A 57,671-nucleotide genomic window follows, 5' to 3' on the forward strand; every position below is an offset into this window, starting at 1 on the left:
CCCCGTTGTCGCCCGTGACCGCGACCCGTTCCGGCCCCTGCACGACGGTGTCCCGCCCGCGGACGGTCACGGTGGCGATCGACCGCGACGCCGGGACGTCCGGGTCCGGGAGCACGACCGTGATCGACTCGTCCACCCGGACCCGGGCTGCGGCCTCGTGCTTCGCCGTCAGCGCCGCGGCCTCGTCCCCGGCGTACCCGGTGCGCAGTCGACCGGCGGTCTGCTCGGCGTGCTTCCGTCGTTCGTCAGACCACCCCTTCGGCATGTTCTCGGCCGACTTCCGCCCGGCGCGTGCCCGCCGGGCGATCTTCGTCTCGGCCTCGATGCGCTGCCGCTGCTCGGTCCGGTGCCGCTGCTCGGCCACCCGGACCTCACGGAGGGCCGCTGCCTGCTGCACGGCGAGGTGCTCCTCGTACGCGCTGAACGTGCCCCCGAACACCGTCAGCGCCCCGGTCCGGAGTTCGCACGTCTCGTCGACGTGCTCGAGGAGCTCCCGGTCGTGGCTGACCAGCACGAGCGTTCCCGACCAGCCGTCGACCATGTCGAGCAGCACCCAGCGCGCCCGTCGGTCGAGGTTGTTCGTCGGTTCGTCGAGGAACGCGATCGGCGCTCGGCGCATCCGGATCCCGGCGACTGCGACGAGCACGGCCTGCCCACCGGACAGCGTCGACACGGGGCGGTCCAGGTCGGCGCCGTCGAGCCCGAGACCGATGCCGGACAGCGCCGCGGCCGCCTGCTCCTCCACGTCCCAGTCGTCACCGATGGCGTCGAAGTGCGCCGGCGACGCATCGCCGCCGAGGACCGCCCGGAGTGCGGTGACCGTCGGACGGATGCCGAGCAGGTCGGTGACGGTGTCGCCGGGCCGCGCCGCGAGGCGCTGCGGCAGCAGGTCGACGGGACCCGACGTTGTGATCGTGCCCGAGGTGGGCTGGAGCTGCCCCGTGACGAGCCGGACGAGCGTGGACTTGCCCGCCCCGTTCCTCCCGACCAGGGCGGTTCGACCGCGGCCGAAGGCGGCGGTGCAGTGGTCGAGCGCGACGGTGCCGTCGGGCCACGTGAAGCCGAGGTCGTTCAGGACGACGGACGGACTGATGGGCATGCGGGTGCCTCCCCGGTTGTCGGTGCTGGGCGCACGACACCGGAGCCACCGCCGTGCCGTCGGGCACGGGCGGTGGAGCGCCCGACGGGGGCGCGCGATCACGGTGTCAGCGCGTGGGCTGAGCGGAACCGGTGATCGACAGCAACTCGTCTGCTTCCGTCGGGGGACCCCCGTGGCCGTCACCCGTGTCGGCGGCCGGTCGTCCCGCACCGCGACCCCGAGGTGACGACGGGGTGGAGCCCCACGGTACGCCCGGCCGTGCGCGGCACGCAAGGCCTGCCGATCCGGGCGTGACAGGCTTGGGGGCATGCCGGAGAACCTGCTGCCGAACCCCACCATCCCCGAGACCCTGCTGCCCGAGGAGCCGGAGGTGACCTCGGCGCTCGCCGCCGACACCCCGGTGGCGAGCGTCGTCGTGTCGCACCCGGCGTCGAGCCTGGCGTGGGCGCTGCTCGCCGACGAGGCCTGGGAGCGTGGCGCGACGCTCGAGTCGTACGCCTACGCCCGGGTCGGCTACCACCGCGGTCTCGACGCGCTGCGGAGGGCCGGCTGGCGCGGTGCCGGGCCGGTCCCGTGGTCGCACGAGCCGAACCGGGGCGTGCTCCGTGCCCTGTTCGCCCTGCGGCGCGCGGCAGCGGCGATCGGTGAGGAGGGCGAGCCCGAGCGGCTGACGGCGTTCCTCGAGCAGAGCGACCCGGAGGCGCTGCGCGCGCTCGAGGCGTAGCGCGCGGCGCGCGCCGCCGCGCGCTGCGCGCGCCGCCGCGCGCGGCCCGCGGCGCCCGCGGTGCGAGTCGCCAGCGCACAACCAAAGTCACCCCGAACCACGCTTCCGCCTGGTTCGGGGTGACTTTGGTAGTGCGAGCGCGCCGGCGCGCGCGGACGCGACGCCCGCGGACGCGCCCTACGCCAGCACCACGCTCCACGAGAACGCCTGCGGCCACAGCTGGTGCTCCGGTAGCACGTCGAGCCCGCACGCCCGCGACCCCAGCCCGTGCTGCGCCGCGTCGAGGTACAGGTACGTGTGGTCCGGCGTCGGCAGCTCGTACGGGTGCCCGGCCCGCCCGACCTGCTGCGCCGTCCACGGGGTGAGCGTGAACCCTGCCCGGTGCGCCCCGACCGTCGACACGGTGAGGTCGCCCACCGAGAGCGACCGCAGCCCCGGCCGGTGCCCGGACTCCTGCGGCATCGAGTAGTCCACCGTCAGCGACCTCGCCGGCGCCGTGAAGCGGCCGACCCGAGCCGCGTGCGACGAGTCCGCGTACGACTCCGCCGGCCCCGTCCCGAACCACGTGACGTCCTCCTCGAGGAGCGACACCGGCAGGTCGAACCGCACGCCGATCCGCGGCCAGGTGACGTCCCACGCACCGAACGGCACGGCGTCGGTCTGCAGCTGCAACCCGGCGTCCGTCAGCGTCCAGCGGTGCGTGACGTCGACGCCCCACCCGCTGTTCGCCGCCGCGACCCGGACCCGCTGCTCCAGGCCCGACGGCGTGCGCGACACCGACACGAGCCGGTGCGTCAGTCGGTCGAGCCCGCGTTCCCGCCACCGGACCGCAGACGCGGGGGCGTCCGGGTCCCCGACCCCGTGCGTGAGCACCGGGTCCGCCGTCTCGTACCCGCCCTGTGACGCCAGGCTGTCGTTGTCCGTCGGCGCGCGCCAGAGCTCGAGCCGCGGCCCGGCCACCTCGTGGCCCTTGAAGGACGACAGGTCGCCGCGCGCCGTGAACGTCGCGTCCCCGAGGCGGTCGCCGTCCCAGGTCTGCCGGGAGGCCCGCGGTGCGTCCGCCGGTCGGCTCGCCACGAGCCGCTGGGTGCGTGCGACGACGTGGCCGGTGTCCGCCCACGCCGTCGGTCCGGCGAGCTCCGCGGTCACGTCGAACCACAGCTCCTCGCCCGCTGCGAGGGTGTCCCGCTCCGCCCCGGCCCGGAGCACCTCGTCCGGCACCGGCACCGTGGCCGAGGCCCGCGCGGCGATGATCCCGGGGGCGAACCGTCCCGACGCCTCGACCACGCCGTCGCGGGACAGCGTCCAGCAGAAGCGCAGTCCCGCGGTCGAGGCGGAGTGGTACCGGTTCTCGATGAGCAGGGTCGTGTCGGACGACGACATCCGGATCGGTGCCACGACGGCCGCGAACTCCGCGAGCCCCGGGGTCGGGGTGTCGTCCGGCAGCACGAGGCCGTCCATCACGAAGTTGCCGTCGTGGACCACCTCGCCGAAGTCGCCGCCGTAGCCGTGGTAGGGGGTGCCGTCGGCCGTGTGGGTGAGCAGTCCGTGGTCGCGCCACTCCCACACGAACCCGCCGTGCAGCCGCGGGTACGTGTCCACGAGGGCCTCGTACTCGGCGATCTGCCCCGGCCCGTTGCCCATCGCGTGCACGTACTCGCAGTGGATGAACGGCTTCGACCGCTGCCGAGCGGCCTCGGCCGGACCGCACTCGAGCAGGGGCGTGGGCGTCCCGCCGCCGATCGACTCGGTCTCCTGCAACGTCGGGTACATCCGTGAGTACACGTCGGTGTACTCGCCGGTGTAGTCGCCCTCGTAGTGCACGGGACGCTCGTCGTCGCGGTCGTGCACCCACTGCGACATCGCGGCGAGGTTCCGCCCGGTGCCGGACTCGTTGCCGAGCGACCACATGACGATCGAGGGGTGGTTCTTGTCCCGTTCGACGGTCCGCGCGATCCGGTCCAGGTAGGCGTCGCGCCATGCCGGGTCGTCGGACGGGTTGCCGACCCAGTTCGTGAACAGGAAGCCGTGGGTCTCGAGGTCGCACTCCAGGATCACCCAGAAGCCGAGCTCGTCCGCGAGGTCGAGCACGCGCGGGTGCGGCGGGTAGTGCGAGGTCCGGATCGCGTTCACGTTGTTGCGCTTCATGAGCGCCATGTCCGCGCGGGCGTGCTCCTCGTCGAAGACCCGACCCCGCACGGGGTGGGTCTCGTGGCGGTTGACGCCGTGGAACACCACGCGCTCGCCGTTCACGAGGAACCGGTCGCCGTCGATCCGCACGGAGCGGAAGCCCAGCCGCAGCGAGACCGTCTCGCCGCCGGCTCGGCCGCCCGCAGCGGTGCCGGTCGACAGGGTCGCGTCGTACAGCCGCGGCAGCTCGGCGCTCCACGGCTCGACGCCCTCGACGGTGATCGGCGCGACGTCGGACGCGGACGCCCACGTGACGTCGATGCCGAGCGACGGGACGGAGAACCGCACCGGGAACGTCGCGTCGATCGTCGGCACGGAGATCGTCCCCGTGCCGGTCGACGGCCGGCCCGATGCAGCGGTCCCCGCGGTCGCGGCCGACCCGAGCACGGGCTCCCAACCAGCGCGCACGAACACGTCGTCGATCGGTGCCGACGGACGCGCGAGCAGGGTGACGTCGCGGAAGATGCCCGGCAGCCACCACTGGTCCTGGTCCTCCAGGTAGGACGCGCCCGACCACTGGTGCACGCGCACGAGCAGCTCGTTCGACCCGGGCCGCAGCAGGGCGGTGACGTCGAACTCGGTCACGAGCCGCGAACCGGTGCTCCAGCCGACGAGCGTGCCGTTCAGCCACACCCGGAAGTGCGACTCGACCCCGTCGAACCGGAGCACCACGCGTGCTGCGGCATCGAAGGACCCCGGGAGCGAGAACGTGCGCCGGTGGTCGCCGGTGGGGTTCTCCTCCGGCGGGTTCGGCGGGTCGATGGGGAACGGGTACTGGAGGTTCGTGTAGCTCGGTGCCCCGTGCCCGTGGAGCACCCAGTGCGACGGCACGGGGAGTGACCCCCACTCGTCGTCGGCGCCGGGGAGCGGGACGTCCGCGACCGGTGCCCAGCGGAAGTCCCACTCGCCGTCCAGCGACAGCGAGGGGGCGTCCGTGTGCAACCACGCGCGGGGCGCGAGCCGCGAGTCGGAACCGGGGGTGGTGGACGCCAGGTCGGCGAGTGCCGAGTCGGCGGATGGTCGTGCAGTGACGGTCAACCCTTGACCGATCCTTCCGTGAGGCCCCCGCGCCAGAAGCGCTGCAGGACGATGATCGCGATCACGAGCGGGATGACCGAGACGAGCACTCCGCCGGTGGTGAGCTGGTAGAACTCTGGCAGACGATCGACCTGTGCCCGCCAGTTGTTGAGTCCCAGTGTGATCGGGTACAGCTTCTGGTCTGCCAGCATGATCAGCGGCAGGAAGAAGTTGTTCCAGATCCCGACCACCTGGAACAGGAAGACCGTCACCAGCGCCGGGGTCATCTGGCGCAGCACGATCGTGTGGAAGATCCGGAGTTCCCCGGCCCCGTCGATGCGCGCCTGCTCGAGCAACGCCGTGTCGACCGACGCCGCCGCGTACACCCGGCAGAGGAACAGTCCGAACGGGGAGACGAGGCTCGGGATGAGCACGCTCCAGTAGGTGTCGGTCAGGCCGAGCGTCGAGAACAGCAGGAACAGCGGCAGTGCCGTGGCGGTCCCCGGGACGAGCACGCCGCCGAGGATCGTGCCGAACACGAGCTGCCGGCCGCGGAACTCGTACTTCGCGAGCGCGTACCCGCCGGCGGCGGCGAAGTAGGTCGCGAGCACGGCCCCGACGCCGGAGTACAGGATGCTGTTCGCGATCCAGCGGACGAAGATGCCGCCGTCGTACGAGAACACCTGCTGGATGTTGCTGAACAGCGCGAACTCCCCGCCGAACCAGAACCCGTTCGTCGAGAACAGCGCGCCGGTGGTCTTCGTCGCCGCGATGACCACCCAGTACAGCGGCACCAGGAAGTAGATCGCGACGAGGACGAGGATGCCCGTCACCACGATCTGCGACTTCCCGGAGCGGTCGAGCTTGCGCCGCTCGTGCGCGGTGATGGCTGTGGTGTCGACGGGCTCCGCCGCCTGCCGGGTGACCGGCGCCTGGATCGTCTCGCCGCTCATGCTTCCGCACCCTTCTGGTCGGTCTGGGCCCCCGTCGCCCGGTTCCGGGGCACCGCGGAGCTTGCGGAGCGGTGTTCCGGCCGTGGCGATGGAGAGAGGCGCGGCGCGGCTCCGGTGGTCGTGCTGCGGTTCGCGACGCCGGTGGCGGGTCGCGACCCGGTGGCGGACGTGTCACGCGTCTGGAGCGCACGCCGCGCCTCCAGGCCGTCGCGCTTCGCACGCTTCTTCTGGTCCCGCTCGCTCTTCGGCGGGCGGTTCGTCAACGCGAGGAACGCGAACGACAGGACGAACGCGGCCAGCGCGATGATCACGGCCTGGGCCGACGCGACGCCGTACTCGTTGAAGGCGAACGCGTTGGTGTACGCGGCGTAGTTCGGCGTGTACTCGGTGTCGATCGCGGGCGCCACCGTGGACAGGATCTGCGGCTCCGCGAAGAGCTGCAGCGTGCCGATGATCGAGAACACCGTCGTGAGCACGAGGGCCGGCGCGATGAGCGGGATCTGGATGCGCCACGCGACCTGGAACGCGTTCGCGCCGTCCATCTTCGCGGCCTCGTAGACCTCGCCGGGGATCGACTTCAGCTGCGCCACGATGATGAGCATGTTGTAGCCCGTGTACGTCCACGTGACGATGTTCGCGATCGACCACAGGACGCTGTTCGCACCGAGGAAGTCCGGCTGCAGCCCGATCGACTGCAGCAGCGCCACGATCGGGGAGAGCCCCGGCACGTAGAGGAACGACCACAGGATCGTCGCGATGACTCCGGGCACCCCGTACGGCATGAAGTACACGGCGCGGAAGAACGCGGGCCAGCGGGCGCTCGCCGACTCGAGGAGGAGCGCGAGGATCGTGCAGAGGACGATCATCACGGGGACCTGCACGATGCCGAACAGGAGCATGCGGCCGATCGAGGCGACGAACCCGGAGTCCTGCAGCGCGATCGCGTAGTTGTCGAACCCGGCGAACCGGCCGACGACGCCGTCCTCGCCGAAGAGGCCCTTGCGGTCGACGGTGGTGAAGCTCTGGAACAGCGCACTGATGATCGGGATGATGAACGTCAGGACGAACAGAGCGAGGAAGGGTCCGAGCAGGATCCACGGCGCCCGCTTCTGGGCAGCCGTGGCCTTCGTGCTCGTGCGGAAGCCGGTGCGCGGCTGCGAGGCGGCCGTCGCGCGGTCCTGGGTGGCGGTCATCGTGCGGTCCTCACGCTCAGGCCCTTGTCCTTGAAGGACTGGACGATCTCCCGTTGGGCGAGCTCGACCGCGTCGGTGAGCTTCAGGCCGCCGGTCAGCTTGCGGCGGAACTGGTTCTGCAGGCTCGTGAACGCGGACTGGGTGACCGGGGACCACGACCAGTCGACGTTCTGCTCCTTCGAGGCCGGCACGAAGACCTCCTCGTTGTAGTTCTGGCCGGAGAACCACTTCGACGGTTGCTCGCGCTGCTCGCCGATGTAGTCGACCGCGGGCGACCACCCGATGCCGCAGTACTTGATCATCGCGTCGATGCCCTCCTTCGACGTGGTCATCCAGGTGATGAACTCGAGCGCCTCCGCCGGGTGCTTCGCGTTCGCCAGGACCGCCGCGGTGGAGCCGCCGATCGCGCTCGAACCGAAGCCCGTGTCGCCCCAGGTCTGCATGGGCGCGACCTTCCACTTGCCCTCGCCGCCCTGGACGGACTCGATGAGCGCATCGCCCCAGCTGGCGCTCGTGACGGCTGCGATCCGTCCGCTCGCGCACGCGGCGTACCAGCCGGGGGTGTAGGCACCGGCGGACGTGTCCACGAGCCCCTCGTCGATGCAGCCGTCGAAGAACTCGGCGACCATCATCGTCTTGTCGTCGGTCATGTCGACGACCCACTCGTCGCCGTCGATCCGGAACCACCGCGCCCCGGCCTGCTGGGCGTACGCGGCGAACGGCGAGGCATCGGCGACGGGGAACACCTCGAGGTAGTTCTGCTTGCCGGTCTTCCGGACCTTCTCGGCGAGGACCTTCCACTCGTCCCAGGTCGTCGGTGGCTCGCTGCCGGCTTGCTCGAGGATCGCCGTCTGGTAGTAGAAGCCCATCGGCCCGGTGTCCTGCGGGATGCCGTAGATGCCGTCCACGAACGACACCTGCGCCCAAGCAGCTTCGTCGTACTTCGACTCGAAGTCCTTCGCGCCGTACCGGGCGAGGTCCGTCAGGCCGTTCGCGAGCATGAACTCGGGGATCTGGCGGAGCTCGACCTGCCCGATGTCCGGGCCGCCGCCGGCCGCGAGCGCGGAGTACATCTTCTGGTACCCGCCGCTGTTGCCACCGGGGATCCAGTTCGCGGTGACCTGGATGCGGGGGTGCTCCGCGTTCCACACGTCGCAGACCTTCTGCAGGTCCTTGAGCCACGCCCAGTACGTGAGCTGGACGGTCTCCCCGCCGGACGCGGCGGGGATGAGCGCCGCCTTGTTGACGTTCGTGGAGCCCGGCACCGCGCAGCCGGCGAGGAGTCCCGCCGCCGCCGTCCCCAGGCCGAAGCCCAGGAGTTGTCGTCTGGTGATCGGGCTCCGCCTGGTTGATGGCGTCATTGCACGGCTCCGGTTCGTCGTCGATCGGCGTCCCGCCCAGCAAAGCACAAAACCGAGCGTTGCTGTACTTTCACGCATGTCGCTGGACGTTCCCTGGCGGATGTGGACGCGCCCCGCCCGAGGGGTGGATGGTGGGCGCACGCGGACGCCGGGGACCGTGAGAGGGTCCGATGAACCGGTCCGCCGTCGGGGCTGTCCTGCTCCGGCACGCTGAGCGGAAGGAGTTGCCATGACGTCGACCAACGCGACGAGCGAACTGCACGAGATCCTGGGACAGCGGCTGGAGGGCGGGGGCACCTGGGCGTGGGCCTACGCCGACGTCTCGGGCAACGTCGAGGACCCGCGGCGGCAGGCGGCACTCCGGCTCCGGGCAGTCGAGGAGTCCCTGCGCGCGCAGGGGGCGTCCGACGCCGTCGTCGACGCGATCGCGGCCGAGTTCGAGCAGGAGGCCGGTGTCCCGTCGCCGGTCACCCGGTACGTGCTCGTCCACGACGGCGCCGTCGTGCTGAGCGAGGTCCTCCCCGGGCACGTCCACGGAGCCGAGTCGGTCGGTGTCGGGGCCGTGCCGGACCTCGTGCCGCTCGTCGCCCACCGGCCGGTCGACCTGCCGTTCCTCGTCGTGCACGCCGGCAAGGAGGGCGGTGCGTTCCGCACCTACCGTCTCGGCCACGCACCGGTCGCGTCGGCCGAACGCCAGGTGGAGGGCCGCAACGACACGCTGCACTACGCCAAGGCCGGCACCGGGTGGAAGCAGCCGCACTGGCAGGCCCACACCGCCGAGATCTGGAAGCAGAACCAGTCCGAACTCGCGGGCGCCCTCGACGCCACGGTGCGCGAGCTCCGACCGGGCCTCGTCGTGGTGGCCGGCGACGTCACGGCCAGGGAACTCCTCGTGAAGTCGCTGTCGAACGAGACGAAGGCGCTCGTGTCCGTGTTCCCCGGTGACCCGCGGGCGGACACCGCATCGAAGCAGGCGTTCGTCGAGCACGTCGAGGTGGCGCTCGCCCGCGTCGTCGCGACCCGCCGGCACGACCTCGAGGACCTCCTGCGCACCCACGTCGGCCGCGGCGACAACCAGGCGGTGGCCGGCCTCGGGCCCGTCGTGGAGGCGCTGCAGCAGGCGCAGGGGTCCGTGGTGGCGCTCGACGCCGTGGCGATCGGTGACCGGACGCTCCTCGCGCTCGGGGCGGCGCCCTGGGTCGCGACGGCTCCGGAGCAGGCCGCGGGCGTCCCGGTGATCGGCCCGGTGCCCGCGGTCTGCGCCCTCGTGCGGGCTGCCGTGCTGACGGACGCGGAGCTCGTGCTGGTCAACGCCGCGTCGCTGCCAGGCGGTGCCGCGGCTGCGGCGCTCCTGCGCTGGCCGGTCGGGCCGGCCGTCCCCGCCTGAGGCGCGACCCACCGACGGACGGGAGGCCCGTGGCGGCCCCGCCACGGGCCTCCCGTCCGTCGCCCGGTCCCGCGCGTCCCGCGCTTCCATGGCTGCCCGGTCGGTCCGGGCACCCCTGGTGGGTCCGGGCGTCCCTGGTCGTTCCGGACGGCCCTCAGTCGTGCGAGCGGTCGCTCCGCGGCACCAGCGGCAGCGCGAGCAGCGGCAGCACCGCCACGATCGAGAACGACGCGGCGAAGCCGAGTCCCGCGACGAGTGCTCCGACCCCGGGGCCCACGGCGCTCGCCGCGATGAACTGCCCCGTGTTCTGCGCCCCCAGCGCCCGGCCCGACCAGAACGGTCCAGCGGCCTCCGCCACCGACGTGTAGGCGAGCCCGTTGTCCGCGACCGTCACGCTCGTCGCGACCACGAGGAACACCGCACCGGCCGCGAGGTGTGTGGCGTCCACGAGCGCCAGCACGCCCATCACCACGGCGGCGCTCAGGGCGACGATCCGCAGGGGGCCGACGCGGGATGCGACCCGGTCGCTCCACGCCCCGACGAGGATGCGGCCGATCGCCCCGACGAACTGCGCCCCGCCGACGAGGAGACCCGCCGCACCGGTGGGCCAGCCGAGCCCGACGAGCCACACCAGGCCGTAGGTCGACAGCGTGAACTGGGGCACCACGAGCAGCACCGACACCGCGTGGATCCGCCAGAGGAACCCGCCCGAGCGGTACGGGTTGGCCACCTGCTCCGCCGCCGCGGTCTCCCGGGAGGGACGCGGCGGGTTCGCGATGCCGACCGCGCACAGCAGGGCCAGCACGGCGCAGAGCGCGACCGGCAGCACGAGCGAGGCCCGGACGCCGGCCGTCTCCGCGAGCTGCGGGACCGTGACCGCGGCCAGCGTGACCCCGAGCGGTTGGGACATCTGCCGGATGCCCATCGCGAGGCCTCGGCGCTCCTTCGGGAACCAGCCGACGACGACCCGGCCGCTCGCCGCGTTCGTCGAGGCGCTCGTCATCCCGGCCGCGAGGAACGCCAGCCCGAGCAGCACGGTGTCACCGGCGGCGGCCCACGCGGCGGCGACCGCGAGGGTGGTGAGCACGAGTCCGCCTGCGATCACGGCTCGTTCGCCGAACCGGTCCGTGATCGCTCCCCAGGCGATGAGCGTGAGCACCATGCCGAACGTCGGCGCCGCCGCGAGCAGGCCGGCGGCCGGCAGCGGCATGCCGTGCGCGTGCAGGGACGGGATGAGGAGCGCCGGCGCGGAGACCACGAGCGTGCCGGCCGCCTGCGCGGCGACCCCGAGCGCGAGCATCGTCCACGCGCGGCGGTTCGCTGTCGGGCGTGGAGCGGTGGTCGTCGTCACGGGGTTCCCATCGGAGCAGCGATTGGTATACCAAAACGGTATACCATGCCTGCTAGGCTCTCCGACCGTGGCTGGAACGACGCAGGCGATGACGACGGACGACGCGCCGGTCTCGCAGACCGCGCAGCTCTACGACAACCTCCGGGCGGCGATCCTGACCCTCGACATCGCTCCGGGGGAGCGCATCTCGGAGCGCGGGCTCGAGGCGCGGTTCCACGCCTCGCGGACCCCGGTGCGCGCGGCGCTGTCGCGGCTCGAACGCGAAGGGCTCATCCTGCACGAGGGCCGCTCGTGGACGGTCACGCCCATCGACCTCGACGAGATCGCGTCGCTCGCCGAGCTCCGGGGCGTGCTCGAGCCCGCGGCCGCGAGGCTCGCCGTCGCCCGAGCCTCAGCCGAGCAGCTCGACGAGGTCCGGTCGCACCTCGACGACCTCCGCGCCGCACCGGACCAGCGGTCGGGCATCCGGATGGGCTCGACGTTCCACCTCGACCTCGCGGCGCTCGGCGGCAACCGGTTCATCACCGACGCCGTCGCCGACGCGCTCACCCGCCTCGAACGCACCCGGTGGATCGAGGTCCGGACGCCCGAGGCCCGCGACGCCGCGTGGGAGGAGCACAGCGCGATCCTCGACGCGGTCCGCGCGGGCGAGGCCGACCGTGCTGCCGACCTGCTCGCAGCGCACGTCGCGGGGACCAACGACCGGCTGCTGGCGTTCATCGCGCAGGAGCGTCGTCGGCTGCGTGGTGCGGGCATGGCGATCGTCGGGCCGACCGCGCGCTGAGGCGTCGGGCCGACCGCGCGCTGCGGCGTCGGGCCGGCCGTGCGCTGCGGCGCCGCGCCGGTGGTGGCGCCGTCAGACGGTCGGCTCCTCCGACCCGTCGGGTTCGCCGAAGATCCAGGCGTTCTGGTTGCCCTGACTGTGGTCGAGCAGTCCGCTCTTGACCTCGTCGATCGCGATCGACTCCGTGATCAGGTCGCGGCTCTGACCGCGCGTGTTCTTCGACATCGTTGGCTCCTGTGTGCGTGGGCATCGGTGGTGGAGCAGGCCCCTGCCTGCTGATGCGCTTCCTCACGGGACGTACTGAGGTCGCCCAATTGTCGCGCCGATCATCCGCAGAGCGCAAGAGTCCGAGACGCCCTGTGGACAGGGCGGTCGCGGCGGCGTGCCTAGGATGGTCCGGCCGCGCCGGCCGCGCCGGGCGCGGCGGCACCAGCGCGACGGCGGACGGGAGGCACGGCTTGGCTGGACAGCGCACCGCGCCTCCGACGGTCTACGACGTCGCCTCCGCGGCCGGCGTCTCGATCGCCACCGTCTCGCGGGTGCTCCGGACGCCGGACGCCGTCCGCGAGGGCACCCGTGACCGCGTGCAGGCGGCGATCCGGACGCTCGGCTACGTGCCGTCCGGGAACGCCCGCGCCCTCGCCGGCAAGCGCACCGGCGTCGTCGGACTCCTCCTGCCCGGGTTCGACGTCGTCCCGGACGAGCGCCCCGACCTCGTCACGGACGGCGGGGTCCGGGTGGTCGACGACCGACGGCACGTCACCCAGCCGTTCTCCTCGAACCTCTACTTCGACGAGGTCCTGCGCGGCGCCGAGCTCGAGGCCTGGCAGCGCGGACTTGCCCTCATGGTCGCGGCCGGGCGCGGGCCGTCGCGGGACGTCATCGTGAACGACGTCGCCGGACGCGTGGACGGTCTCGCCGTGCTCGCGCAGACGGTGCCGGACGAGTTGCTCGAGCACGTCGCCCGACGCATCCCCGTGGTGGTGCTCGCCGACGACCGACGCTCGCACGGCTTCGACTCCGTGAGTGTCGACAACGCCGCGGGCATGCGGACGGTCGTCTCCCACGTGGTGGGGCGGCTCGGCATCCGTTCGATCGCGTACGTCGCAGGGCCGATCGACTCCCCGGACGACATGGAGCGTGCCGCGGGCTTCCGGGATGCCCTCGTGGAACACGGGGTGGACCCGGCCGACGTGCCGGTCGTGCACGGCGACTTCGGTCGAGCCCGAGCGCGGGAACTCGCGACGGCACTGTTCGCGGGCGAGGTGCCACGCGCCGTCGTCTGCTCGAACGACCAGTCCGCGCTCGGCGTGCTCGACGCCGCGGCCGCGACGGGGGTCCGGGTGCCCGAGGACGTCGTGGTCACCGGGTTCGACGGCATCGACGCGGCCCGGTTCTCGTCGCCGAGGCTGACGACCGTCCACCAGCCGATGGGGGAGCTCGGGCGGGCGGCGGTCCGGGCGATCGTCGAGCGGTTGGCGCACCCGGACGGTCCGCCGCGTGCGGTGCGGCTCCCTGTCGAGGTGCTGCTCCGCGAGAGCTGCCCGCCCACCCTCGACGCCTGACCGCGCTCGGGCCCCTGGGCCCCCGCGGCGGCACCGTGCGAGCCCCGCGCCAGGCGCCCCGCGCGCTCCAGCGTGCGAGGTTCCACACACGGTGCGGGGCTCGGGGTCTCGCACGCTGCGCGAATCCTCGCACCGTGCGCCCGGCGCGGCGACGACCTCGCACGGTGCGAGCTCCGCCCCCCGCGTGCCCGAGCGTGCGAGGTTCCACGCACGGTGCGGGGCTCGAGTCCTCGCACGCTGCGCGAATCCTCGCACCGTACGAATCGCGTGGCGACGCCCTCGCACCGTGCGAGCCCCGCACCGACGCACCGACGCCCCTGCACCGTGTCGCGCCCCGCCAAACAACCCGATCGCTTGCGCCCCGCGATGTAAGCGCATACATTGGCCTGGTACCCATCGACACGGAGGTCGACCGAGCAATGACGCTTCCCCCACAGCGCATGCGCGAACCAGCGGGCACCCCCACGCCCGCCGCGCGTACAGCCCGCCGCACCCGCGCCGCCGGCACCGCCCGTCCCCGCCGACGCGGCCGCCTCCTCGCCGCCTTGGCCGGGGTCGCCGTCGTGGCCCTCGCCGCGAGCGGGTGCAGCATCCAGGTCCGCTCCCAGCCGGACCCGAGCATCGGTAAGGACACGATGCTCATCAACGCCGACCACGGCAACCCGCTGTTCGACCGCAACTTCAACCCGTACATCTCGAACTCGCGCACCGCGAGCAAGTGGATGTACGAGCCGCTCATCGAGGTCAACCCGCTCGACGGCAAGGGCACCCCGTGGCTCGCGAGCAGCTGGACCCAGCCGGACGCCCGCACGATCGACATGACGATCCGGCAGGGCGTCGAGTGGTCGAACGGCGACCCGTTCAGTGCGAAGGACGTCGTCTTCACGTTCGACCTGCTCAAGAAGTTCCCCGCGATGGACATCAAGGGCGCCTGGCAGCACATCGACCGCATCGAGCAGGACGGTGACCACGTCGTCTTCCACCTCAAGAGCGACGACGTGCCGAGCCTCAACATCATCGGCGCGACCTACATCCTCGGCGAGCAGCACTGGGGGAAGGTGGAGGACCCGACCACGTGGCGTGACCCGAACCCCGTCGGCACCGGCCCGTTCGTGCTCGGGAACTACACCGACCAGCAGTACTCGATGGACAAGAACCCGCGGTACTGGCAGGCCGACAAGATCGCGATCAAGCACCTCATCCTCCCGGCCACGAACACGCAGCTCGACACCGTCACCCGCGGCTACGACTGGGCGTACTCGTTCATCTCGGACGTCGAGGGCACCTGGGGTGCGGCCTCGAAGACCAACACGTGGTGGTTCCCGGCCGGCGGGGTGATCGGACTCGTCCCGAACCTCACGAAGGCGCCGTACAACGACGTCAACGTCCGCAAGGGCATCTCGTACGCGCTCGACCGGAAGGAGATCGCCGAGACCGCGACCGAGGGCAACCTGACGGCCGCGGGCCAGACGGGCCTCATCCTGCCCAACCAGGAGCAGTACCTCGACCCGTCGATCCCGGACGAGGGCATGATCACGCAGGACACGAAGCGGTCCCTGCAGGAGTTCGCGAAGTCCGGGTACACCCAGCAGGGCGGCAAGCTCGTCAAGGACGGCAAGCAGCTGACCATCACGATCATGACCGCGAACGGCTACTCCGACTGGCTCCGTGCGGCACAGCAGGTCCAGCGGAACCTGACCGCGATCGGCATCAAGGTCTCCCTCCAGGCACCGCAGCCAGCCGGCTACCAGGCCAACCTCAACAACGGCAAGTTCGACATGGCCATGGGCGGCATGGGCAACGGCGACGTCTACCAGGCCTTCAACTCGCTGCTCTCGAGCGACTTCTACCAGCCCGTCGGCAAGTCGACGGTGAACAACTACGAGCGCTACAAGAACGCCGACACCCAGGCGCTGCTCGACGAGTACAAGGCGACGACCGACGAGGCGAAGCAGCGGGAGATCCTGCACCAGCTGCAGAACATCGTGTACGACGACGTCCCCGTGATCGGCATGTACTACGGCGGCCTCTGGGGCCTGTTCAACACGAACAAGTTCGTCGGCTGGCCGAGCGCGGAGGATCCCTACATGGCACCGCAGAACTACGACTCGGCACCGCTGCTGATCTTCTCGAAGCTGCGGCTCCGCGACAGCGCGGCCGGCAAGGAGATCCTGGAAGCGCAGAAGCAGCAGGAGGCAGACAAGTGAAGTACCTCCTCCAGAAACTCGTCCTGTTCGTCCTGACCCTCTGGGCCGCGGTCACGCTGAACTTCGTGCTCCCGCGCCTCATGCCGGGCAGCCCGACCGACGCCGCGCTCGCCAAGCTCAGCCAGAACGGGCCCGTCACCGACGCCACCAAGAAGGCGATCGAGGCCCAGCTCGGTGTCCCGAGCGGCAACCTCTGGGACCAGTACGTCAGCTACCTGCACCAGGTCGTCACGCTCGACTTCGGCACGAGCTACACGTTCTACCCGCAGCCCGTCGGCGACCTCGTGGCCCAGGCCCTGCCGTACACGCTCGTGCTCGTCGGCCTCGTCACGATCATCGCGTTCGTGCTCGGCACCCTCATCGGCGTCGGCGCAGCGTGGAAGCGCGGCACGTGGCTCGACTCCCTCCCGACCCTGTCCGGCAGCTTCATGTCGACGTTCCCGTACTTCTGGACGGCGCTGCTGCTGCTGTTCTTCCTCGGCTACGTCCTGCACTGGTTCCCGACCACCGGCGCCTACTCGGCCACGACGACGCCCGGGTTCAGCGGAGCGTTCATCGGCGACGCGCTGCAGCACGCGATGCTGCCGGCGATCACGATCCTCGTGACGAGCCTCGGCGGCTGGATCATCGGCATGCGCAACGCGATGATCAACACCCTCGGCGACGACTACGTCACGTTCGCCGAGGCCAACGGGCTCCGCGGCCGCACGGTCGCCGTCCGGTACGCCGCGCGGAACGCGATCCTGCCGAACCTCACCGGCTTCGGCCTCGCGCTCGGCGGAGTCGTCGGCGGGTCCGTGCTCGTCGAGCAGGTGTTCGGCTACCCGGGCATCGGCTACCTGCTGTTCAACGCCGTGATCGGGCAGGACTACCCGCTGATGCAGGCCCTCTTCCTGATGATCACCGTGTCGGTGCTCATCGCCAACTTCATCGTGGACGTCCTGTACGGCGTCCTGGACCCGAGGACGCGCCGATGACCACAACGTCGCGATGGGCGGCGTGCTCCGCCCACAACCACCACCCGAGGACGCGCCGATGACCACGATCGCAGTTCGCACGCAAGAAGAAGAACCCACCGCCCCGAGCAGACTCCGAGCCGCCGCCCGCCAGTTCGGCGTCGTGTGGAGCAACACCAAGGCCCGCGTCGGCATCGTCATCCTCGGCGTCTTCGTCGTCGTGGCGATCGCCGCCCCGCTCCTCGCCCCCTACGGCGCCAGCCAGAACGGCTTCGCCCGCAGCGCCGACGCCACCTGGGCGCACTGGATGGGCACCACCGCCGCCGGCGAGGACGTCCTCTCCCAGCTCATCTACGGCGCCCGCGTCTCCGTGCTCGTCGGAGCGGTCGCGGGCTTCCTGTCCACGCTCGTCGCCGTCGCGATCGGTCTGAGCTGGGGCTACATCCGTGGCTGGGTCGCCGAGGTCATCGGGTTCATCGTGAACCTGTTCCTCGTCATCCCCGGCCTGCCGCTCATGATCGTCATCGCCGCGTACCTGCAGAACGGCGGCATCGCGGTGATCATCGCCGTGATCGTCGTGACGGGCTGGGCCTGGGGCGCACGCGTCCTCCGGAGCCAGACGCAGTCGCTCCGCAGCCGTGACTTCGTGACGGCCGCGCAGTTCTCCGGCGACGGCGCCACCCGGATCGTCTTCCGCGAGATCCTGCCGAACATGACGAGCCTCATCGTCGGCTCGTTCTTCGGCGCGGCGACGAGTGCGATCCTCGCCGAGGCCGGCCTCGAGTTCCTCGGACTCGGGGACTCGTCGATCGTCAGCTGGGGCACGATCCTCTACTGGGCGCAGAACTCGAACGCGCTCCTCACGGGCCAGTGGATCCTGCTCTTCGCCCCCGGTCTCTGCATCGCCCTCCTGGCGATGAGCCTGACCCTGATCAACTTCGGCGTCGACGCCGTGTCCAACCCGCGACTGCGCGAGGGCGCGCGTCGCAAGCGCAAGGAGGCCACCGCATGAGCGGCGCACCCACGCACGCATCGGACGGACGGGAGGCGCGGGACGGCGCCGCCACGCGCCTCCCGTCCGGCCCGCACCGCGCCACGAGCGTGACGCAGGACGTCCTGCTGGACGTCCGCGACCTGTCGGTCGTGTACGAATCGGCCGGCCAGGAGGCCGTCCAGGCCGTCGACCACGTGTCCTTCCAACTCCGGAAGGGCGAGTTCGTCGGCCTCGTGGGGGAGTCCGGCTCCGGCAAGTCGACCCTCGGCTACGCGCTCACCCGGCTGCAGAAGCCGCCGGCGCGGACGAACGGCGGCAGCATCGTCTTCGCGGGCGAGGACATCCGTGACCTCGACGACGAAGCGCTCCGCCAGCAGCGCCAGGGCGGGTTCGCGATGGTGCTGCAGTCGGGCATGAACGCACTCAACCCGGTGCGGACGATCCGCAACCACTTCATCGACGTCTTCAAGGCCCACGGCCACGTGCCGCGCGAGCGCTGGGACGCCCGGATGCGGGAGCTCATCGAGAAGGTGAAGCTCCCCGACACGATGCTCGCCCGCTACCCCGGCGAGCTCTCCGGCGGCATGCGGCAGCGCGTGTCGATCGCCCTCGCCCTGTCGCTCGAACCGCGGCTCATGGTGTTCGACGAGCCGACCACGGCGCTCGACGTCCTCGTGCAGCACGCGGTGATGGACACGATCATCGAGCTCCAGCAGTCCGAGGGCTTCACGGCGATCCTCATCAGCCACGACCTCGGCATCGTCCTCGAGGCCACCGAGCGCGTGCTCGTGATGCACGAAGGGCGCATCGTCGAGGACGGCGGCTCGATGGAGACCCTGCGCGACCCGCAGGACGACTACACGAAGATGCTGCTGTCGCACTACGCCGACCCGCGTGCAGAGGTCGTGTCGCTGCCCGGGTTCCCGGATCGGTCGCAGCGCACCGCGACCCGGCAGGAGACCACGTCGTCGTTCAGCACGGTGGGGTCGCGGGAGCGGTCCGCTGCCCGGAACCCGATCGTCGTCGACCACCTCGTGAAGACCTACCCGGCGCCGCGTCGCGGCGAGCAGCCCGTCCAGGCGGTCCGCGACGTCTCGTTCACGCTCGAGCCCGGGCAGTCGCTCGCCCTCGTCGGGCAGTCCGGCTCCGGCAAGTCCACGATCGCGAAGATGCTCACCGGCGTCGAGAAGCCGACCACCGGCACGGTCCGGTTCGGCGACGTCGACGTGGCGGAGCTCGGCAGGCGTGGCCTGAAGGACCTCCGCTCCGAGGTGCAGATGGTGTTCCAGGACCCGTACGCGGCGCTCAACCCGCTGCACACCGTCGAGTACATCCTGTCCCGTCCGATCGCGAACTACACGGGTCTCCGCGGCCGGGACGCCCGGCGCCGGATGCTCGAACTCCTCGAGACGGTCGGGCTGACCCCCGTGGAGCAGTTCGCGCAGAAGCTCCCGCACCAGCTCTCCGGTGGGCAGCGGCAGCGCGTGGTCATCGCCCGGGCACTCGCGAGCGACCCGCAGGTGATCATCGCCGACGAGCCGGTCTCGATGCTCGACGTCACGCTCCGCGCCGGGGTGCTCGCCCTGCTCGAAGACCTCCGGGAGCAGTGGGGCGTCTCGCTCCTCTACATCACGCACGACCTGCTGAGTGCCCGGCTCATCACGGACGACATCATGGTGCTGCACGACGGCGCCGTGGTGGAACGGGGCCGCACGGCCGAGGTGCTGCAGGACCCGCAGGACCCGTACACGGTGGCGCTGCTCGACGCGGTGCCCAACCCCCGAAGGGCACTGCTGGCATGACCACGCTCCACGACTTCCCGACCGTCCCCGCCTTCGGCCACCTGCCCACCCCCGAGGGCGTCGACGTCGTCGGCATCGACCTGCCCGTCGGGCGTCTCACCGCGTACCGCGTCGTCCCTGCGGGCGAGTCGAAGGGCACCGTCCTGATCGTCCCCGGGTACACCGGGTCGAAGGAGGACTGGCGGACCTTCATGCCGCTCCTGGGCCGGGCCGGCTGGACCGCAGTGGCGATCACCCGCCGCGGCCAGGCCGACTCGGCGCGGGCGTCCGGGCCGCAGGGCTACACGCTGGACGAGGAAGCGGCCGACGTCGTCCGGGTCGCAGCACTGCTCGACGACGGTGCGCCCGTGCACCTCATCGGCCACTCGCTCGGCGGCGTGATCGTCCGCGAGGCCGCCATCGCGTCCCCGGAGTCCTTCCGCGACGTCGTGCAGTTCTGCTCCGGACCGTACGGCTGGCCCTACCGCAAGGTCGCCGAGCTGACGATCCTGCACGACACCGGCGGGAACCTCCGCCAGCTCTTCGACTCGACGAACCCGCTCTGGGCCTACCGCCCCGACGAGGAGCTCCCCGACGACCCGCGCTTCGTCCGCGACCGCTTCGACGCGCACGACCCCGCGAGTGTCATCGCCGGCGGGCACATCCTCGAGGACCACACCGACTCGTCCGCCGAACTCCGCGCGACCGGCCTCCCGGTGCTCGTGACGCACGGCGAGTGGGACGGCGCCTGGCCGATCCCGTGGCAGCGGCAGATGGCGGAGGACACCGGGGCCGCGTACGAGGTCATCCCGACGAGCTACCACGGTCCGCAGGTCGAGAACCCGGCGGCGACGCTCGACACCTTCGACCGCTTCCTGTCCGCCCACTGAAAGGCCCCATCATCACCACGCTGCAGTTCCCCGACGGCTTCCTCTGGGGCGCCGCCACCGCCGCCCACCAGATCGAGGGCAACAACGTCAACAGCAACTGGTGGGTGCACGAGCACGAGCCCGACACCACCATCGTCGAACCCTCCGGCGACGCCGCGGACAGCTACCACCGCTACCGCGAGGACATCCGCATCGCCGCCGACCTCGGCCTGAACTCCTACCGGTTCAGCATCGAGTGGGCGCGCATCGAGCCCGAGCGCGGCTGGGTGTCCGGCGCCGAGATCGACCACTACCGCCGCATGGTCGACGCCTGCCACGAGGCCGGCATCGAGCCGATCGTCACGCTCATGCACTTCACCGTGCCGCGGTGGTTCGAGCGCGACGGCTTCTGGCGAGCACCCGACGCGGCCGACCTGTTCGCCCGCTACACGGAGGCCGCGCTCCCCGTGGTGCAGGACGGCGTCCGCTACGTCTGCACGATCAACGAGCCGAACATCGCCGCGATGCTCGCCGGGGGTGAGGACGCATCGAACCTCGTGGCGTACGGCCTGCCGAACCCCGACCTGCACGTGGCCGACCAGCTGCTCGCCTCGCACAAGCGGTCCCGCGAGGTGCTCGCACAGGTCGACGGACTGCAGTCCGGCTGGACGATCGCGACGCAGGCCTTCCGGTCGAACGGCGAGCCCGGTGCCGACGCGAAGCTCCGCGAGTACGGGTACCCGCGCGACGACTGGTACCTCGAACAGGCCGCGGGGGACGACTTCCTCGGCGTGCAGGCCTACACCCGCACGTTCATCGGGCCGAACGGTCCGCTGCCGGTCGCGGACGACGTCGAGACGACCCTCACCGGCTGGGAGTTCTACCCCGAGGCGGCCGCGGACGGACTCCGTTCGGCATGGGAGCTCTCCGGCCACGTGCCGCTGATGATCACCGAGAACGGCATCGCCACCGCCGACGACACCCGCCGGGTGGCCTACACGCAGGGCGCCCTCGAGGGCATCCACCGCTGCATCGCGGACGGCATCGAGGTCCTCGGCTACCAGCACTGGTCCCTCCTCGACAACTACGAGTGGGCGTCGGGCTTCCGCCCGACCTTCGGGCTCGTCGCGTGGGACCCGGAGACGTTCGAGCGGACGCCGAAGGACTCGGCGCGCTGGTACGGGCGGGTCGCGCAGGCGAACACGCTCACCGTCTGAGACGCGACCAGCCTGGAGGCGCGACCTGCGTCCCGACGCGGGTCGCGCCTCCAGGGTGGTTCAGTCGGCCGACTCGTCGGAGGTGGGGTCGTCCGCGGTGAAGCGGAGCCCCGCGGTCTGGTCGTCGAACCAGGCGAGGAGGACCTCCTCCGCCTTCCGCGAGCCGCGCTCGCGAGCCAGGTCCAGGGCACTGCGCCCCTCGGCGTCGAGCACCGTCACGTCCGCGCCCCGTTCGAGCAGGGCCTCCGTGGTGCCGCGCCGGTCGAACCACGCCGACGCGTGCAGCGGCGCGAAGCCCCAGCGCGGGTCGACGTCGTCGATGCCCACGGGGTCGCTCCCGATGCCGTCGAGCGCGAGCGACAGCCCGCCGACGTCGCCGTGTCCGGCAGCCCGCACCGCGGGGGTCGCCCACTCCAACCAGCCGTCCGGCACCGGGCCGCGCCAACCGTGCTGCGGGCGCTGTCCGAGCTGCGCCCACTCGTCCTCGTGCACCGACCGGACGGCGACCTGGACGTCGCGGAAGTGCACCGCCAGCTCACCCGTGGGCGAGAGCAGGAGCCGGAGCTCCCAGACGTCGGCGTCGACGTGCGCGAGCTCCCCGCGCGAGACGTGGACGTCTCCGGCGAGGAGGTCGAGGACCTGCGTGTCGAGCGGTTCGAGCACGGCTCGCTCGAACCGGAGCGTCACGCGGGCGTGGTTCCACCGCTTCCAGAGGCCGTCCGGGGTGTCGAGCACTTCATCGTTCCGCACGACCACCGTCGCGCGCACGGTACTGCTGCCGTCGTCCGTCGGGGGAGCGGCGTCCCACTGCTCGACGCGGGCCTCGTTCCACGTGACCGACGCGAGGGCGGCCACGGTCGGCGGCGCGTCGGTCAGCAGCCGGGCGAGGTGCTCGGCGTAGCCCTCGACGTCCTCGAAGGAGACGTACCCGACCGCGGGCCAGCCCACTCGACTCCATCGCACGATCAGACACTACCGAACCGATCGGTGGCGCCGGTCCGGTCTCCCCGTCCCGCTAGTCGTTGATCCGGTGGGCGGTCGAGCGGCCGCGCCGAGGACCGGGCGGCTCCGCAGCGCGTGACGCCCTCCTGGAGCGACCCGTGCCCTGGTGCGAGGCCGGGCGCCGACCGTCCGAGCCCGTCCGTGTGCGCTGGACGACGACGTCGGACGGAGCACTCGCCGAGTCCCGCGCGCTGCCGGCGTCACCGCGCGCTCGCGACACCCGCCGGGGGCTCTCACTGGCCGGGGTGGTCGGCTCGTAGTTGTAGTAGTACTTCCCGCCCTTGGCCGCGCTCGTCCGGTTGACCGTGATGCCCAGGACACGGGCTCCGACCTGCTCGAGCCGGGTCAGTGCTGCGGTGACGTCGGCGCGGCGGACACGCCCGTCGAGGCTCGCGACCATCAGCACGCCGGAACAGATCGTGCCGAGGACCGCGGGATCGGTGACCGGGAGGAGCGGCGGGGCGTCGACGATGACGTGGTCGTACGAGCGCTCGAGGTCGCGGATGAGCTCGGTCATCTGCGGGGAGCTGAGCAGTTCGCTCGGGTTCGGCGGGACGCGGCCGGAGGTCAGGACGTGGAGCGGCAGCGTCCCCAGCTCCTGCATCGCGTCCTCGAGTTCGATCTGGTGCGTCAACACGGTCGAGAGGCCGACGCGGCTCTCGAGTCCGAGGTAGGTGCCGATGGACGGGCGGCGGAGATCTGCGTCGACGAGCGCCACGCGCGCGCCGTTGCGTGCCAGCACGAGGGCCAGGTTCAGGGCGGTGGACGACTTCCCCTCGCCCGGAGTCGTGCTCGTCACGACGACGCTCTGCGACAGGCCGTCGATGTTCGTGTACATGAGGTGGGTCCGCAGCTGGCGGAAGCTCTCCGCGCGGACGCTGTAGCCGTCGTCGTCGGTCATGATCGCCGGGGTCGTGCCGACCGTCTCGTCGAGCGGGATCTCGGCGAGCACCGACGCATCGGTCATCGCGGCGAGCTCCTCGACGGACCGGAGACGGGTGTCGAGCGCCGCCCGGACGAAGGCCTGACCGATGCCGATGGCCAGCCCCGCGATGATGCCGAGCGCTGCGGCGACGGTCACACGCGGCTCGTACGGCGCTCCGGGAGGCGATGCCGGCTGGAAGACGGAGAGGCGCACGAGCTCGCTGGCGCCCTCGCCGACGCGCTCGACGTGGTCCACCTGCTCGATCAGTACCTCGGTGACGGCGTTCGCCACGGTCGCGGCCACCGCCGGGTCGGGGTCGGTCGCACTGATCGAGATGAGCACGGTGTCGTTCTGCGCGGTCGCGACGACGGTGCCGCTCAGGTCCGCCGCTTCGCCGTGCAACCCGGCCTTCTTCGCCGCGAGCGCCAGGACGCGGGGCGTCTGCGCGAGTGCCGTGTACGACTTCACGCGGGCGGCGGAGAAGTTGTTGCCCTGACTGAGGTCGCTGACGTTCCCGCTGCCGTTCACCGCCACGAAGACGCCTGCGGTCGCGCGGTACTGCGGCGTCTGGATCGCGGCGGAGGCCACTCCCGCCGTCGCGCCGAGGACGAGGAACAGCGCGACGGAGAACCACCGTCTGCGCAGTGTCTGCAGGAATTGTGCGACGTTCATGTGGTCTTCCGATCCGGGTCGATGCGTGTAATACTCATACTACATGCTTTGATATTTCACGACAAGGGAGGTCGCATGACGATCCTCGGAGCAGTGCTCGCGCTGGTGCTGGCCGGACTCGTCGTCACGCGCAGGACGGCATGGCTGCCGATCGTGCTCGGCGTCACGGCGGGGCTGCCGTACTCCGCGGCCGTCTCGGTCGGCGGGAACTCCGTGCCGCTCTTCTTCGTCGCCGGGTTGCTCGCGGTCGTGCTGCTCCTCGCACCGGCCCCGGGTGCCCTCGCCCCGCACTGGACCCGTGTCGTGCTCGTGTGCTTCGTCGCCTGGTCCCTGCTCATCACCGTCGCCGCTCCGTGGTTCTTCCGGGGCATCCGCGTCCTGTCCTCGCGGGGCGGGGTCGACCTGCAGGTGCTCGACCCCGACACCCTCGCGTTCACGGCCAGCACGGCGGGTCAGGTCGCCTACGTGCTGATCGCCGTCGCTGTCCTGCTGTACCTCGTGCGCGCGGGAGCCGCCCTCACCACCGTCACCGTCGCGTTCGCGGTCGGCACCGTCGGCACGACTCTGCGCGGGATCATGGTCGTCAGCTCCGGTGACCTCCTCGGGCCGCTCATGGACACCACCAACGCGATCTACGCCGATCCCGGCACCCGACTCCGTGGGGTGTTCAACGAACCGAGCGAGCTCGCGGCGTTCTCGCTCCCGGCCGCCGTCTTCTTCGCGATGATGGCCTCCACCGGGGTCCGACGTCGTCGCTGGCCGTGGTGGCTCCTCGCCCTGACCGCGTGTGCGAACCTGCTGCAGGCTGCCTCCGGTGTGGCGGTCGTGGCGTCGGGCGTCGTCGTGTCCGCCGGCATCGTCGTGCTGCTCGTCCGCTCGCTCGTCCTCGGCGGGGTCGGCGTGCAGTGGTTCGTCCTCGGAGGACTGGCCGCGGCCTTCGTGCTCATCGGCTGGTGGTCCGAGCTCACCGCGCCGATCGTCGAGCTCGTCGACGACAAGATCGGGAGCCAGTCGTGGAACGCCCGCACCGGAGCGGACGTGTTCAGTCTGCAGCTCATCGGCCAGACGGGCGGACTGGGTGTCGGCCTCGGTGGCAACCGCCCCTCGTCGTTCGCCGTCGCGCTGCCGAGCACCATCGGTGTCCCCGGCACGGTCCTGTTCCTGCTCCTCGTGGTCGGCGCGGTCCTCGCCACCCGGACGGACCGCGGCCTGCTCCCCGCCTCCGTGTCCCTCGTCGCACTGCTCATCGCGAAGTCCGTGGGCAACCCCGACCTCTCCACGCCCGTGCTCTGGCTGCTGATCGGGGTCTGTTTCGTCCCGCTCTGGCGACGCGCCCTGATCCACGACGCAGGTCCCGCAGCCGCAGCGTCCACCGCCGTGTCGCCGGCCACCGCCGCGCGTCTCCTCACCAGAACGGAGTCCTGATGTCCGTCATCGTCATCGCCTGCGAGGGGAACATCTGCCGCTCGCCCTACGTGCAGTTCGCGCTCGCCGACGCGCTGGACCGGTCGGGTGTCCACGATCATTCCGTCCGCAGCGTGGGAGTCCGTACCGTCGCCGGTCGGCCGATGTTCCACCGTTCGTCCGCAGCGCTCGCCGCGGCAGGGATCACCGGCCACGAGTCGTTCCGGTCAAGCCCCGCGACGCCCGCGCTCCTCGCCGACGCGGACCTCGTCCTCACCATGGAGCGGTGGCACCGCTCGAGCATCGTGGAGCGCGTCCCGCGGACCTTGCGGCGCGTCTTCACCCTCCGCGAGGCTGCTCGGATCGCGTCGCGCGCTGATCTGGTCGCCGACGTCGCGGTGACGGGCGGTGACGTCGCCGCTGTCCTCCGCCGGCGCCGACTCGACGCGATCACGCCCGATCCTGTGGCCGACGACATCCCGGACCCCGTCGCCGGAGACGCGGAAGCGCACGCGGCGTTCCGTCGGACCGCGGACGACGCCGTCTCGGCCCTCGTGCCGCTCATCGTCGCGTGTGCGAGCGGAGCGGCCGCATGACCGGCCGGGGTGTCATCCTGCACGAGTGGATCGAGCGCCGGGGCGGGGCCGAGCGGGTCGTCGACGCCATGGCGTCCGCGTTCCCGGCAGCAGACCTCGGCTGCACGTGGGACGACGATCCGGGGCGCTACCCGGGGCGTGTCGTCCGCGAGAGCTTCATCGCGCGGACACCGCTCCGCGGTCGCAAGGCGCTCGCGCTCCCGGCCCTGTCCGCGATGTGGCGAGCTGCGCCGCCCGTCCGCGGGGAGTACGACTGGGCGCTCGTGTCCTCCCACCTCTTCGCGCACCATGCCCGCGTCCTCGGGGTCGCTCCCGAGCGCCAGTTCACCTACGTGCACACCCCCGCGCGGTACCTCTGGAACCCGGAGCTCGACGCACGCGGGGACCGTCTCGCGGTCCGCGCCGTCGCACCCTTCTTCCGGGCCGTCGACCGGCGCCGTGGTCGCGAACTCCGACGCGTCGCCGCGAACAGCGGCTTCGTCCGCGATCGCATCCGCGACGCGTGGGGCATCGAGGCACGGGTGATCCATCCTCCCGTGCAGGTGGATCGACTGACCAGCGTTCCGGATTGGAGTGCTGAACTCGATGAGCACGAGCTGGCCGTGCTGGAGGACCTCCCACGGGGGTACCTCCTCGGAGCGTCGCGCTTCGTGCCGTACAAGCGTCTCGACGTCGCGATCGACGCGGGTCGGGCCTCGGACCGACCGGTGGTGATCGCTGGCAGCGGCCCAGGCGAGACCGAGCTGCGGGCGCTGTCGTCCCGGAGCGGCGTGGACGTCCGGTTCGTGATCGATCCGTCGGACGCCCTGATGGCGGCACTCATGCAGCGCGCGACGGCGTTCGTGTTCCCGCCTGTCGAGGACTTCGGCATCATGCCGGTCGAGGCGATGGCGCTCGGCACCCCGGTCGTCGCGAACCGCCTCGGCGGTGCTGGTGAGACGGTGCAGGACGGTGTGACCGGCGCGCTCGTCGACGACTTCTCGGACGCGGCACTCGCCCGGGCCGTCGACCGGGTCTCGGGACTCGACGGCGCAGCCTGCCGAGAACGTGCGGCGCAGTTCCGCACCGAGCGGTTCCAGCAGGAGCTGCGGGAGTGGATGGGCGTGTCCTGATCTGCGTCCACGGACAGACGGCGGCACGGTGACGGTCGAGAGCGACCGGCACCGTGCCTCCTGGATGTTCGGCGGCCGTCAGCGCGCCACGGCGCGGAGGAGGACGTCTTCGATCTGTGTCGCGATCCGTTCGGGCGTGTGTGCGAGGGCGGTCGAGCGCCCTTCCGTCACCAGGGACGCTCGCAGCGCGGCGTCGTCGGCGATCCGGAGCATCGCCGCGGCCAGTGCCGCGGGGTCGTCGCTGGGGACGAGGAGGCCGTCGTGCTCGTGCGTGAGGATCTCGGCTGGACCACCGGTGTCGGCGGCGATCACGGGCCGGCCGGCGGCGAGTGCCTCGACGACCACCTGGCCGAAGGGCTCCGGACGGCGGCTGGTGTGCAGGACGGCGTCCGCCCGCGCGTACTCTGCTGCGACGTCGTCGACGTGCCCACGGAACTCGATCGCGTCCGTCAGACCCAGACGGTCGACCAGCGTGCGGAGCGCGTGCTCGTGCACCAGGTCGCCATCGAAGAGCGGGGCGCCGACGAGGGTGAGCCGGACCCGCCGGTCGAGGCCGCAGGCGCGCGCGGCGGCGAGGGCACGGACCGCGATGTCCTGACCTTTCCAGGCGGTGATCCGGCCGACCAGCACGAAGCGTCGAACCTCGTCGCGCTGCGGTGTCGCGGTGCCGACATCGGCGGGGCAGCCGATGACCGTCGCGCGACGCCGGGCGGCAGCGGGGAGTGAGCCGAGGGTGGTCCGGGAGTTCGCGATCACCTCGCGCGGGACCGTCCGGAACACCGCACGGAGGAGTCGCGCGCCCAGCGGAGCCGCGCCCTCCACTCCCATGATGTCGTGCGCGTGGGCCACGACGGGGACACCGGCAGCGCGAGCCGCCGCCCCGGCGTACACGTGCGCCTTCGCCGAGTGTGTCGCGACGACGTCGACGCCGCGGGAACGCAGCCAGTTCCGGAGCCGCACGGTCGCGGCGATCGTCCCCACGGCTGCGGTGGCGGCGTTCGCGACGCCGGCGCCTCGGGCGCTGACCCGCGCGACGCTGGCTCCGAGCGGGATCACGACGTACTCGATGCCCCGAGCGCGCAGGACGCTCTCCACGGGGCCGTGTTCTCCGAGGACCACGACGGGGTGGACACGGTCCAGTGCTGCACAGGTGCGGGCCACGAAGAGTTCGGCTCCGGAGCACTGAGCGCTGTGGGTGACGAACGCGACGGTGATTGCCATGTTCCGATTGTACATGTAATATATAGAACACGACAGGGAAACAAGTCCACGAAAGGCTTCGACATGAACCGCACCGCGCTCCGATCCGTCCTCGCGACCTCCGCCGTCGCCGTCTCGCTGCTCGGCCTGACGGCGTGCTCGTCCGCCGACGCGCAGGACAAGGCGTCCGCGACGCCGAAGCCCACCGCGTCCGCGACAGCACCGGCAGTCACCGACGAGGCGCTCTTCGGCAACCTGCCCGAGGGTGTCGAGACCCATGAGGCCTCCTGCGTCGACGGGAAGGCGACGATCGACCAGCCGAACGCCAAGGTCGTCCTCGCGGGCGACTGCGACCTCGTCACCATCACTACGGGCAACTCGGTGGTGCAGCTGGGCAAGGTCGGCACCCTCGTCATCGACGGCGACATCAACGGCGTTGCCGCGAAGACCATCGGCTCGCTCGAGCTCAAGGGGGGCGGCAACTCGGTGCTCGCCGACAATGCGCCGAAGACCACGGGCGACACGAAGGACAACCGCGTCGAGCAGCGCTGACACCACTGCGACACGCCCCCGACTCCGTGACGGAGTCGGGGGCATCGTGCTTGCAACGGATCAGCGCGGGGGCCGCCACAGGACGATCTGCGTGTTCCGCTGCGGCCGCACCCCGGCGCGCAGCGGGACGGCCGCACCGGTGGCCGAGGCGGCGAACACGCGTGCGCCCGGACGGCTGATGAGCTGGTCGGCCAGGGCCGTCTCGAGCTCGGACACCCGCGAGCGCAGCGCCCGGTTCTCGTTCTCGAGTTCGAGCACCCGCCGGATGCCCTCGAGCGAGACGCCCTCGGACCCGAGGCGCGCGATCTCCCGCAGCTGTGCGATGTCGCGCATCGAGTAGCGCCGCGAGCCGCCGCGGGTCCGGCCGGGCACGACGAGGCCGAGCCGGTCGTACTGCCGCAGCGTCTGCGGGTGCATCTCGGCCAGCTCCGCTGCCATGGCGATGGCGAAGACGGGCGAGTTCTCGTCCATGTCGGTCATCGACCGCCCCTTCCGTTCAGCGCGTGGTGCACAACAGCCTGGGCCCACGCCGCCGGTCCCCACGCGACGCGCCAGCGGCGTGTCGGCCGTGCCGGTGGGGAGAGGCTCGGTGCGGCTCCGTGTCGGAGCCGCACCGAGCCTCCAGACCGGTCGCTCATGACGCTAGCCGCGCGCCTTGGCGAGGAGGTCCTCGCGGGGGTCCTCGTCGGGCAGGGCGGCCGCGAGGGCCTCGACGGCCTCGCGCTGCTTGTCCGTGAGGTGCGATGGCACCGCGACCTGCACGGTGGCGAGCAGATCGCCGGTGCCCTTCTTCGTCGTGACCCCGCGGCCCTTGACGCGGAGGACACGACCCGACGGGGTGCCGGGGGCGACCCGCAGCTTGACGGGCTCGCCGCCGAGCGTCGGCACCTGGATCGTCGCACCGAGCGCCGCCTCGGCGAACGTCACGGGGACGTCGACGCGGAGGTTGAGCCCGTCACGCTCGAACACCGGGTGCTTGCGGACCGAGACCGTGACCACGAGGTCGCCGGCCTCGCCGCCGTCGGGGGAGGGCTGCCCGCGTCCGCGGAGGCGGATCTTCTGCCCGTCCGCGACCCCGGCCGGGATGCGCACGTTGACCGTGCGACCGTTGCCCTGTGCGAGCTTGACGGTGTCGCCGGCGATCGCGGTCGCGAAGTCGAGCGTCGTGGAGGCGGTGACGTCAGCACCCTTCGTGGGGCCGCCGAACCCGCGGTAGCCGCCGTTGGACTGGCCGAAGCCGCCGCCACCGCCGAACATGCCGCCGAGGATGTCCTCGAAGCCGCTCGCGCCGCCGCGCCCGTTGCCGGGCTGCCCGAAGCGGACGCGCTGACCGCCCCCGCCGCCGAACATGCCGCCGAAGACGTCCTCGAAGCCGCCCTGGGCGCCCGGGCCGCCCGCGGTGAAGCGGGCGCCCGAGCCCATGGCACGGACCTGGTCGTACTCCTGGCGCTGCTCCTTGTCGGACAGCACCGAGTACGCCTCGCTGATCTCCTTGAAGCGGGCCTCGGCGGCGGCGTCACCCGGGTTGGAGTCCGGGTGGTACTGCCGCGCGAGCTTCCGGTAGGTCTTCTTCAGCTCAGCGTCGCTCGCCGTCTTGTCGACACCGAGGACCTTGTAGAAGTCCTTGTCGAACCAGTCCTGACTGGCCATGAATCCCTACCTCCTTCCCGCGGTCAGGCCGGGACCGCGACCGCGACCTTGGCCGCACGGAGGACGCGCTCGCCGAGCTTGTAGCCCGGCTCGACGACGTCCGCCACGGTCTGCGCGGTCGCCCCCGGCGTGGGGAGCTGCACGATCGCCTCGTGGATGTTCGGGTCGAAGGCCTCACCCTTCTCGCCGATCTGCACGAGCTTGAACTTCTCGAAGCCGCCGCGGATCTTCTGACCGATGACCTGCATCGGCCCCTCGGCGAGGTCACCGTGGGCCTCGGCGCGGGTGAGGTCGTCGAGCGCGGGCAGGAGTGCCCGCACGACCTCGGCGATGGCGACCTCACGGTTGGCCTCGCGGTCGCGTTCGACGCGCTTCCGGAAGTTCACCAGCTCGGCCTGCGCACGGAGCATGTCGGCACGCATCTCGGCCACCAGGTCGCGGTCCTCGCTGCTGAGCTTGTCCTCGGCGATGCCCCTGGCAGCGTCAGCCAGCAGCGCTTCGTCCTCGGGGCTCAGATCGCTCTGGGGGCCGCCGGCGGCGGGGCCGTCCGTGGGGAGTTCCACGTCCGGTCCCTCCGCCTCGATGAGGTCCTCGGGCTCCTGCGCGTTGGTGGCGTCGCCCTCGACCTGGGGTTCGTCCTCGTTCGGCACGTTGTCCTTGGGGTCCGTCATCTACTTCTTGTCCTTGTCGTCCTCGTCGTCCACGACCTCGGCGTCGACGATGTCCTCGTCGTCAGCGGTGGCGCCTTCGGCGCCGGCCCCTGCACCGCCTGCGGCGGAGGCGTCCTGCTGCGAGGCTGCGCTCTCCGAGTAGATCGCCTGGCCGAGCTTGCCCTGCGACTCGTTGAGCTTGTCGAAGGCGGTCTTGACGGCGTCGTCGTCCTCGCCCGCGAGTGCCGACTTCAGGGCGTCGACGTCGGCCTGCACCTCGGACTTGACGTCCGCGGGGAGCTTGTCGTCGTTCTCCTTGATGAGCTTCTCGATCGAGTAGACCAGCTGCTCGGCCTGGTTGCGACGCTCGTTGGCCTCACGGCGGGCCTTGTCCTCGGCCGCGTGCTCCTCGGCTTCGCGGACCATGCGCTCGATGTCCTCCTTCGGCAGCGACGAGCCGCCGGAGATGACCATCGACTGCTCCTTGCCGGTGCCCTTGTCCTTCGCGGACACGTGCACGATGCCGTTGGCGTCGATGTCGAAGGTGACCTCGACCTGCGGGACGCCACGGGGGGCCGGGGCGATGCCGGTCAGCTCGAAGGTGCCGAGCGGCTTGTTGTCGCGGGTGAACTCGCGCTCGCCCTGGAAGACCTGGATCGCCACCGACGGCTGGTTGTCGTCGGCCGTCGTGAAGGTCTCGCTGCGCTTGGTCGGGATCGCGGTGTTGCGGTCGATGAGCTTCGTCATCAGGCCGCCCTTGGTCTCGATGCCGAGCGACAGCGGCGTGACGTCGATGAGGAGGACGTCCTTGCGCTCGCCCTTCAAGACGCCGGCCTGCAGCGCGGCACCGACGGCCACGACCTCGTCGGGGTTGACGCCCTGGTTCGGCTGCTTGCCACCCGTGAGGCTCTTGACGACCTCGGCCACGGCGGGCATGCGGGTCGAGCCGCCGACGAGCACCACGTGCGCGATGTCGCCCACCGAGACACCGGCTTCCTTGATGACGTCGTTGAACGGCTTCTTCGTGCGGTCGAGCAGGTCGGAGGTCATCTGCTCGAACTGGGCGCGCGAGATGGTCTCGTCGAGGTTGAGCGGGCCGTCGGCCGTGAGCGTCAGGTAGGGGAGCTGGATGCTCGCCGACATCTGCGACGAGAGCTCCTTCTTCGCCTGCTCGGCTGCTTCCTTGAGGCGCTGCTTGGCGATCTTGTCGGTCGACAGGTCGACGCCGTGCTCGTCCTTGAACTTCTTGACGAGGTAGTCGACGATGCGCTGGTCCCAGTCGTCGCCACCGAGGCGGTTGTCACCGGCCGTCGCGCGGACCTGGATCGTGGAGAAGTCGTCGTCCTTGCCCACCTCGAGCAGCGAGACGTCGAAGGTGCCACCACCGAGGTCGAAGACCAGGATGAGCTCGTCTTCCTTGCCCTTGTCGAGGCCGTACGCCAGCGCGGCGGCGGTCGGCTCGTTGATGATGCGGAGGACGTTGAGGCCGGCGATCTCACCGGCGTCCTTCGTGGCCTGGCGCTCGGCGTCGTTGAAGTACGCCGGGACGGTGATGACCGCGTCGGTGACGTCTTCACCGAGGTACTGCTCAGCGTCGCGCTTGAGCTTGCCGAGGGTACGGGCCGAGATCTCCTGCGGCGTGTACTGCTTGCCGTCGATGTCGACCTTCCAGTCGGTGCCGATGTGGCGCTTGACGGAGGCGATCGTGCGGTCGACGTTCGTGACGGCCTGGCGCTTGGCGGTCTCGCCGACCAGCACCTCGCCGTCCTTCGTGAAGGCGACGATCGACGGCGTGGTGCGCATGCCCTCGGCGTTCGCGATGACCGTGGGCTCACCGCCCTCGAGCACGCTGACGACCGAGTTGGTGGTTCCGAGGTCGATGCCTACTGCACGTCCCATGTGTTGGTGCTCCTTCTGTTCGTACTCGTGGTGCTGAAGTCGTTGGACTTGCGTCCGATGGACTCAACCCTACTCACCTGCACCTGGACGTCAAGGTGAGCGCCTCGGAACTTGCCATGAGTCGGCTCAAGTGGTCCGAGATCGCGGATGTTGTATTTCAGTGTTCGGTTTGATATTCTGGTACGGCAGCGGGGTCTCCCGCGAACATCCCACCGCGAGCCGCCGACGGCCCGATCGTCCGAGCGAGAGCACGCGGCCCGACCCCCTCGAAAGGGATCACCAACCATGTCATCCAAGAAGAAGCGTCTCGCGAAGGGCCTGGGCGCCGGTGCGCTCGCCGTCGCGACGATCGCGTCCGGCCTGTCCTTCGGTGCGGCTTCGGCTTCCGCCGCGACCGGTTCCGATGAAGTGCTCGGCACCATGAAGTTCCTCACGGGGACTTCCGGCATCGTCTCGACGACATCGTCCCACGGCGAGCCCTTCGCCAAATGGCAGCAGTACTCCACGGCGACCCAGGCAGCGCAACGCGCCACCACCTTCGACATCCTGCCGAGCCAGCGACCCGGCGCGTACGAGTACCGCTCCCAAGACAGCGGACTCTGCATCTACTTCAGCACTCCGGTCGATTATGAGGGCATCCCTGTCGTCGCTGAGAGCGGTTGTGGGAACAGCATCCAGGGCATCTTCTTCAAGAACGGGTCCTTCTACGGAGAGGACTGGGGTTGGTTGGGGAACTGGGCCGCTCTGGCTACGTACAACCGAACATGGCCAGGGGCAGGTGGCTCCTCGGCAACGGCCGCAGTCGGCAATCGCGGACAAGTCGGGAACACCTCCTGGAACGATCTACCCCCGCTCCTCGGCGGAGTCGCGAAACTGACCGCACAGGGGTCGTTCGACACGGACATCGCGAAGAAGGCGACCGTGTCGGGCACCGCCGAGCCGGACGCCACGATCACGCTGAAGAACGGCACGACGACGCTCGGCACCACGACCGCGGCAGCCGACGGCACGTACTCGTTCGACGTCACCGCCCCGAACAAGGGCGGCGCCCTCGCCCTCACCGTCACGCAGACGGTCGACGGCAAGGACGGCGGCTCGAAGGACGTCAGCCTCGACTACGGCAAGGCGGTGGCGATCACCGGCCCCGAGGATCAGGATGAGGTGCCCGCCGGGTCCACCGCGATCACCGGTTCCGGTGAGGCCGGCTCCGACGTGCAGGTCTTCGACAACTCCGGCCGCACCCCGGTCATCTCGACCAAGGTCCGCAGCAACGGCACGTGGTCGGGTACCGCGACGCTGACCGCCGGTGAGCACACGCTCGAGGCGAAGCAGATGTCGAAGGGTGCGAACACCACCACCTCCACGGTGACGGTGAACCCCGGTGACGGTGCGTCGGACGCGCAGCCGGTGGCGCTGGACGCGAAGTTCGACGCCGATGACGCCTACGGTCTCGCGGTGCTCTCGGGCACCGGTGAACCGAACGCGACGGTGTCGTTCCGCAACACGACCACGGGTGCGACGATCTCGTCGGCGACCGTGGACGCGGACGGCGCGTACTCGGTCAAGATCCCGGCCTCGGCGATCCGCTACGGGGTGAACTCGTTCACCGCGACCCAGACCGTCGACGGCTCGACCACGACCGCGACCGACACGCTCGACTTCGGTGCCGAGCCGGCCGCCCCGGTCATCCAGACGCCGTCGGCCGGTTCGACGATCAACCCGGGCTCGATCTCCTTCGCGGGCACCGGTCAGGCCGACACCAAGCTCACCGTCCGCGGGACGAACACCACGGTCGCACCGCTGGTGAGCACCATGGTGAACGCGCAGGGCCGTTGGTCCGGCGACTCGATCCGCGAGCTGCGCGGCATGTCCTACCGCATCTTCGCGATCCAGACCGTCAAGGGCGGCCTGCAGAAGCAGACCGACGTCACCTTCACGGTCCGCGCCTCCGCCGGTCAGTCGGTGACCCTCGCCGCAGCGTTCGACCAGGCCGACCAGTTCGCTCCGGCGATCCTGTCGGGCCGCGGTGAGCCGGGTGCGACGGTCCGTGTGGTGAACACCTCGAAGAACAACGCCACCGTCGGCACCGCGGTCGTCGGTGACAACGGCCAGTACCGACTGACGGTCCCGGTGTCGGCTGCCCAGTACGGCGTCAACGCGTTCCGGGCGACCCAGGACGTGAACGGCACGAGCACCACGGCGACGGCGAACCTCGACTACGGCACCGCCCCGGCCCCGGTCGAGATCACCTCGCCGGCGCAGAACGCGGTCGTGTCGCCGAACGGCCTCCGGTTCTCCGGCACGGGTCAGGCGAACGCGCAGATCACCGTCCGCGGTACCAACACCACCAACCCGGCGCTGGCCTCGACCATCGTCCGCGCGAACGGCACGTGGGACGCGGACGCGGTCCGGACCCTCAGCTCGATGCAGTACCGCCTCTGGGCGACCCAGACCACCAAGGGCGGCCTGAACATGCGCGACGAGGTCCTGTTCAACGTCCAGGCGACCCCTGTGTCCATCGACGCCGCGTTCAACACCGAGGACCGCACGAAGCCGGCGACCGTGTCGGGTCGTGGCGAGAACGGCGCGACCGTCGTCGTGACCAACACCACCACCAACAAGGAGATCGGCCGGGCCACGATCGTCGACAACCGCTGGTCGCTGACCGTCGACCCGAAGAACGCGACCTACGGCTCGAACTCGTTCACCGTCAAGCAGACCCTGAACGGTGCCGAGACCTCGGCGACCGACACGCTCAACTACGGCACGGAGCCGATGGCGCCGACCGTGACCAGCCCGGTCCCCAACTCGAACGCCGAGGGTGACCGCGTCCCGCAGGGCACGATCTCCTTCGCGGGCACCGGGACCCCGGGTACCCAGGTCACCGTCCAGGGTACGAACACCACGGTTCCGCCGCTGGTGACGACCACGGTGCAGCCGAACGGACAGTGGGCGGCAGACTCGATCCGAGCGCTGAACAAGCACCAGCAGTGGGCGCTCACCGCGACGGTCACCACGAACGGTGGGCTGACGAAGTCCACCCCGTTCACCTTCTGGACCCAGCCCTGAGCTGGATGAACTGAACACCGACAGCCCCCGGGAGCCGACACGGCTCCCGGGGGCTGTCCCCGTGTGACGCCGATCGACTCTCGGTATTTTGTATATTGACCGCAAATGCGGTATTTTTCCAGTGCGGTACCACCGCGCAGTTCGCTCACCCGCCGTGGCAGCCTCGCGCGCGCGGCACGACCCTGTGAAAGGGAACCCCTCATGCCCCACAAGCCCAAGCGCGTCATGACCAGGCTCGGCGCCTCGGCGCTCGCTGCCGTCACGATCGCTTCCGGTCTCTCCTTCGGGACCGCTGCGACTGCCGCGCCCGCGGAGAACACGGCCGACTCCCCGGCTGCGTCCAGCACGGCGCAGCCGCGAGCCGGTGAGCAGACGCTCGACGCGACGCAGCGGTCGAAGGGCGGCAACAGCACGTCCACGTCGGTGACCGTCACCCCCGGCGACGGCGAGTCCGTCCAGCCGGTGTCCGTGAACGCCGCCTTCGACGCGTCCGACGGTTTCGCGCCTGCGGTCGTGTCGGGTCGAGGCGAGCCGGGCGCGACCGTCCGCGTGGTCAACACGTCGAAGAACTCCGTGTCCGTCGGCACCGCGTCCGTCGGCCCCGACGGCCAGTACCGGATGAGCGTCGCCGCGTCGGCAGCGCAGTACGGCGTGAACAGGTTCACGGCGACGCAGTCGGTCGACGGCTCGAGCACGACGGCGACGGCCACGCTCGACTACGGTGCGGAGCCGACCGCCCCGCGGTTCCAGACCCCGACCGCCGGCGGGACGATCGATCCCGGGACGATCGCGTTCGCCGGCAGCGGTCAGGCGGACGCGAAGCTGATCGTCCGTGGCACGAACACGACGGTCGCGCCGCTCGTGACGACCACGGTGGACGCCCAGGGCCGGTGGTCGGGCGACTCCATCCGCGAGCTGCGCGGCCTCGAGTACCGCATCTTCGCGATCCAGACCGTCAAGGGCGGCTTGCAGAAGCAGTCCGACGTCACCTTCACCGTCCGTGCCACCGCGAGCCAGGGCCTCACCCTCGGGGCTGCGTTCGACGAGGTCGACGAGTTCGCTCCGGCGGTGCTGACGGGTCGTGGCGTGCCGCGCGCAACGGTCCGCGTGGTGAACAGCTCGAAGGGCGATGCCGCGGTGGGCACCGCAACGGTGGGGGCTGACGGTCAGTACCGACTCACCGTCGCTCCCTCTGCTGCGAAGTACGGCGTGAACACCTTCACCGCGACGCAGGACGCTGCCGGGAAGACCACGACCGCGACCACGAGCCTGGACTACGGCACTGCTCCCACCGCCGTCCGCATCACCACGCCGACGCAGGGTTCGGTCCTCCCGCCGTCGACGCCCACGTTCAGCGGTACGGGTGCGCCGCAGGCGAAGATCACCGTCCGTGGCACGAACACGACCGTGGCGCCGCTCGTCACGGCCACCGTCGGAGCGAACGGCCGGTGGTCGGGCACCGCCGTCCGCGCGCTGGACAAAGCCCAGGCCTACAAGCTCTGGGGGTTCCAGACCACGAAGGGCGGCCTCGTGACCGAGACGGACGTCACCTTCACGATCCGGACGGGTGCGACGCGCTGACCGTCCGACAGCCCCCGGGAGCCACCGCGGCTCCGGGGGCTGTTCGTCCTGCGTCGGTCGGTAGCCTGGGCGGATGAGCGCGTTCGACTTCGCCGACCAGTTCCGGCGTGACCCCGACAGTTCGGAGCCGGACCTCATCACGATCGACGGCACGGACCGCTTCATCCTCGACGAAGCGCCGCACGTCCACGGAGATGCCCTCCGGCAGCCCGGTCACGTGGCCGTCGTCGATGACCGGAACGGTGTGCTCACGCTCGGCGTGATCACGGTGCACGGAGCGAGCGACGTCCGGGTGGTGCAGGACTCGCTCGTGGGGGTGCGCGCCCTCGAGGCGAACGCGGGGACCTTCGGCCGGCGTGGCTTCCACCACCCGGAGACCCTCGGGCAGGCGTTCCGTGACGTCCGGCTCGTCCCGCTGCGGCTGTCGAAGTCGAACGACCGGCTCGACGAGATCGCGCGGGCGGTGGCCCGGTACGCGGCGCCGGACGTCGTGCTGCTGTGCGGCGGCGTCTCCAAGCACATGAACCTCGGACAGAACGACGTGCTGCGTCGGTACTTCGGCGAGGTCACCGCGTCACGCGGGCGGGGGAAGTCCCGCCTCCTCATCGCGCAGGACCCGCTGCAGGCCGCTGCCTCGCGGGCCGATGCGACGAACCCGTGGCCGCGTTCCGTCCACAACGACGAGCTCGGGCTGACGATCGTCGCGCACGGTGGGGTGTTCGCCGGTTCGTCCCTCGACCTCGGCACGCGGGTGCTGCTCGGGGTCGTGGACGACGCCGTGCCGACCGCCCGGACCGCGGTCGACCTCGGGTGCGGCAACGGCGTGATCGCGGCGGCCCTGGCGCGACGGCGCCCCCGGATCAGGGTGATCGCCACCGACGTGTCGCAGATCGCCGTCGAGTCCACGCGGGCGACCGCCGCTGCGAACGGCGTCGGGGACCGGGTGGAGGTCGTCCGGACGGACGCGGGTGACGAGCTCGCCGACGGGTCGGCCCAGCTGGTCCTCTGCAACCCGCCGTTCCACGCGGACACCACGGTGACCACCGACGCGGCCGAAGCGATGTTCCGGAACGCGGCCACGATCCTCCAGTCCGGCGGCGAACTGTGGTGCGTCTGGAACTCGCACCTGCGCTACCGACCCGTCCTGGAACGGACCGTCGGCCCGACGCGCCAGGTGGTCCGCACCGACCGCTTCACCGTGACCGCCTCCCGGGTGCCCTGACCGGGCGACGGACATGACGAAGGGGCGGTCGCACGGCGACCGCCCCTTCGTCATCGCCGGGATCAGGCGGGGACGTAGTCGAACGTGTCCGGGTCCGGACCGGTGCGGTGGCCCTTGTCGAGCGACGTGATCGCGGTCATGTCCTCGTCGGAGAGCTCGAAGTCGAAGATCGCGAAGTTCTCCTCGACGCGCGAACGGGTGACCGACTTCGGGAAGACGATGTCGCCGCGCTGGATGTGCCAGCGGAGCACGACCTGCGCGGGCGTCTTGCCGGTGTTGCCGGCGATGCGCGTGATGGTCTCGTCGTCGAGCACGAGGCCCTGCGCGATGGGGGACCAGGCCTCGGTGGCGATGCCGTGCTCGCGGTCGTACGTGCGGAGCTCCTCCTGCGTCAGGTACGGGTGCACCTCGATCTGGTTCACGGCCGGGGTGATGGTCGTCTCGGCGGCGAGACGGTTGAGGTGGTGGGCCTGGAAGTTGCTCACACCGATCGAGCGGGCGGTGCCGGCGCGGTACAGCTCCTCCATCGCCTTCCACGTCGGGACGAAGTCCGAGACGGTCGGGAGCGGCCAGTGGATGAGGAAGAGGTCCGTGTAGCCGCCGAGCAGGTCGGCCGACTTCTTGCCGTTCTCGAGCGCTGCCTCGGGGTCGTGGAAGCCGTTGTTGAGCTTGGACGTGACGAAGATCTCCGAGCGGTCGATGCCGGACTCCGCGATCGCCTCGCCCACCTCCTTCTCGTTGCCGTACATCTCAGCGGTGTCGATGTGGCGGTAGCCGACCTCGAGCGCCGCGAGCGTGGCGTCCTTCGTGTCGGCGGGGTCGATCTGGAAGACGCCGAAGCCGAGCTGCGGGATGGTCTTGCCGTCGTTCAGGGTGATGTTCGGAACGGTCATGTCGCCATGCAACCAAAGGCTGCCCAGCGTGCATTCCGACAACTCCCAGCCGGGCGCGTCACCCGGTTCGAGGGCGTTCAGTCCAGCGCAGAACGGATGTACGCGAGCAACGCGGCTCCGTACGCGTCCGCTGCGTCCGGGGCGTCGAACGTCTGCCTGACGCCGTCGATCGTCGCGGACACGGTGAGGTCGTCGCCGGACCGCACGAGCGACTCGAACGCGTTCCCGAGCAGTGCGCGGAGCTGGTCCTCGCGGGGCAGCCAGAGCGACTCACGTGCTTCGACCGAGTCGAGCGCCCACTCGGTCGTGCCGTTGAAGCCCAGGACGGTGCCGCTCGGGTAGTCGTGCCGTTCGACGGTCATCTCGGACACCGTGTAGACGTCGTCGTCGACCCCCGGCTTGTCGATGACGAAGCGGTCCCCGGTCTCGGGGTGCCAGCGCAGGCCGGCGTCGCGCAGGGCCGCGGCGAGAGCAACTGTGATCACGGTGCACAGCCTGCCACGGGGCGCCGTGCAAGCTCCGCGTACTAGCATCGCCGGACACCCCCTCGCGCGATCGCCCAGGCGCTCGCGCGCGCGACGTGACGACGCCCGGCCAACTGGTGTCGCGCCTCCAGGCCGTCACCGGCCGACCGGCGGACCGACGGCCGGCGTCCCGACCGGGCGACCACCATCCCCGTCCGCCCAGAGAAGGACCCGCATGACCCTCGACCGCGAGGAACTCCGCGACGGCTGGACCGTGGCACTGGCCGGCGGCACCGGAGCCCCCGACGGGGTGGCCGGACGCACGATCCCGGCGACGGTGCCGGGCCAGGTGCACACCGACCTCGAGCGCGAGGGGCTGCTGGCCGACCCGACGTTCGACCGCAACGAGGCGGACGGCAAGTGGGTCGGACGCTCCGACTGGGCGTACCGCCGAACGCTCGACGTCGACCCGCGCGGGCACGAGCGGATCGACCTCGTGTGCGACGGCCTCGACACGGTCAGCACGCTGACGCTCGACGGCGTCACGATCGGCACGACCCGGAACATGCACCGGCGCTACCGGTTCGACCTGCGGGACGCGACGGGCGGGTCGAACGCGCGCACCGAGCGGGACCTCGAGATCCTCTTCGAGTCGCCCTACCGCGAGGCGGGTCGGGTCGCAGCGCGCGCGGGCAGCATGCCCGGACCGTACGACGAGCCGTTCCCGTACATCCGGAAGACGGCCTCGAACTTCGGGTGGGACTGGGGGCTCACGGCGGTCACGAGCGGCCCCTGGCGACCGGTCGCCGTCGAGCGCTGGTCCACCGCGCGACTGCGCGAGGTGCGCCCGCTGGTGGACGTCGAGGCGGGCGAGGGCGTGCTCGACACGCACGTCACCGTCGAGCGGTCAGGACCCTCGACGAGCGGGGTGAGCACCGCCGACCTCGACCACGACGGGGAGGACGACGACCTCGTGCTCGTCGTGACGGTGAGCGGTCCCGGACCGGACGGGACCACCACCCGGCAGCGGTCGCGGGCGCAGCTCACGCCCCGCGACGAGGACACGGTCGTCACCGTCCGGGTGCCGGACGCGCAGCGCTGGTGGCCGCGCGGCTACGGCGAGCAGCCCCTCTACGACGTCGCCGTGGAACTGCAGACCGTCGACGGCGAGGTCCTCGACCGCGACACCTTCCGGACGGGGTTCCGGTCGACGCGGATCGACACCGCCCAGGACACGATCGGGAAGCCGTTCGGGGTCCACGTCAACGGCACGCTCATCGACGTCCGCGGCGTGAACTGGATCCCCGACGACGTCATCGTCTCTCGCGTGACGCGCGAGCGGTACGAGGACCGTCTGCGGACGACGGCCGCGCTGCGTGTGAACCTCGTGCGCGTCTGGGGCGGTGGCGTGTACGAATCGCGCGACTTCTACGAACTGTGCGACGAGCTCGGGCTGCTCGTGTGGCAGGACTTCGCGTTCGCGTGCTCGGCCTACCCCGAGACCGAGCCGATCCGGAGCGAGGTCGTCGCCGAGGCGCGGGACAACGTCGCCCGGCTCTCGCGGCACCCGTCGCTCGTGGTGTGGAACGGCAACAACGAGAACATCTGGCTGCACGACGCCGACGGCTGGGCCGAGGCGCTCGGCGACCGTGGCTGGGGCCTCGACTACTACCTCGACCTCCTGCCGACGATCGTCGACGCGGTCGACCCGTCGCGCTTCTACACGGTGGCGTCGCCGTGGTCGGGCGACGAGGCGCTGCCCGCGAACGACGTCGACCACGAGACGCACCACTCGTGGGACGCCTGGAACCGTCTCCCCGACACCGCCTACCGGGCCTCCGTGCCCCGGTTCGTCTCCGAGTTCGGGTGGCAGGCGCCGCCCGCGTGGCGGACGCTGCGGGACGCCGTGTCGGACTCCCCGATGCAGGTGGACTCACCGGGCGTGGTCCACCACCAGAAGGCGGACGACGGGATGGCGAAGCTGGCGCGCGGGATCGCGCCGCGCTTCGGCGCCGTCGCGCCGTCGTCGTTCGACCAGTGGCACTACCTGACGCAGCTGCAGCAGACGCGCGCGATCGCGACCGGCGTCGAGCACTGGCGGACGCACTGGCCGCGCAACACCGGCGTCGTGCTGTGGCAGTTGAACGACCTGTGGGCGGTGTCGTCGTGGTCCGCGGTGGACTCGGCGGGCCGGTTGAAGCCGCTCGCGCACGAACTGCGGCGACTCTACGACGACGTGCTGCTGACGATCCGCCCCGTCTCGTCGGTCACTGCGCCCGCGGCGCGCGCCGCCACGGCTGCGCCCGACGCAGCGGCCGCGCCCGTCGCAGCGGCTGCGCCCGTCGCAGCGGACCGGCCTGGAGGCGCGGATCACCCGGCGTCGTCGGCTCCCGTCGGCGAGGCGGCCGAGCTGGGCGAACTCGCGGACACGCTGTCGCTCGGGTCCGGGGGTGTCTCGCTCGGGGTGTCGCCCGGTGCGTTCGGTTCGTCGCCCGTCGAGGTCGCGGTCCGGTCGACCCGGTCCGGGAACGACGGCGTGGTGCGCGTCCGACGTGTGACGCTCGCGGGCGCCGTGCTGGCCGAGGTGACGCTCCCCGTGCACCTGTCGGCCGGGGTCGCCGTGGTCGCCCTGCCCGAGTCCGTCGGCGTGGTGGACGACCCGCGGAACGAACTCATCGTGGCCGACATGGACGACCGCCGTGCGGTCTGGACGCCCGCTCCGGACCGGGACATGCGGTGGGAGCCGGCCCGGTTCACCGCCACGACCGAGGTGGACGGCGCGACCGTCCGCGTGGTGGTCGAGGCCGCGACCGTGGTGCGCGACCTGCTCCTCCAGCCCGACCGGGTGTCGCCCGACGGTGTCGTGGACCGGGGCTTCGTGACGCTGCTCCCCGGGGAACGCGCGGTGTTCCGGGTCCGCGGGGTCGACGCGTCCGCGGCCGGTGCGCTGCTCGAGGCGCCGGTGTTGTGGTCGCTGGCGGACGTCCTGAGTACTTGATATACCGAACACGAAAGTGATATTTTGGTAGGGCACTGCTCCGTCGCGCGTTGACGGTGGCGGAGCCCGGTCGATGCCCAGTCGTGCCGGCACCCGACCGGAGGTCCCGCGATGTCACTCGTCGTCCGTCCCGCACGTGCCTCGACCACGGTCGTCGCCGCGGTGTCCCGTCCTGTCTCCGTCGTCGCGCCAGCCGGTGCCCGGCCCGGGTTCGCCCTGGTCGTGGCCGCGCTCGACCTCGCCGTGCTGCTCGTCGCCTTCGTGACGGCGCACCTCGTCCGCTTCCCGGTGGAGGTGCCGGACGGTTCCGTCACTGCCGGCTGGGTCGAGTTCGTCGTCGCGCCCGCGATCGTCGTCGTCTGGATGACCCTGCTGTCGTCGTTCGGGACGCGCAACGCCCGGATCGCCGGGGTCGGGAACGAGGAGTACCGCCGGCTCGTGACCGCGAGTCTCGTTGCCGGCGCGATCGTCGCCATCGTCGCCTACGCGGTGCAGCTCGACATCGCACGCGGGTACGTCGCGATCGCCTTCCCACTCGGGATGGCGCTGCTCGCTCTCGAACGGAAAGCGGTGCGGACCGTGCTCGCACGTCGTCGTGGCCGTGGCGAACGACTGCAGGACGTCCTGCTCGTCGGTGACGCCGAGGACGTGCGCTACGTCGGGCGCCGCATCGCGACCACACCCGTCGCCGGGTACCGGGTCACCGGGGTCGTGACCGACTGTCTCAGCGTCGGGGAGACCGTCGAACTGGGAAGCGCACGGGTCGCGGTCCTCGGCGGGATCGACGACGTGCTCGACCGAGCGTCGGCCACGGGCGTCTCGGCGGTGGTCGTCGCCGGCGCCGTCCGGGGCGGGCACGAGCGGCTGCGACGCCTCGGCTGGCAGCTCGAGGAGCGCGGGGTCGAGCTCGTGGTGTCCTCGCCCCTCGCCGACATCGCCACGGGTCGAGTGCACGAGCGCCCCGTGGACGGCCTCCCGCTCATGCACGTCGAGATCCCGGACTACCGGCGCCGGACCGGCAAGCGACTGCTCGACGTCGTGGGGGCCGGGCTCGGGCTCCTCCTGCTCGCGCCGCTCTTCGCGGTGATCGCGCTCGTGATCCGGCTCGATGACGGCGGACCGGTGTTCTTCCGTCAGACGCGGGTCGGCCGCGGCGGACGCGACTTCTCGATCCTCAAGTTCCGGACCATGTGCGTCGACGCCGAAGCCCGCGTGGCAGCACTCGAAGCCGCGAACGAGGGCGCCGGGCCGCTCTTCAAGATGCAGCACGATCCGCGGGTCACCCGCGTCGGTGCCTTCCTGCGGCGGAGTTCGCTCGACGAGCTCCCCCAGCTCTGGAACGTGCTCGTCGGCTCGATGAGCCTGGTGGGTCCGCGTCCGGCGCTCCCGAAGGAGGTTGCCGTGTACGAGGACTTCGCGGACCGACGCCTCCTCGTGACGCCGGGCATCACCGGACTCTGGCAGGTCAGCGGTCGGTCGGACCTCGACTGGGCCGAGGGGGTGCGGCTCGACCTCCACTACGTCGAGAACTGGTCGTTCCTGCACGATCTCGTCATCCTCGCGCGGACGATCCCGTCGGTGCTGCGGTCCCGCGGGGCCTACTGACACCGGCCGGCGATCCTGGGCGAACGGTGTCCGTTGGGCTCCTCGCCTGGGATTACCCGACCGACCGAGTTACGATGTCTGCACCACGAGCTTCCGCCGCGTGTGTCGAAGAAGACCCGAGCACGGCGACCAGTTCACCATCGAAGGAGTCATGATGTTCGCAGGCCTCACCGGCATCCATCTGCTGATCATCCTCGGGATCGTCATCCTGCTGTTCGGGGCGACCAAGCTCCCGGCGCTGGCGAAGGGCCTCGGGCAGTCGATCAACATCTTCAAGAAGGAGATGGGCGAAGGCGACAAGAAGTCCGGCGACCAGGGCGTGCAGAACACGGCCGCGACCGACGCCACCGTGCCGAACACCACTGCGCAGAACACCGCCGCGCAGTCCGCCGGTCCGGTCCTGAACCCGGGTCCGTCGGTCCAGCCGAACACCGACTCCAACCGCTAGGACACCCAGCCCCGTCCTGTCGGCAGCCCCCGCGACCACATCGGTCGCGGGGGCTTCGTCGTGCGCGCACCGAGCGTGGAACGGGGAGGATGAACGCATGCCGACGCCCGAGGCCCCGCTCCGCGACGATCGCCGACTCGTCCTCGTCGTGGCGATCCTGGCCTCGTTCGTCGTCGGGCTGGACGCCAGCGTCGTGAACGTGGCGCTCCCGGCGATCCGGCACGAACTCGGTGGCGGGCTCGTCGTGCAGCAGTGGGTCGTCGACGCGTACTTGGTGACGCTCGGCTCGCTCATCCTCGTCGCCGGTTCGCTGTCCGACCTGTTCGGCCGGGTGCGGATCATCACGCTCGGGCTGATCGTGTTCGGTGCCGCCTCGATCGTCTGCGCGGCGGCACCCACGGGCGAGGTCCTCATCGTGTCCCGCGCGCTCCAGGGCGTCGGCGGTGCGCTGGTCACGCCGAGTTCCCTCGCACTCATCATCGCCGCGTTCCGCGGTGCCGCGCAGGGCAGGGCGATCGGTTCGTGGACGGCGTGGTCGAGCGCGGCCGTGATCGTCGGGCCGGTGATCGGTGGGCTGATCGTCGACGGGATCGGCTGGCGGTGGATCTTCGTCCTCACCGCGGTGCCGATCGCCGTCACGATCCCGCTCGTCGCGCGGATCTCCGGGGACGTCCGGCCTCTCGGGAGGCCGCGGGTCGACGTCGTCGGAGCCGTGCTCGCGGTCGTCGGCATCGGTGGGGTCGTCCTCGGGCTGATCGAGCAGGAGCGGCTCGGCTGGTCGTCACCGGTCGTGGTCGCAGCGCTCGTGGTGGGAGGGCTGGCGCTCGCGGCGTTCCTGCCGTGGGAGCGCCGGGTCGAACAGCCGCTCGTGGACCTGCGGCTGTTCCGTGCGCGGAACTTCGCCGTGGGGAACCTCGCCACGCTCTCGATCTACGGGGCGATCGGGATGGTCGGCTTCGTCGTCACGCTGTTCCTGCAGGAGGTCTGGGCCTTCCCGGCATGGGTCGCCGGGGTCGCGACCCTCCCGCCGACGGTCCTGCTCCTCCTGCTCTCCACGACGGTCGGTTCCTTCGCCGGGCGGTACGGGCCGCGGTGGTTCATGGCTGCGGGGCCCGCGGTCGCGGCCGGCGGGTCGTTCCTCATGCTGTTCGTCGGGGACGATCCGGCGGCGTACTGGTGGACCGTGCTGCCCGGCCTGGTGCTCATCGGCCTGGGGATCTCGCTCATGGTGACGCCGCTGACGAGCGCGGTACTGGGATCGGTGCCGGAGCGCGAGGCGGGCATCGGTTCCGCCGTCAACAACGCGGTCGCGAGGATCGCGAGCCTCGTGGTGGTGGCGCTTGCTGGTGTCGTGCTCGGGGGCGCGATGAGTACGGTCGGGTTCCACCGCGCGGTCGTGGTCATGGGGCTCCTGCTGCTCGCCGGGTCCGTGGTGAGCGCGGTCGGCATCAGGAACCCGGACCGGGAAGAATCCCGACCGGACAGAAGTTGAGTGCAGTAGACTCAAGTACACGACCACCGCAACGAAAGGACGGAACGCATGGCGAACCTCCAGGGCGCTCCTGACTCGCAAGAGCGACAGAAGACCGCCCTCGAGCAGTACGGCGTCGACCTCACTGCGATCGCCCGGAGCGGCAAGCTCGACCCGGTGATCGGGCGGGACGCCGAGATCCGGCGCGTGTCCCAGGTGCTGACGCGCCGGACCAAGAACAACCCCGTGCTCATCGGCGAGCCCGGCGTCGGCAAGACCGCCGTGGTCGAGGGGCTCGCACAGCGCATCGTCGCCGGTGACGTCGCCGACTCGCTCAAGGACAAGCGACTCGTGTCGCTCGACATCTCCGCGCTCATCGCCGGCGCGAAGTACCGCGGCGAGTTCGAGGAGCGGCTCAAGGCCGTGCTCAAGGAGATCAACGACTCCGACGGGCAGGTCATCACCTTCATCGACGAGCTGCACACGCTCATGGGCGCCGGCGGCGGCGAGGGGTCGGTCGCGGCGTCGAACATGCTCAAGCCGATGCTGGCCCGCGGCGAGCTCCGGCTGATCGGGGCGACCACGCTCGACGAGTACCGCGAGTACATCGAGAAGGATGCGGCTCTCGAACGGCGCTTCCAGCAGGTCTACGTGGGGGAGCCGAGCGTCGAGGACGCGGTGGCGATCCTCCGCGGCCTCAAGGAGCGGTACGAGGCGCACCACAAGGTGACCATCAACGACTCCGCGCTCGTCGCCGCGGCGAGCCTGTCGAACCGGTACATCTCCGGGCGCCAGCTGCCCGACAAGGCGATCGACCTCATCGACGAAGCGGCGTCGCGACTCCGCATGGAGATCGACTCCTCCCCGGTCGAGATCGACGAGCTGAAGCGCACCGTCGACCGGCTGCGCGTCGAGGAGTTCGCGCTCAAGCAGGAGAAGGACGACGCCTCGAAGGCGCGGCTCGAGACCCTGCGCGCAGAGCTCGCGAGCCGGGAGACCCTGCTCGCCGAACTCGAGCAGCGGTGGCAGGCCGAGCGCGCTTCGCTCAACCGGATCGGCGAGCTCAAGCAGCAGCTCGACGACCTCAACATGCGGTCCCAGCGTGCGCAGCGGGAGGCCGACTACGAGACCGTGAGCCGCCTCGAGTACGGCGAGAAGCCCCGCATCGAGGCCGAGCTGGCCGCAGCCGAGCAGGCCGAGAGCGCCGAGCGGATGGTGAACGACAGCGTCACCGACGAGGACATCGCCGCCGTGATCGCGCAGTGGACGGGCATCCCGGTGGGACGGCTGCTGCAGGGCGAGACCGAGAAGCTCCTGCACCTCGAGAGCGAACTCGGCCGTCGGATCATCGGGCAGCGTTCCGCCGTGAACACCGTGTCCGAAGCCGTCCGTCGCACCCGCGCGGGCATCTCCGACCCGGACCGCCCGACGGGGTCGTTCCTGTTCCTCGGCCCCACCGGCGTCGGCAAGACCGAGCTCGCCAAGGCGCTCGCGGAGTTCCTGTTCGACGACGAGAAGGCCCTCGTCCGCATCGACATGAGCGAGTACGGCGAGAAGCACACGGTCGCGCGCCTGATCGGTGCCCCGCCCGGGTACGTCGGGTACGAGGCCGGTGGGCAGCTCACCGAGGCGGTGCGACGGCGGCCCTACTCGGTCGTGCTGCTCGACGAGGTCGAGAAGGCGCACCCGGAGGTGTTCGACGTGCTGCTCCAGGTGCTCGACGACGGGCGACTGACGGACGGCCAGGGTCGGACCGTGGACTTCCGGAACACGATCCTGATCCTCACCTCGAACCTCGGGTCGCAGTTCCTCACCGACACCTCCCTCACCGCCGAACAGCGCGAGGAGGGCGTCCGCGAGATGGTGACGCAAGCGTTCCGGCCCGAGTTCGTGAACCGACTCGACGACATCGTGGTGTTCCAGGCGCTGACCTCGGAGGACCTCGGCCAGATCGTGTCGCTGTACGTCGACCGGCTGGCCCGGCGACTGTCGGACCGCCGACTCGAGCTGGCCGTGACGCCCTCCGCGCGGACCTGGCTCGCCGAGCGTGGGTACGACCCGGTGTACGGTGCGCGACCGCTGCGGCGGCTCATGCAGCGGCAGATCGACGACCGGCTGGCGCGCGCGATCCTCGCGGGCGACGTTCGTGACGGCGACACCGTCCGCGTGGACGTCGCGGAGTCGGGTGACGAGCTGACAGTCGAGCCGTTCGAGCTCGCGGAGATCATCGACGACGCCGAGATCGTCGAGGAGTAGCTCGACGCGCGAGGAGGCGTCCGGGTGCAGGTGCGCGCGGTGACCGCCTGGAGGCGCGGTGCCGGTCCCTGGGGCCGGCACCGCGCCTCCAGGCCCGCTCGGCGAGACCGGGACAGCGCTGGCGCGCTGTGAACGTCCCGGTCTCGCCAGGCCTAGATTCCGGGGCATGCCTGAGATCCGCGCCATCCGTCGCCTCACCGACGCCGTCGAGCACGCCGACGTGCTCGACAAGGCCGTCGACATCGACCGTTCCGTCGTCCGCGCGCTCGCGCGGCCGAAGGCGGTCCGCCAGCTCCTGCACGGCGTGCCGTTCGGACACCCGCTGCACCCCCTGATGGTGCAGGTGCCGCTCGGCGTGTGGATCTCCGCGGCCGTCCTCGACCTGATCGGTGGGAGGGGGAACGCGAAGGCCGCGAAGACCCTCGTGGGTGTCGGCCTGGTGTCCGCGGGCGGGGCGACGACGGCCGGGTACGTCGACTGGGCCGAGCTCGACCGCGAGCAGCTCCGGACGGGGTGGGTCCACCAGGCGGTGAACTGGGTCGGGATCACGCTGTACGGGCTGTCGTGGGTGCAGCGGAAGCACGGGAACCACGGCGCGGGCAAGCTGCTCGGGTTCGCCGGGCTGACGGTCGTCGGGGTCGGCGGCTACCTCGGTGGGCACCTGGCGTACCGGCAGCGGGCCGGCGTGGGCACGAGCGAGCACGTCCCCTTCGACGACTGAGCCTGGTCGACGGGCGTGCTCGTCCGGTGACGAAGCCGTCGACCCGCGTCGTCCGAGACGGACGGGAGGCCCGTGGCGACTCCGCCACGGGCCTCCCGTCCGTCTCGTCCTGCGGATGCGGATGATGCCTGGTCATGACCAGTTCGTCAAGGACGCGGCCGCATCTGTTCGACATCCGTGATCCCCCGGAAACATGCGGATCGCGGCTGTCCACAGGGTCGCGATTCGTGGTTGACATCCCCGCGTGATGGGTCTTCACTAGCCATTACGCAACGTCCTTTCATAAAGGTCGGACCAAGGGAGTCAACGTGACACGCACGCGTTTCGCCGCACTCGGTGCGCTCGCCCTCGCAGGCGCGCTCGCCCTCACCGGGTGCTCCGCCGGGAGCAACGCCGCTTCCGACGGAGGCACGAAGTCCATCGGCACACCCGACGGCAAGGGCAAGACCATCACCGTCTGGATCATGAACGGCGACCTCAGCCCGAAGATCCTCGACGTCGCTGCGCAGCAGTTCACGAAGGCCACCGGGGCCAAGGTGAAGCTCCAGCTGCAGCAGTGGGACGGCATCACGACGAAGCTCACGACCGCGCTCGCGCAGCAGGACGCGCCGGACGTCGTCGACCTCGGCAACACGCAGGTCCCCGTGTACGCGGCGACCGGCGGCCTCATGGACCTGTCGCCGTACAAGAAGGAGCTGCAGGGCGGGCAGACCTGGCTGTCCGGGCTCGAGGGCCCGGCGACGGTCGACGGCAAGCTCTACGGCGCTCCGCTCTTCGCCGGCAACCGCGCGGTCATCTACAACAAGAAGACCTGGGCGGATGCCGGCGTCACCGACGTGCCGACGTCGTACGACCAGCTCACCGCCGACCTGGACAAGGTGAAGGCGAAGAACCCGCAGGCCGACTTCTCGGCCTTCTACATGCCCGGGCAGTACTGGTACGGCGGCCTGCAGTGGGTGTGGGACGCCGGTGGGCAGATCGCCACCGAGAAGGGCGGCAAGTGGACCGGAGCGATCGACTCCGCCGACGCCGTGAAGGGCCTCACCGCGTGGAAGGACTTCCAGAACTCGTACTCGGCGAAGTCGACGCAGGACATCAACACCGACAAGCCCGCCGAGTCCGACGTCTTCGCGCAGGGCAACGCCTCGGCGATCCTCGGGTCGGCGTGGGAGATCGGGTCGATCACCACGGCCAAGCCCGAGCTGAAGGACCAGATCGGCACGTTCCCCATGCCGTCGGCGACGGAGGGGAAGACCCAACCGGTGTTCCTCGGCGGCTCGGACCTCGGCATCCCGTCGAAGTCGCAGAACCAGGAACTCGCGCTGTACTACACGAAGATCCTCACCTCGAAGGAGTTCCAGCAGGACCAGGTGTTCGGCGTCGACGGGTGGGAGCCCAACTCGACGCAGCTGCTCGACGTGGTGGCCGGCGACGTGGACGAGCTCCACAAGCCGTACTTCGAGGCGGCCTCGACGAGCCGCCCGACCCCGGCGACCCCGGGATGGGCGACGATCGAGGGCGACTCGAGCTTCCAGACGATGTTCGCGGACGTCGCGACCGGCCGGAAGTCCCCACAGGACGCCGCCGAGGGCTTCTCTGAGCACCTCACGTCGGCGCTGAACGCGCAGCAGTAGTCGATGACGTCCACTGCAGAGCGGGTGTCCGGTCCGGCTCCGGCCGGGCCGGACACCCGGCGTGACGGTCCGGGTCGGGGTCGGGGTCGGGGTCGGGGACGGGACCGGGATCGTGGCCGTCCGGTCGGGGCCGGCCCGTCGGGCGCCGGTTCGACGGGCGGTCCCGGCGGCGGTCGGCGATCGCTGACGGCGTCGCGAGCGCCACTCTTCCTGCTGGCGCCGGCGGCGATCCTGCTGCTCGCCCTGGTCGTGTACCCGCTCGTGCGGCTGCTCGTGATCTCCTTCCAGGACTACGGGCTCCGCGCGATCTTCACGGGACAGGCGGGCTTCGCAGGGCTCACGAACTACACGAACGTCCTCACCGACGCGAGCTTCTGGCCGGTCATCCTCCGGACCGTGCTCGTCACCGGGGCGATGGTCGTCGGCACCATCGGCATCGGCATGGCGGTGTCGCAGCTGCTCACGCGGCTCGGTGTCGTCATGCGGACCGTCGTCAGCGTCGTGCTCGTGCTGGCCTGGGCGATGCCGAACGTGGCGTCGAGCCTGGTGTGGCAGTGGCTCTTCCAGCCGTTCTACGGCGTGCTCAACTGGATGATCACGCAGTTGGGGGTGTTCGGGGACCACACGCAGGACAACTGGGCCTCGACACCAGGGCAGTCGCTCGCCATCGTGCTCTCGCTCGTGATCTGGCAGGCGGTGCCGTTCGTCGCCCTGACGCTCTACGCCGCGCAGTCGCAGATCGCGCCGGAGTACTACGAGGCCGGCGCGCTCGACGGGGCATCGGCGTGGGCGATGTACCGGGCGATCACGCTGCCGGCCCTCGTGCCGACGCTGCTGCTCGTGACCATCCTCTCGGTGATCTGGGACTTCAACGTCTTCAACCAGATCTGGCTCCTCACGAAGGGTGGACCGGAGGACACGACCCTCACGCTCGGCATCTGGACCTTCGTGAAGTCCTTCGTGTCGAACGCGTACGGGCAGGGCGCCGCGATCGCCGTCATCTCGACGCTGATCCTCGGTGCGCTCACGAGCTACTACATCCGGCGGCTCGTCCGCAGTGGGGAGGACGACCTGTGACGACGACATCGACCCCCGGGACGGGCGCGTCGACCGCGGCGACCAGCCCCGCCGCACGGCCCGACGTGGCAGGGCGATCCGGTGCGCCTCGGTCCTCCGGTCCGATCACGGCCGGCCGCCCGCGTCGCCGCAAGCCGCGCGTGGTGGCGAACACCATCGCCGTGGTGTTCTGCCTGGTGTGGGTGTTCCCGATCTACTGGATGGTGAACACCGCGTTCAAGCCCGCGGACGAGGTGACCACGCTGACGCCGATCTGGCTGCCGCTGCGCCCGACGCTCGAGAACTTCACGCGGGCGCTGACGCAGGACGGGTTCCTGGTGTACCTGCGGAACTCGGCGATCGTCGTCGTGGCCGCGGTGCTGCTGTCGATCGTCGTCGGGTTCCTCGCGTCGGCTGCCCTGTCGCGGTTCCGGTTCCGCGGGCGTCGGGCGGTCCTCGTCGCGATCCTGTTCGTGCAGATGATCCCCTCGGGTGCGCTGCTGATCCCGCTCTTCCTGTCGTTCCAGTCGCTCGGGCTGCTCAACAGCTACCTCGGGCTGATCCTCGCGTACGTGGCGAGCGTCCTGCCCTTCTCGATCTGGGTCATGCGCGGGTTCTTCGTCGCGGTGCCGGTCGAGATCGAGGAGGCGGCGAAGGTCGACGGAGCGGGGACGTTCCGGATCCTGTGGAGCGTGCTGTTCCCGCTCGTGATGCCGGGGGTCATCGCGACGAGTGTGTTCGCCTTCATCGCGGCGTGGAACGACTACCTGACCGCGTACGTGATGCTCAAGGACCAGGGGATGTACACGCTGCCGGTGTGGCTCGCCGGGTTCTCGACGAACAAGGGGACGGACTTCGGCGGGCTCATGGCTGCGTCGGTGCTGTTCTCGATCCCGGTGGTCGTGTTCTTCCTCATCGTGCAGCGGCGGCTCGTCAGCGGGATGACCGCGGGGGCCGTGAAGGGGTAGCGGCTGCGCGGTCGAACGCCCCGTCCTGCTGGTCGCAGGGCGGGGCGTTCGCGTGTGCGGAGCTCGGCGAGGCGTTCGCACGTGCGGAGCTCGGCGGAGACCGGCCTCGGGCGACGTGCGCGGCCACCGGCGACGACCCTGGTCGGTCGCAGGACGTGTCGGCCTGCGCCACGCGGGACGGCATGTCGTGCGACCAGCGCGACCGTCGGGCGGCATGTCGTGCGACCAGCGCGATGGCGGGACGGCATGTCGTGCGACCAGCGCGATCGTCGGACGGCACGTCGTGCGACCGGCGCGGCCGCGGGGACGGCACCGCCGCGCCGGCTGCTGCCGGTGGTCGCGACTCCCCGCACCCGCCGTCCGGCCGGTCACGAATCGTCGCTCTGCGTCCGCGAGAGCGACACCTCGTGACCGCTCGACGCCCTCGAGCGGGGCGTCGTGACCCGAAGCGGCGAGTCCGGCTCCTGCTTCCGTGTTGGTTTCGGCACGAAACGGTTGCGAACGTGTGGCTTTGCGGCGTACAGTGCTCGAAACCCACGGGAACGAAGGAGTTCGGGCATGTACGCAACCGAGCGGCACGACGCCATCGCCGCCTCGCTGCAGTCGGCAGGCCGGGTGTCCGTCGCCGAGCTCGCCGAGCACTTCGACGTCACCACCGAGACCGTGCGACGTGACCTGGACGCCCTCGAGTCCGCCGGCGTCCTGCGCCGCGTGCACGGGGGAGCGGTCCCCGTCGGTCGGTCGAGCGTCGTCGAGCTGAGCGTCGCCGAGCGGGAGGGCCAGCACGGGACCGCCAAGAGCGCGATCGCCCGGGCGGCCATGCGCCTCGTCCCGCCGACCTTCACCGGCTCGATCGCCCTCGACGCCGGCACCACCTGCGCAGCCGTCGCCGCCGAGCTCGCCCGCTGGGAGCCCGCGACCGCCGGCGCAACGTTGACGGTCATCACGAACTCCGTGCCCATCGCATCCGCGCTGCAGCACAGCGAGCACGTGGAGCTCCATCTGCTCGGTGGACGCGTCCGCGGTGTGACGAGTGCCGCGGTCGGAACGGCCACGGTCGAGCAGATCGGTGCCCTCCGCCCCGACATCGCCTTCGTGGGGACCAACGGACTGTCCGCCGGCTTCGGCCTGAGCACGCCGGACGAGTACGAGGCCGCGGTGAAGGCGGCGTACGTCCTCGCAGCGCGGCGGAGCGTCGTGCTGGCGGACGCCGCGAAGCACGGGGTCGAGGCGCTCATGCGCTTCGCCCGACTCGACGAGGTGGACACCGTCGTCACCGACGAGGAGCCTCCGGCGGACCTCGCCGGAGCGCTCGCCGAAGCCGACGTCGAGGTGGTCGTCGCATGAGCACCGACCGGAACACCAGCACCAGCGGGCGCCCGAGCACGCGCATCGTCACGGTCACGCCGAACCCGAGCCTGGACCGCACCATCGAGCTCGCGGGCGAGCTGCAGCGCGGCGCCGTCCAGCGAGCGACCCGGAGCACCGCCGAGCCGGGCGGCAAGGGCGTCAACGTCTCCCGCGTCGTCGTCGCGAGCGGTGGTGACACGATCGCCGTGCTGCCCGGGGACGAGCTCGACCCCGTCCTGCTCGGCCTCGCCACGCGTGGCATCCCGACCGCCGCCATGGCCATCGGTGCGCCGCTGCGCTCCAACGTCACGGTCACCGAACCGACCGGCACCACGACGAAGCTCAACGAGCCCGGCCCCTCGCTCGCCGGCAGGCTCGACGAGTTCGCCGCCCTCGTGGCCGACTCGGCCGGACCGACCCCGACCGGACCCGGTGCCCGCTGGGTCGTCCTCGCCGGCTCGTTGCCGCCCGGCCTGCCCGACGACGCCCTCGCCGTTCTCGTCCGGGCCGTCCGCGCACGACACGGCGACGACGTCCGGATCGCGGTCGACTCGTCGGGCGTCCCGTTCACCGCGCTCCTGCAGTCCGGCGAGCGGATCGACCTCGTGAAGCCGAACGCCGAGGAACTCGCCGAGGTCGTCGGCGGCGATCCCGACGAGTACGAGCGCGACCTCGATGCAGCCGCCGCGGCCGCCGATCGACTCCGGTCGCGGGGAGTGGACTCGGTCCTGCTCACCCTCGGCAGCGCCGGCGCCGTCCTCGTCGGCCCGGAGGGGTCCTTCGCGGCCGCAGCCCCGCGCATCGTCGCCCGCTCGACCGTCGGCGCGGGAGACTCCTCCCTCGCCGGTTACCTGCTCGCCGAGGTCGCCGGAGCTCGCCCGGAGGAGCGTCTCGCCCAGGCCGTCGCGACCGGAGCGGCTGCCGCAGCCCTCCCGGGCAGCGACGTCCCCGCCCTCGACCACACCGACCCCTCGGCCGTCGAGGTCCGCAGCCTCCGGCCCGCGACGACGTCCGCCGCGACCCCGGGAACGGCACCGGAACCGACGCCGGAACCGACGCCGGAACCGGTCTGACCCCCACGCACGAACCCCGACCCGAACACCACCCCCACTCACCAGAGAACCAGCACGGCCCGCGCCCCCGGCGCCACTGCAAAGGAGCAACCCATGTCCGCAGACACGACGCAGCGCCTCATCAGCGCTGAGCTCGTCGGCCTCGACGAGGACCTCGGCGCCACGTCGAGCGACGTCATCCGCGTCCTCGCCGACCGCGTCGCCGCCACCGGCCGCGCGGCCGACGGAGCCGCCCTCGCCGAGGACGCCATCAAGCGCGAGGCCAGTGTCGGCACCGGCGTCCCCGGCGGCATCGCGATCCCGCACGCCCGGTCGGCCTCGGTGTCGAGCCCGACCCTCGCGTTCTCCCGCCTCGCCCGGAAGGTGCCGTTCGGCGCCCCGGACGGCGACGCCGACGTCGTCTTCATGATCGCCGTGCCCGAGGGCGCCGACAAGGACCACCTGACGGTGCTGTCGACGCTCGCCCGGGCGCTCATCCGCGAGGACTTCACCGCGGCGCTCCGTGCCGCGGCAACGCCCGAGGACGTCGTCGACCTCGTGCAGCGCGAAGTGGGCGGCGAGGTCGCCGCAGCCGGCGTCGGGTCCGCGAGCACTGCCTCCAGGCCGGCCGCAGCCCCGTCGACGCAGGCCGCGTCCGGTGACGCGACCACGAAGTCCGCCGCAGCGGGTGCCCGCAAGGTCATCGTGGGTGTCACCGCCTGCCCGACCGGGATCGCGCACACCTACATGGCCGCGGACGCCCTCGTCGCCGCAGCCCAGCGGGCCGGCGCCGAGATGCACGTCGAGACCCAGGGCTCCTCGCAGGTCGAACCGCTCGACCCGGCGCTCATCGCCCGGGCCGACGCCGTCGTGTTCGCGGTGGACGTCGACGTCCGCGATCGCGGGCGCTTCGCGGGCAAGCCGCTCGTCTCCGGACCGGTCAAGCGCGGCGTCGACGAGCCCGACAAGATGATCGCCGAGGCACTCCGCGCCGCGGACGACCCGAACGCCGCACGCGTCCAGGGCGGCGTGACCACCTCCGAGTCCACGAAGTCGGACGAGCACTTCGGGCAGGCCCTCAAGCGCTGGCTCCTCACCGGCGTCAGCTACATGATCCCGTTCGTCGCGGGCGGCGGTCTCCTCATCGCGCTCGGGTTCCTGCTGTCGGGCTACGCGATCGCGCTGCCGCACGGCGACTCGGGCCAGAACAACGCCGTCTACACGCTCACGAACTACACGCTGCTCAACCTCCCGCCGGAGGGCCTCGGGTACTACCTCGGAGCGGCCGCGTTCCAGATCGGTGGCGTCTCGCTCGGCTTCCTCGTCGCAGCACTCGCCGGGTACATCGCGTACGCGATCGCCGACCGTCCGGGCATCGCGCCGGGCTTCGTCGCCGGGTCGATCGCCGTCTTCATGAACGCCGGCTTCCTCGGTGGTCTCGTCGGTGGCCTCATCGCCGGCGGTGCGGCCTACTGGATCGGGCGCATCCCGACCTGGCGCTGGCTGCGCGGCCTCATGCCCGTCGTGATCATCCCGCTGTTCGCGTCGATCATCGCGTCCGGCCTCATGCTCC

At 71.1% G+C, this 57,671-nt stretch carries 44 protein-coding genes and 1 pseudogene (2 of these 45 running past the window's edge); 29 read left to right on the plus strand and 16 right to left on the minus strand.

The window, feature by feature from the left end; translation table 11 throughout:
- Window positions 1-1,099 carry the 5' portion of an ABC-F family ATP-binding cassette domain-containing protein gene (locus tag MON03_RS02205; protein ID WP_242090249.1) on the minus strand. Its footprint begins 479 nt before the window's first position, so only the first 1,099 of its 1,578 coding nucleotides appear in the window; the start codon lies at window positions 1,097-1,099; its stop codon lies off the left edge, out of view.
- A 307-nt stretch (window positions 1,100-1,406) separates the two neighbouring features.
- Between MON03_RS02205 and MON03_RS02210 the strand changes: the two genes are divergently transcribed.
- Window positions 1,407-1,823, plus strand: a complete 417-nt coding sequence (locus MON03_RS02210) for a DUF3151 domain-containing protein (RefSeq protein ID WP_242090251.1) — start codon at window positions 1,407-1,409, stop codon at window positions 1,821-1,823.
- Between the two features lie 177 nt (window positions 1,824-2,000).
- Here the strand turns inward: MON03_RS02210 and MON03_RS02215 are convergent, their stop codons facing one another.
- The 4 genes and pseudogenes from MON03_RS02215 to MON03_RS02230 form a co-directional block, all read right to left on the minus strand.
- On the minus strand, window positions 2,001-5,051 hold the full coding sequence (locus MON03_RS02215) for a glycoside hydrolase family 2 TIM barrel-domain containing protein (protein ID WP_242090253.1): 3,051 nt from the start codon (window positions 5,049-5,051) through the stop codon (window positions 2,001-2,003).
- Entirely contained in the window at window positions 5,048-5,983 is a 936-nt protein-coding gene (locus MON03_RS02220; RefSeq protein WP_022902156.1) for a carbohydrate ABC transporter permease, read from the minus strand. The genes MON03_RS02215 and MON03_RS02220 overlap by 4 nt, the downstream gene beginning before the upstream one ends.
- Window positions 5,984-6,234: 251 nt before the next feature.
- Window positions 6,235-7,176 (minus strand): annotated as a pseudogene (locus MON03_RS02225) (carbohydrate ABC transporter permease); the annotation flags it as partial.
- Window positions 7,173-8,537 carry an extracellular solute-binding protein gene (locus MON03_RS02230; protein WP_022902158.1) on the minus strand — a complete coding sequence of 455 codons (1,365 nt, stop codon included), beginning with the start codon at window positions 8,535-8,537 and terminating at the stop codon, window positions 7,173-7,175. The pseudogene MON03_RS02225 and the gene MON03_RS02230, both read right to left, overlap by 4 nt.
- 229 nt (window positions 8,538-8,766) lie before the next feature.
- On the opposite strand from MON03_RS02230, the gene MON03_RS02235 reads away from it, so the two are divergent.
- On the plus strand, window positions 8,767-9,924 hold the full coding sequence (locus MON03_RS02235; protein WP_242090254.1) for a baeRF2 domain-containing protein: 1,158 nt from the start codon (window positions 8,767-8,769) through the stop codon (window positions 9,922-9,924).
- Between the two features lie 154 nt (window positions 9,925-10,078).
- Here the strand turns inward: MON03_RS02235 and MON03_RS02240 are convergent, their stop codons facing one another.
- Window positions 10,079-11,275, minus strand: a complete 1,197-nt coding sequence (locus MON03_RS02240; protein WP_350355073.1) for an MFS transporter — start codon at window positions 11,273-11,275, stop codon at window positions 10,079-10,081.
- Window positions 11,276-11,342: 67 nt separating this feature from the next.
- Here MON03_RS02240 and MON03_RS02245 point away from each other — a divergent pair, with 67 nt between their 5' ends.
- Window positions 11,343-12,059, plus strand: a complete 717-nt coding sequence (locus MON03_RS02245; RefSeq protein ID WP_229727989.1) for a GntR family transcriptional regulator — start codon at window positions 11,343-11,345, stop codon at window positions 12,057-12,059.
- Between the two features lie 72 nt (window positions 12,060-12,131).
- On the opposite strand, the gene MON03_RS02250 is transcribed toward MON03_RS02245, so the two are convergent.
- Window positions 12,132-12,284, minus strand: coding sequence for a hypothetical protein (locus tag MON03_RS02250; RefSeq protein ID WP_022902162.1), 153 nt, complete (start codon window positions 12,282-12,284; stop codon window positions 12,132-12,134).
- Between the two features lie 233 nt (window positions 12,285-12,517).
- On the opposite strand from MON03_RS02250, the gene MON03_RS02255 reads away from it, so the two are divergent.
- The 7 genes from MON03_RS02255 (at window position 12,518) to MON03_RS02285 (ending at window position 21,648) form a co-directional block, all read left to right on the plus strand.
- A complete protein-coding gene (locus MON03_RS02255; RefSeq protein ID WP_242090256.1) occupies window positions 12,518-13,624 on the plus strand; it encodes a LacI family DNA-binding transcriptional regulator in 1,107 nt (368 codons plus the stop codon).
- A 440-nt stretch (window positions 13,625-14,064) separates the two neighbouring features.
- Window positions 14,065-15,831, plus strand: coding sequence for an ABC transporter substrate-binding protein (locus MON03_RS02260; RefSeq protein WP_217504384.1), 1,767 nt, complete (start codon window positions 14,065-14,067; stop codon window positions 15,829-15,831).
- Window positions 15,828-16,808 (plus strand): ABC transporter permease, encoded by a 981-nt coding sequence (locus MON03_RS02265; RefSeq protein ID WP_175328818.1) that lies wholly within the window; start codon window positions 15,828-15,830, stop codon window positions 16,806-16,808. Before MON03_RS02260 ends, MON03_RS02265 begins: the two co-directional genes overlap by 4 nt.
- Window positions 16,809-16,866: 58 nt before the next feature.
- The gene (locus MON03_RS02270; RefSeq protein ID WP_175328817.1) at window positions 16,867-17,799 is read left to right on the plus strand and encodes an ABC transporter permease; all 933 of its coding nucleotides are present in this window, start codon (window positions 16,867-16,869) and stop codon (window positions 17,797-17,799) included.
- Window positions 17,796-19,583 carry an ABC transporter ATP-binding protein gene (locus tag MON03_RS02275; RefSeq protein WP_242090258.1) on the plus strand — a complete coding sequence of 596 codons (1,788 nt, stop codon included), beginning with the start codon at window positions 17,796-17,798 and terminating at the stop codon, window positions 19,581-19,583. Before MON03_RS02270 ends, MON03_RS02275 begins: the two co-directional genes overlap by 4 nt.
- A complete protein-coding gene (locus MON03_RS02280; RefSeq protein WP_242090260.1) occupies window positions 19,580-20,452 on the plus strand; it encodes an alpha/beta fold hydrolase in 873 nt (290 codons plus the stop codon). The genes MON03_RS02275 and MON03_RS02280 overlap by 4 nt, the downstream gene beginning before the upstream one ends.
- Window positions 20,453-20,460: 8 nt before the next feature.
- Window positions 20,461-21,648, plus strand: a complete 1,188-nt coding sequence (locus MON03_RS02285) for a glycoside hydrolase family 1 protein (protein ID WP_148286188.1) — start codon at window positions 20,461-20,463, stop codon at window positions 21,646-21,648.
- A 60-nt stretch (window positions 21,649-21,708) separates the two neighbouring features.
- On the opposite strand, the gene MON03_RS02290 is transcribed toward MON03_RS02285, so the two are convergent.
- Both MON03_RS02290 and MON03_RS02295 read right to left on the minus strand, forming a co-directional pair.
- Entirely contained in the window at window positions 21,709-22,611 is a 903-nt protein-coding gene (locus MON03_RS02290) for an ankyrin repeat domain-containing protein (protein WP_148286185.1), read from the minus strand.
- Window positions 22,612-22,663: 52 nt separating this feature from the next.
- Window positions 22,664-24,247, minus strand: a complete 1,584-nt coding sequence (locus MON03_RS02295) for a tyrosine-protein kinase domain-containing protein (RefSeq protein WP_242090262.1) — start codon at window positions 24,245-24,247, stop codon at window positions 22,664-22,666.
- Between the two features lie 75 nt (window positions 24,248-24,322).
- Between MON03_RS02295 and MON03_RS02300 the strand changes: the two genes are divergently transcribed.
- From MON03_RS02300 to MON03_RS02310, 3 genes are read left to right on the plus strand one after another with little or no spacing between them, the layout of a single operon-like run.
- Window positions 24,323-25,672 carry a hypothetical protein gene (locus MON03_RS02300; protein ID WP_242090264.1) on the plus strand — a complete coding sequence of 450 codons (1,350 nt, stop codon included), beginning with the start codon at window positions 24,323-24,325 and terminating at the stop codon, window positions 25,670-25,672.
- On the plus strand, window positions 25,672-26,247 hold the full coding sequence (locus tag MON03_RS02305) for an arsenate reductase/protein-tyrosine-phosphatase family protein (RefSeq protein ID WP_242090266.1): 576 nt from the start codon (window positions 25,672-25,674) through the stop codon (window positions 26,245-26,247). Before MON03_RS02300 ends, MON03_RS02305 begins: the two co-directional genes overlap by 1 nt.
- Window positions 26,244-27,359, plus strand: coding sequence for a glycosyltransferase (locus MON03_RS02310; RefSeq protein ID WP_242090268.1), 1,116 nt, complete (start codon window positions 26,244-26,246; stop codon window positions 27,357-27,359). Before MON03_RS02305 ends, MON03_RS02310 begins: the two co-directional genes overlap by 4 nt.
- Window positions 27,360-27,437: 78 nt before the next feature.
- Here the strand turns inward: MON03_RS02310 and MON03_RS02315 are convergent, their stop codons facing one another.
- Complete coding sequence (locus tag MON03_RS02315) at window positions 27,438-28,580, minus strand: glycosyltransferase (RefSeq protein ID WP_242090269.1); 1,143 nt, start codon at window positions 28,578-28,580, stop codon at window positions 27,438-27,440.
- Window positions 28,581-28,643: 63 nt separating this feature from the next.
- Between MON03_RS02315 and MON03_RS02320 the strand changes: the two genes are divergently transcribed.
- The gene (locus MON03_RS02320; RefSeq protein WP_242090271.1) at window positions 28,644-29,111 is read left to right on the plus strand and encodes a hypothetical protein; all 468 of its coding nucleotides are present in this window, start codon (window positions 28,644-28,646) and stop codon (window positions 29,109-29,111) included.
- 60 nt (window positions 29,112-29,171) lie between these two features.
- On the opposite strand, the gene MON03_RS02325 is transcribed toward MON03_RS02320, so the two are convergent.
- The 4 genes from MON03_RS02325 to dnaK form a co-directional block, all read right to left on the minus strand.
- Window positions 29,172-29,582, minus strand: a complete 411-nt coding sequence (locus MON03_RS02325; RefSeq protein WP_242091497.1) for a heat shock protein transcriptional repressor HspR — start codon at window positions 29,580-29,582, stop codon at window positions 29,172-29,174.
- Between the two features lie 171 nt (window positions 29,583-29,753).
- Complete coding sequence (locus tag MON03_RS02330) at window positions 29,754-30,761, minus strand: DnaJ C-terminal domain-containing protein (protein WP_022903970.1); 1,008 nt, start codon at window positions 30,759-30,761, stop codon at window positions 29,754-29,756.
- 23 nt (window positions 30,762-30,784) lie between these two features.
- Complete coding sequence (locus tag MON03_RS02335) at window positions 30,785-31,432, minus strand: nucleotide exchange factor GrpE (RefSeq protein ID WP_022903971.1); 648 nt, start codon at window positions 31,430-31,432, stop codon at window positions 30,785-30,787.
- Window positions 31,433-33,310, minus strand: coding sequence for a molecular chaperone DnaK (gene dnaK / locus MON03_RS02340; RefSeq protein WP_242090273.1), 1,878 nt, complete (start codon window positions 33,308-33,310; stop codon window positions 31,433-31,435).
- Window positions 33,311-33,595: 285 nt separating this feature from the next.
- Between dnaK and MON03_RS02345 the strand changes: the two genes are divergently transcribed.
- The 3 genes from MON03_RS02345 to MON03_RS02355 all read left to right on the plus strand — a co-directional run bounded on the left by MON03_RS02345 (window position 33,596) and on the right by MON03_RS02355 (window position 39,182).
- A complete protein-coding gene (locus MON03_RS02345; protein WP_242090275.1) occupies window positions 33,596-36,379 on the plus strand; it encodes an Ig-like domain-containing protein in 2,784 nt (927 codons plus the stop codon).
- Between the two features lie 201 nt (window positions 36,380-36,580).
- Window positions 36,581-37,960: an Ig-like domain-containing protein gene (locus MON03_RS02350; protein WP_242090277.1), complete on the plus strand. Its 1,380-nt coding sequence runs from the start codon at window positions 36,581-36,583 to the stop codon at window positions 37,958-37,960.
- A 73-nt stretch (window positions 37,961-38,033) separates the two neighbouring features.
- Entirely contained in the window at window positions 38,034-39,182 is a 1,149-nt protein-coding gene (locus MON03_RS02355) for a class I SAM-dependent methyltransferase (protein ID WP_242090279.1), read from the plus strand.
- Between the two features lie 62 nt (window positions 39,183-39,244).
- On the opposite strand, the gene MON03_RS02360 is transcribed toward MON03_RS02355, so the two are convergent.
- Both MON03_RS02360 and MON03_RS02365 read right to left on the minus strand, forming a co-directional pair.
- Complete coding sequence (locus tag MON03_RS02360; RefSeq protein WP_175328807.1) at window positions 39,245-40,075, minus strand: aldo/keto reductase; 831 nt, start codon at window positions 40,073-40,075, stop codon at window positions 39,245-39,247.
- Window positions 40,076-40,152: 77 nt separating this feature from the next.
- A complete protein-coding gene (locus MON03_RS02365; RefSeq protein ID WP_175328806.1) occupies window positions 40,153-40,560 on the minus strand; it encodes a pilus assembly protein CpaE in 408 nt (135 codons plus the stop codon).
- Window positions 40,561-40,774: 214 nt separating this feature from the next.
- Between MON03_RS02365 and MON03_RS02370 the strand changes: the two genes are divergently transcribed.
- The 12 genes from MON03_RS02370 to MON03_RS02425 all read left to right on the plus strand — a co-directional run.
- On the plus strand, window positions 40,775-43,537 hold the full coding sequence (locus MON03_RS02370) for a glycoside hydrolase family 2 protein (RefSeq protein WP_242090281.1): 2,763 nt from the start codon (window positions 40,775-40,777) through the stop codon (window positions 43,535-43,537).
- A gap of 111 nt (window positions 43,538-43,648) precedes the next feature.
- The gene (locus MON03_RS02375) at window positions 43,649-45,142 is read left to right on the plus strand and encodes a sugar transferase (RefSeq protein WP_242090283.1); all 1,494 of its coding nucleotides are present in this window, start codon (window positions 43,649-43,651) and stop codon (window positions 45,140-45,142) included.
- 151 nt (window positions 45,143-45,293) lie between these two features.
- Window positions 45,294-45,590: a twin-arginine translocase TatA/TatE family subunit gene (gene tatA / locus MON03_RS02380; RefSeq protein WP_502798684.1), complete on the plus strand. Its 297-nt coding sequence runs from the start codon at window positions 45,294-45,296 to the stop codon at window positions 45,588-45,590.
- Between the two features lie 97 nt (window positions 45,591-45,687).
- Complete coding sequence (locus MON03_RS02385) at window positions 45,688-47,082, plus strand: MFS transporter (RefSeq protein WP_242090286.1); 1,395 nt, start codon at window positions 45,688-45,690, stop codon at window positions 47,080-47,082.
- Window positions 47,083-47,130: 48 nt separating this feature from the next.
- Entirely contained in the window at window positions 47,131-49,317 is a 2,187-nt protein-coding gene (locus MON03_RS02390) for an ATP-dependent Clp protease ATP-binding subunit (protein WP_022903984.1), read from the plus strand.
- Between the two features lie 166 nt (window positions 49,318-49,483).
- A complete protein-coding gene (locus tag MON03_RS02395) occupies window positions 49,484-50,038 on the plus strand; it encodes a DUF2231 domain-containing protein (protein WP_242090288.1) in 555 nt (184 codons plus the stop codon).
- A gap of 308 nt (window positions 50,039-50,346) precedes the next feature.
- The gene (locus MON03_RS02400; RefSeq protein WP_242090290.1) at window positions 50,347-51,672 is read left to right on the plus strand and encodes a sugar ABC transporter substrate-binding protein; all 1,326 of its coding nucleotides are present in this window, start codon (window positions 50,347-50,349) and stop codon (window positions 51,670-51,672) included.
- Window positions 51,673-51,675: 3 nt separating this feature from the next.
- Complete coding sequence (locus tag MON03_RS02405) at window positions 51,676-52,749, plus strand: carbohydrate ABC transporter permease (protein ID WP_242090293.1); 1,074 nt, start codon at window positions 51,676-51,678, stop codon at window positions 52,747-52,749.
- A gap of 143 nt (window positions 52,750-52,892) precedes the next feature.
- Window positions 52,893-53,696: a carbohydrate ABC transporter permease gene (locus tag MON03_RS02410; protein WP_242090295.1), complete on the plus strand. Its 804-nt coding sequence runs from the start codon at window positions 52,893-52,895 to the stop codon at window positions 53,694-53,696.
- Window positions 53,697-54,254: 558 nt separating this feature from the next.
- Window positions 54,255-55,043, plus strand: coding sequence for a DeoR/GlpR family DNA-binding transcription regulator (locus tag MON03_RS02415; RefSeq protein ID WP_242090297.1), 789 nt, complete (start codon window positions 54,255-54,257; stop codon window positions 55,041-55,043).
- The gene (locus tag MON03_RS02420) at window positions 55,040-56,119 is read left to right on the plus strand and encodes a 1-phosphofructokinase family hexose kinase (RefSeq protein ID WP_242090298.1); all 1,080 of its coding nucleotides are present in this window, start codon (window positions 55,040-55,042) and stop codon (window positions 56,117-56,119) included. The genes MON03_RS02415 and MON03_RS02420 overlap by 4 nt, the downstream gene beginning before the upstream one ends.
- Before the next feature lie 93 nt (window positions 56,120-56,212).
- Window positions 56,213-57,671: the 5' portion of a PTS fructose transporter subunit IIABC gene (locus tag MON03_RS02425; RefSeq protein ID WP_242090299.1), read on the plus strand. The gene runs 671 nt beyond the window's last position; only the first 1,459 of its 2,130 coding nucleotides appear in the window; the start codon lies at window positions 56,213-56,215; the stop codon falls past the right edge of the window.

Origin of the sequence: Curtobacterium sp. DN_7.5, from assembly GCF_022655355.1 — a bacterium.
Lineage (GTDB): Bacteria > Actinomycetota > Actinomycetes > Actinomycetales > Microbacteriaceae > Curtobacterium > Curtobacterium luteum.

What these genes read in the sequence shown, in the direction of transcription:
- MON03_RS02210 (WP_242090251.1), top strand. Translation starts at nt 1,407, where the DNA reads ATGCCGGAGAACCTGCTGCCGAACCCCACCATCCCCGAGACCCTGCTG.
- MON03_RS02220 (WP_022902156.1), bottom strand. Translation starts at nt 5,983, where the DNA reads ATGAGCGGCGAGACGATCCAGGCGCCGGTCACCCGGCAGGCGGCGGAG.
- MON03_RS02230 (WP_022902158.1), bottom strand. Translation starts at nt 8,537, where the DNA reads ATGACGCCATCAACCAGGCGGAGCCCGATCACCAGACGACAACTCCTG.
- MON03_RS02235 (WP_242090254.1), top strand. Translation starts at nt 8,767, where the DNA reads ATGACGTCGACCAACGCGACGAGCGAACTGCACGAGATCCTGGGACAG.
- MON03_RS02250 (WP_022902162.1), bottom strand. Translation starts at nt 12,284, where the DNA reads ATGTCGAAGAACACGCGCGGTCAGAGCCGCGACCTGATCACGGAGTCG.
- MON03_RS02260 (WP_217504384.1), top strand. Translation starts at nt 14,065, where the DNA reads ATGCGCGAACCAGCGGGCACCCCCACGCCCGCCGCGCGTACAGCCCGC.
- MON03_RS02270 (WP_175328817.1), top strand. Translation starts at nt 16,867, where the DNA reads ATGACCACGATCGCAGTTCGCACGCAAGAAGAAGAACCCACCGCCCCG.
- MON03_RS02275 (WP_242090258.1), top strand. Translation starts at nt 17,796, where the DNA reads ATGAGCGGCGCACCCACGCACGCATCGGACGGACGGGAGGCGCGGGAC.
- MON03_RS02280 (WP_242090260.1), top strand. Translation starts at nt 19,580, where the DNA reads ATGACCACGCTCCACGACTTCCCGACCGTCCCCGCCTTCGGCCACCTG.
- MON03_RS02295 (WP_242090262.1), bottom strand. Translation starts at nt 24,247, where the DNA reads ATGAACGTCGCACAATTCCTGCAGACACTGCGCAGACGGTGGTTCTCC.
- MON03_RS02300 (WP_242090264.1), top strand. Translation starts at nt 24,323, where the DNA reads ATGACGATCCTCGGAGCAGTGCTCGCGCTGGTGCTGGCCGGACTCGTC.
- MON03_RS02305 (WP_242090266.1), top strand. Translation starts at nt 25,672, where the DNA reads ATGTCCGTCATCGTCATCGCCTGCGAGGGGAACATCTGCCGCTCGCCC.
- MON03_RS02310 (WP_242090268.1), top strand. Translation starts at nt 26,244, where the DNA reads ATGACCGGCCGGGGTGTCATCCTGCACGAGTGGATCGAGCGCCGGGGC.
- MON03_RS02315 (WP_242090269.1), bottom strand. Translation starts at nt 28,580, where the DNA reads ATGGCAATCACCGTCGCGTTCGTCACCCACAGCGCTCAGTGCTCCGGA.
- MON03_RS02320 (WP_242090271.1), top strand. Translation starts at nt 28,644, where the DNA reads ATGAACCGCACCGCGCTCCGATCCGTCCTCGCGACCTCCGCCGTCGCC.
- MON03_RS02325 (WP_242091497.1), bottom strand. Translation starts at nt 29,582, where the DNA reads ATGGACGAGAACTCGCCCGTCTTCGCCATCGCCATGGCAGCGGAGCTG.
- MON03_RS02330 (WP_022903970.1), bottom strand. Translation starts at nt 30,761, where the DNA reads ATGGCCAGTCAGGACTGGTTCGACAAGGACTTCTACAAGGTCCTCGGT.
- MON03_RS02335 (WP_022903971.1), bottom strand. Translation starts at nt 31,432, where the DNA reads ATGACGGACCCCAAGGACAACGTGCCGAACGAGGACGAACCCCAGGTC.
- dnaK (WP_242090273.1), bottom strand. Translation starts at nt 33,310, where the DNA reads ATGGGACGTGCAGTAGGCATCGACCTCGGAACCACCAACTCGGTCGTC.
- MON03_RS02345 (WP_242090275.1), top strand. Translation starts at nt 33,596, where the DNA reads ATGTCATCCAAGAAGAAGCGTCTCGCGAAGGGCCTGGGCGCCGGTGCG.
- MON03_RS02350 (WP_242090277.1), top strand. Translation starts at nt 36,581, where the DNA reads ATGCCCCACAAGCCCAAGCGCGTCATGACCAGGCTCGGCGCCTCGGCG.
- MON03_RS02355 (WP_242090279.1), top strand. Translation starts at nt 38,034, where the DNA reads ATGAGCGCGTTCGACTTCGCCGACCAGTTCCGGCGTGACCCCGACAGT.
- MON03_RS02360 (WP_175328807.1), bottom strand. Translation starts at nt 40,075, where the DNA reads ATGACCGTTCCGAACATCACCCTGAACGACGGCAAGACCATCCCGCAG.
- MON03_RS02370 (WP_242090281.1), top strand. Translation starts at nt 40,775, where the DNA reads ATGACCCTCGACCGCGAGGAACTCCGCGACGGCTGGACCGTGGCACTG.
- MON03_RS02375 (WP_242090283.1), top strand. Translation starts at nt 43,649, where the DNA reads ATGTCACTCGTCGTCCGTCCCGCACGTGCCTCGACCACGGTCGTCGCC.
- tatA (WP_502798684.1), top strand. Translation starts at nt 45,294, where the DNA reads ATGATGTTCGCAGGCCTCACCGGCATCCATCTGCTGATCATCCTCGGG.
- MON03_RS02385 (WP_242090286.1), top strand. Translation starts at nt 45,688, where the DNA reads ATGCCGACGCCCGAGGCCCCGCTCCGCGACGATCGCCGACTCGTCCTC.
- MON03_RS02390 (WP_022903984.1), top strand. Translation starts at nt 47,131, where the DNA reads ATGGCGAACCTCCAGGGCGCTCCTGACTCGCAAGAGCGACAGAAGACC.
- MON03_RS02395 (WP_242090288.1), top strand. Translation starts at nt 49,484, where the DNA reads ATGCCTGAGATCCGCGCCATCCGTCGCCTCACCGACGCCGTCGAGCAC.
- MON03_RS02405 (WP_242090293.1), top strand. Translation starts at nt 51,676, where the DNA reads ATGACGTCCACTGCAGAGCGGGTGTCCGGTCCGGCTCCGGCCGGGCCG.
- MON03_RS02415 (WP_242090297.1), top strand. Translation starts at nt 54,255, where the DNA reads ATGTACGCAACCGAGCGGCACGACGCCATCGCCGCCTCGCTGCAGTCG.
- MON03_RS02420 (WP_242090298.1), top strand. Translation starts at nt 55,040, where the DNA reads ATGAGCACCGACCGGAACACCAGCACCAGCGGGCGCCCGAGCACGCGC.